This window comes from Bradyrhizobium sp. UFLA05-112 (assembly GCF_053572325.1).
Window position 1 is genome coordinate 1 of sequence record NZ_JBANBK010000026.1, and the last position, 54,794, is coordinate 54,794.

60 protein-coding genes, 1 tRNA gene and 1 pseudogene (1 of these 62 running past the window's edge) are annotated in these 54,794 nt (G+C 61.7%); 31 read left to right on the forward strand and 31 right to left on the reverse strand.

The window, feature by feature from the left end; translation table 11 throughout:
• The first annotated feature begins 902 nt into the window (after positions 1-902).
• Positions 903-1,106 carry a CsbD family protein gene (locus tag SO180_RS17055; RefSeq protein ID WP_449379993.1) on the forward strand — a complete coding sequence of 68 codons (204 nt, stop codon included), beginning with the start codon at positions 903-905 and terminating at the stop codon, positions 1,104-1,106.
• A 195-nt stretch (positions 1,107-1,301) separates the two neighbouring features.
• Here SO180_RS17055 and SO180_RS17060 read toward each other — a convergent pair whose 3' ends face one another.
• From SO180_RS17060 to SO180_RS17070, 3 genes are all read right to left on the reverse strand, one after another.
• A complete protein-coding gene (locus SO180_RS17060) occupies positions 1,302-1,814 on the reverse strand; it encodes a phasin family protein (RefSeq protein ID WP_449379994.1) in 513 nt (170 codons plus the stop codon).
• A 33-nt stretch (positions 1,815-1,847) separates the two neighbouring features.
• Positions 1,848-2,309: an ATP-dependent DNA ligase gene (locus tag SO180_RS17065; protein ID WP_449379995.1), complete on the reverse strand. Its 462-nt coding sequence runs from the start codon at positions 2,307-2,309 to the stop codon at positions 1,848-1,850.
• A gap of 350 nt (positions 2,310-2,659) precedes the next feature.
• Entirely contained in the window at positions 2,660-2,920 is a 261-nt protein-coding gene (locus SO180_RS17070) for a hypothetical protein (protein WP_449379996.1), read from the reverse strand.
• Between the two features lie 755 nt (positions 2,921-3,675).
• On the opposite strand from SO180_RS17070, the gene SO180_RS17075 reads away from it, so the two are divergent.
• Positions 3,676-3,900 carry a hypothetical protein gene (locus tag SO180_RS17075; RefSeq protein ID WP_449379997.1) on the forward strand — a complete coding sequence of 75 codons (225 nt, stop codon included), beginning with the start codon at positions 3,676-3,678 and terminating at the stop codon, positions 3,898-3,900.
• A gap of 41 nt (positions 3,901-3,941) precedes the next feature.
• On the forward strand, positions 3,942-4,283 hold the full coding sequence (locus SO180_RS17080; RefSeq protein ID WP_449379998.1) for a hypothetical protein: 342 nt from the start codon (positions 3,942-3,944) through the stop codon (positions 4,281-4,283).
• A 298-nt stretch (positions 4,284-4,581) separates the two neighbouring features.
• On the opposite strand, the gene SO180_RS17085 is transcribed toward SO180_RS17080, so the two are convergent.
• The 4 genes from SO180_RS17085 to SO180_RS17100 all read right to left on the reverse strand — a co-directional run bounded on the left by SO180_RS17085 (position 4,582) and on the right by SO180_RS17100 (position 7,803).
• Positions 4,582-5,499 carry an MBL fold metallo-hydrolase gene (locus SO180_RS17085; protein WP_449379999.1) on the reverse strand — a complete coding sequence of 306 codons (918 nt, stop codon included), beginning with the start codon at positions 5,497-5,499 and terminating at the stop codon, positions 4,582-4,584.
• 193 nt (positions 5,500-5,692) lie between these two features.
• The gene (locus SO180_RS17090; RefSeq protein WP_449380000.1) at positions 5,693-6,511 is read right to left on the reverse strand and encodes an alpha/beta fold hydrolase; all 819 of its coding nucleotides are present in this window, start codon (positions 6,509-6,511) and stop codon (positions 5,693-5,695) included.
• A 321-nt stretch (positions 6,512-6,832) separates the two neighbouring features.
• Positions 6,833-7,345 carry an ABC transporter substrate-binding protein gene (locus SO180_RS17095; RefSeq protein WP_449380001.1) on the reverse strand — a complete coding sequence of 171 codons (513 nt, stop codon included), beginning with the start codon at positions 7,343-7,345 and terminating at the stop codon, positions 6,833-6,835.
• Positions 7,276-7,803 carry an ABC transporter substrate binding protein gene (locus SO180_RS17100; RefSeq protein ID WP_449380002.1) on the reverse strand — a complete coding sequence of 176 codons (528 nt, stop codon included), beginning with the start codon at positions 7,801-7,803 and terminating at the stop codon, positions 7,276-7,278. Before SO180_RS17100 ends, SO180_RS17095 begins: the two co-directional genes overlap by 70 nt.
• Before the next feature lie 403 nt (positions 7,804-8,206).
• Between SO180_RS17100 and SO180_RS17105 the strand changes: the two genes are divergently transcribed.
• Entirely contained in the window at positions 8,207-8,383 is a 177-nt protein-coding gene (locus SO180_RS17105) for a hypothetical protein (protein WP_449380003.1), read from the forward strand.
• Between the two features lie 22 nt (positions 8,384-8,405).
• Entirely contained in the window at positions 8,406-8,630 is a 225-nt protein-coding gene (locus SO180_RS17110) for a hypothetical protein (RefSeq protein WP_449380004.1), read from the forward strand.
• A 128-nt stretch (positions 8,631-8,758) separates the two neighbouring features.
• Here SO180_RS17110 and SO180_RS17115 read toward each other — a convergent pair whose 3' ends face one another.
• Both SO180_RS17115 and SO180_RS17120 read right to left on the reverse strand, forming a co-directional pair.
• Entirely contained in the window at positions 8,759-9,295 is a 537-nt protein-coding gene (locus SO180_RS17115) for a PcfJ domain-containing protein (RefSeq protein WP_449380005.1), read from the reverse strand.
• A gap of 69 nt (positions 9,296-9,364) precedes the next feature.
• Positions 9,365-9,943: a hypothetical protein gene (locus SO180_RS17120; protein WP_449380006.1), complete on the reverse strand. Its 579-nt coding sequence runs from the start codon at positions 9,941-9,943 to the stop codon at positions 9,365-9,367.
• A 435-nt stretch (positions 9,944-10,378) separates the two neighbouring features.
• Here SO180_RS17120 and SO180_RS17125 point away from each other — a divergent pair, with 435 nt between their 5' ends.
• Both SO180_RS17125 and SO180_RS17130 read left to right on the forward strand, forming a co-directional pair.
• Positions 10,379-10,798: a hypothetical protein gene (locus SO180_RS17125; protein WP_449380007.1), complete on the forward strand. Its 420-nt coding sequence runs from the start codon at positions 10,379-10,381 to the stop codon at positions 10,796-10,798.
• A 75-nt stretch (positions 10,799-10,873) separates the two neighbouring features.
• Positions 10,874-10,990 (forward strand): annotated as a pseudogene (locus tag SO180_RS17130) (SOS response-associated peptidase); the annotation flags it as partial.
• Positions 10,991-11,012: 22 nt separating this feature from the next.
• Here SO180_RS17130 and SO180_RS17135 read toward each other — a convergent pair.
• The gene (locus SO180_RS17135; RefSeq protein ID WP_449380008.1) at positions 11,013-11,765 is read right to left on the reverse strand and encodes a DUF5131 family protein; all 753 of its coding nucleotides are present in this window, start codon (positions 11,763-11,765) and stop codon (positions 11,013-11,015) included.
• Positions 11,765-12,607, reverse strand: a complete 843-nt coding sequence (locus tag SO180_RS17140; protein WP_449380009.1) for a three-Cys-motif partner protein TcmP — start codon at positions 12,605-12,607, stop codon at positions 11,765-11,767. The genes SO180_RS17135 and SO180_RS17140 overlap by 1 nt, the downstream gene beginning before the upstream one ends.
• 184 nt (positions 12,608-12,791) lie before the next feature.
• Here SO180_RS17140 and ligD point away from each other — a divergent pair, with 184 nt between their 5' ends.
• On the forward strand, positions 12,792-13,712 hold the full coding sequence (gene ligD / locus SO180_RS17145; RefSeq protein WP_449380010.1) for a non-homologous end-joining DNA ligase: 921 nt from the start codon (positions 12,792-12,794) through the stop codon (positions 13,710-13,712).
• A gap of 87 nt (positions 13,713-13,799) precedes the next feature.
• Here the strand turns inward: ligD and SO180_RS17150 are convergent, their stop codons facing one another.
• Positions 13,800-14,465 carry a recombinase family protein gene (locus tag SO180_RS17150; protein ID WP_449380011.1) on the reverse strand — a complete coding sequence of 222 codons (666 nt, stop codon included), beginning with the start codon at positions 14,463-14,465 and terminating at the stop codon, positions 13,800-13,802.
• 98 nt (positions 14,466-14,563) lie between these two features.
• Positions 14,564-15,076 carry a DUF5681 domain-containing protein gene (locus SO180_RS17155; RefSeq protein ID WP_449380012.1) on the reverse strand — a complete coding sequence of 171 codons (513 nt, stop codon included), beginning with the start codon at positions 15,074-15,076 and terminating at the stop codon, positions 14,564-14,566.
• A 280-nt stretch (positions 15,077-15,356) separates the two neighbouring features.
• Here SO180_RS17155 and SO180_RS17160 point away from each other — a divergent pair, with 280 nt between their 5' ends.
• The 4 genes from SO180_RS17160 to SO180_RS17175 all read left to right on the forward strand — a co-directional run bounded on the left by SO180_RS17160 (position 15,357) and on the right by SO180_RS17175 (position 20,516).
• Positions 15,357-16,052: a hypothetical protein gene (locus SO180_RS17160; protein WP_449380013.1), complete on the forward strand. Its 696-nt coding sequence runs from the start codon at positions 15,357-15,359 to the stop codon at positions 16,050-16,052.
• Between the two features lie 209 nt (positions 16,053-16,261).
• Positions 16,262-16,654, forward strand: coding sequence for a hypothetical protein (locus SO180_RS17165; RefSeq protein WP_449380014.1), 393 nt, complete (start codon positions 16,262-16,264; stop codon positions 16,652-16,654).
• Positions 16,655-16,720: 66 nt separating this feature from the next.
• Positions 16,721-19,168, forward strand: a complete 2,448-nt coding sequence (locus SO180_RS17170; RefSeq protein ID WP_449380015.1) for a DUF3631 domain-containing protein — start codon at positions 16,721-16,723, stop codon at positions 19,166-19,168.
• 247 nt (positions 19,169-19,415) lie between these two features.
• Positions 19,416-20,516: a tyrosine-type recombinase/integrase gene (locus SO180_RS17175; RefSeq protein ID WP_449380016.1), complete on the forward strand. Its 1,101-nt coding sequence runs from the start codon at positions 19,416-19,418 to the stop codon at positions 20,514-20,516.
• Between the two features lie 201 nt (positions 20,517-20,717).
• Here the strand turns inward: SO180_RS17175 and SO180_RS17180 are convergent, their stop codons facing one another.
• Together SO180_RS17180 and SO180_RS17185 are read right to left on the reverse strand one after the other, a co-directional pair.
• Positions 20,718-21,713 (reverse strand): HNH endonuclease, encoded by a 996-nt coding sequence (locus tag SO180_RS17180; RefSeq protein WP_449380017.1) that lies wholly within the window; start codon positions 21,711-21,713, stop codon positions 20,718-20,720.
• 112 nt (positions 21,714-21,825) lie between these two features.
• Positions 21,826-23,805 (reverse strand): ATP-binding protein, encoded by a 1,980-nt coding sequence (locus tag SO180_RS17185; protein WP_449380018.1) that lies wholly within the window; start codon positions 23,803-23,805, stop codon positions 21,826-21,828.
• A 333-nt stretch (positions 23,806-24,138) separates the two neighbouring features.
• On the opposite strand from SO180_RS17185, the gene SO180_RS17190 reads away from it, so the two are divergent.
• A complete protein-coding gene (locus SO180_RS17190) occupies positions 24,139-24,348 on the forward strand; it encodes a hypothetical protein (protein WP_449380019.1) in 210 nt (69 codons plus the stop codon).
• 87 nt (positions 24,349-24,435) lie between these two features.
• Here the strand turns inward: SO180_RS17190 and SO180_RS17195 are convergent, their stop codons facing one another.
• The 9 genes from SO180_RS17195 to SO180_RS17235 all read right to left on the reverse strand — a co-directional run bounded on the left by SO180_RS17195 (position 24,436) and on the right by SO180_RS17235 (position 29,725).
• Positions 24,436-24,615, reverse strand: a complete 180-nt coding sequence (locus tag SO180_RS17195; RefSeq protein ID WP_449380020.1) for a hypothetical protein — start codon at positions 24,613-24,615, stop codon at positions 24,436-24,438.
• Between the two features lie 13 nt (positions 24,616-24,628).
• Positions 24,629-24,808 carry a hypothetical protein gene (locus SO180_RS17200; RefSeq protein WP_449380021.1) on the reverse strand — a complete coding sequence of 60 codons (180 nt, stop codon included), beginning with the start codon at positions 24,806-24,808 and terminating at the stop codon, positions 24,629-24,631.
• A gap of 732 nt (positions 24,809-25,540) precedes the next feature.
• Positions 25,541-25,741, reverse strand: a complete 201-nt coding sequence (locus SO180_RS17205) for a hypothetical protein (protein ID WP_449380022.1) — start codon at positions 25,739-25,741, stop codon at positions 25,541-25,543.
• Between the two features lie 159 nt (positions 25,742-25,900).
• Complete coding sequence (locus SO180_RS17210; RefSeq protein ID WP_449380023.1) at positions 25,901-26,080, reverse strand: hypothetical protein; 180 nt, start codon at positions 26,078-26,080, stop codon at positions 25,901-25,903.
• A gap of 418 nt (positions 26,081-26,498) precedes the next feature.
• Positions 26,499-26,921, reverse strand: coding sequence for a hypothetical protein (locus tag SO180_RS17215; RefSeq protein WP_449380024.1), 423 nt, complete (start codon positions 26,919-26,921; stop codon positions 26,499-26,501).
• Between the two features lie 97 nt (positions 26,922-27,018).
• Positions 27,019-28,050 carry a phage major capsid protein gene (locus SO180_RS17220; protein ID WP_449380025.1) on the reverse strand — a complete coding sequence of 344 codons (1,032 nt, stop codon included), beginning with the start codon at positions 28,048-28,050 and terminating at the stop codon, positions 27,019-27,021.
• A gap of 84 nt (positions 28,051-28,134) precedes the next feature.
• The gene (locus SO180_RS17225; protein ID WP_449380026.1) at positions 28,135-28,371 is read right to left on the reverse strand and encodes a hypothetical protein; all 237 of its coding nucleotides are present in this window, start codon (positions 28,369-28,371) and stop codon (positions 28,135-28,137) included.
• A gap of 564 nt (positions 28,372-28,935) precedes the next feature.
• Complete coding sequence (locus SO180_RS17230) at positions 28,936-29,331, reverse strand: hypothetical protein (protein ID WP_449380027.1); 396 nt, start codon at positions 29,329-29,331, stop codon at positions 28,936-28,938.
• Between the two features lie 127 nt (positions 29,332-29,458).
• Positions 29,459-29,725, reverse strand: coding sequence for a hypothetical protein (locus SO180_RS17235; protein WP_449380028.1), 267 nt, complete (start codon positions 29,723-29,725; stop codon positions 29,459-29,461).
• A 122-nt stretch (positions 29,726-29,847) separates the two neighbouring features.
• Here SO180_RS17235 and SO180_RS17240 point away from each other — a divergent pair, with 122 nt between their 5' ends.
• The 3 genes from SO180_RS17240 (at position 29,848) to SO180_RS17250 (ending at position 31,651) form a co-directional block, all read left to right on the forward strand.
• The gene (locus tag SO180_RS17240; RefSeq protein ID WP_449380029.1) at positions 29,848-30,291 is read left to right on the forward strand and encodes a hypothetical protein; all 444 of its coding nucleotides are present in this window, start codon (positions 29,848-29,850) and stop codon (positions 30,289-30,291) included.
• Positions 30,292-30,311: 20 nt separating this feature from the next.
• Complete coding sequence (locus SO180_RS17245; protein WP_449380030.1) at positions 30,312-30,497, forward strand: hypothetical protein; 186 nt, start codon at positions 30,312-30,314, stop codon at positions 30,495-30,497.
• 71 nt (positions 30,498-30,568) lie between these two features.
• Complete coding sequence (locus tag SO180_RS17250) at positions 30,569-31,651, forward strand: tyrosine-type recombinase/integrase (protein ID WP_449380031.1); 1,083 nt, start codon at positions 30,569-30,571, stop codon at positions 31,649-31,651.
• A 93-nt stretch (positions 31,652-31,744) separates the two neighbouring features.
• Here SO180_RS17250 and SO180_RS17255 read toward each other — a convergent pair.
• Both SO180_RS17255 and SO180_RS17260 read right to left on the reverse strand, forming a co-directional pair.
• Positions 31,745-31,820 (reverse strand) — tRNA-Ile (locus SO180_RS17255).
• A 314-nt stretch (positions 31,821-32,134) separates the two neighbouring features.
• Entirely contained in the window at positions 32,135-33,112 is a 978-nt protein-coding gene (locus tag SO180_RS17260) for a Bug family tripartite tricarboxylate transporter substrate binding protein (RefSeq protein WP_449380032.1), read from the reverse strand.
• 107 nt (positions 33,113-33,219) lie between these two features.
• Between SO180_RS17260 and SO180_RS17265 the strand changes: the two genes are divergently transcribed.
• Positions 33,220-34,194 carry a TAXI family TRAP transporter solute-binding subunit gene (locus SO180_RS17265; RefSeq protein ID WP_449380033.1) on the forward strand — a complete coding sequence of 325 codons (975 nt, stop codon included), beginning with the start codon at positions 33,220-33,222 and terminating at the stop codon, positions 34,192-34,194.
• A gap of 19 nt (positions 34,195-34,213) precedes the next feature.
• Here SO180_RS17265 and SO180_RS17270 read toward each other — a convergent pair whose 3' ends face one another.
• Positions 34,214-35,431, reverse strand: coding sequence for an ABC transporter substrate-binding protein (locus SO180_RS17270; protein WP_449380034.1), 1,218 nt, complete (start codon positions 35,429-35,431; stop codon positions 34,214-34,216).
• A 112-nt stretch (positions 35,432-35,543) separates the two neighbouring features.
• Positions 35,544-36,437 (reverse strand): substrate-binding domain-containing protein, encoded by an 894-nt coding sequence (locus SO180_RS17275; protein ID WP_449380035.1) that lies wholly within the window; start codon positions 36,435-36,437, stop codon positions 35,544-35,546.
• An 87-nt stretch (positions 36,438-36,524) separates the two neighbouring features.
• Here SO180_RS17275 and SO180_RS17280 point away from each other — a divergent pair, with 87 nt between their 5' ends.
• Genes SO180_RS17280 through SO180_RS17305 form a run of 6 tightly spaced genes read left to right on the forward strand, consistent with a single transcriptional unit; the run spans position 36,525 to position 43,096 of the window.
• A complete protein-coding gene (locus tag SO180_RS17280; protein WP_449380036.1) occupies positions 36,525-37,217 on the forward strand; it encodes an ABC transporter permease in 693 nt (230 codons plus the stop codon).
• 2 nt (positions 37,218-37,219) lie between these two features.
• Positions 37,220-37,942 (forward strand): ATP-binding cassette domain-containing protein, encoded by a 723-nt coding sequence (locus SO180_RS17285; protein WP_449380037.1) that lies wholly within the window; start codon positions 37,220-37,222, stop codon positions 37,940-37,942.
• Positions 37,943-37,956: 14 nt separating this feature from the next.
• Positions 37,957-38,790 carry an ABC transporter substrate-binding protein gene (locus SO180_RS17290; RefSeq protein ID WP_449380038.1) on the forward strand — a complete coding sequence of 278 codons (834 nt, stop codon included), beginning with the start codon at positions 37,957-37,959 and terminating at the stop codon, positions 38,788-38,790.
• A 55-nt stretch (positions 38,791-38,845) separates the two neighbouring features.
• On the forward strand, positions 38,846-39,952 hold the full coding sequence (locus SO180_RS17295; protein WP_449380039.1) for a molybdopterin-binding protein: 1,107 nt from the start codon (positions 38,846-38,848) through the stop codon (positions 39,950-39,952).
• Between the two features lie 13 nt (positions 39,953-39,965).
• Positions 39,966-41,915: a molybdopterin biosynthesis protein gene (locus SO180_RS17300; protein ID WP_449380040.1), complete on the forward strand. Its 1,950-nt coding sequence runs from the start codon at positions 39,966-39,968 to the stop codon at positions 41,913-41,915.
• Positions 41,916-41,965: 50 nt separating this feature from the next.
• On the forward strand, positions 41,966-43,096 hold the full coding sequence (locus SO180_RS17305; protein ID WP_449380041.1) for an FAD-dependent monooxygenase: 1,131 nt from the start codon (positions 41,966-41,968) through the stop codon (positions 43,094-43,096).
• Positions 43,097-43,163: 67 nt separating this feature from the next.
• Here the strand turns inward: SO180_RS17305 and mobA are convergent, their stop codons facing one another.
• The gene (mobA, locus tag SO180_RS17310; protein WP_449380042.1) at positions 43,164-43,841 is read right to left on the reverse strand and encodes a molybdenum cofactor guanylyltransferase MobA; all 678 of its coding nucleotides are present in this window, start codon (positions 43,839-43,841) and stop codon (positions 43,164-43,166) included.
• The gene (gene fdhD, locus SO180_RS17315; protein WP_449380043.1) at positions 43,792-44,682 is read right to left on the reverse strand and encodes a formate dehydrogenase accessory sulfurtransferase FdhD; all 891 of its coding nucleotides are present in this window, start codon (positions 44,680-44,682) and stop codon (positions 43,792-43,794) included. The genes mobA and fdhD overlap by 50 nt, the downstream gene beginning before the upstream one ends.
• 132 nt (positions 44,683-44,814) lie before the next feature.
• On the opposite strand from fdhD, the gene mobB reads away from it, so the two are divergent.
• The 8 genes from mobB to ybaK all read left to right on the forward strand — a co-directional run bounded on the left by mobB (position 44,815) and on the right by ybaK (position 54,653).
• Positions 44,815-45,342 carry a molybdopterin-guanine dinucleotide biosynthesis protein B gene (gene mobB / locus SO180_RS17320; protein ID WP_449380044.1) on the forward strand — a complete coding sequence of 176 codons (528 nt, stop codon included), beginning with the start codon at positions 44,815-44,817 and terminating at the stop codon, positions 45,340-45,342.
• Positions 45,343-45,351: 9 nt separating this feature from the next.
• Positions 45,352-46,608: a molybdopterin molybdotransferase MoeA gene (locus SO180_RS17325; RefSeq protein ID WP_449380045.1), complete on the forward strand. Its 1,257-nt coding sequence runs from the start codon at positions 45,352-45,354 to the stop codon at positions 46,606-46,608.
• A gap of 45 nt (positions 46,609-46,653) precedes the next feature.
• Positions 46,654-46,917: a sulfurtransferase TusA family protein gene (locus SO180_RS17330; RefSeq protein WP_449380046.1), complete on the forward strand. Its 264-nt coding sequence runs from the start codon at positions 46,654-46,656 to the stop codon at positions 46,915-46,917.
• Between the two features lie 315 nt (positions 46,918-47,232).
• Positions 47,233-48,885, forward strand: a complete 1,653-nt coding sequence (locus tag SO180_RS17335) for an OFA family MFS transporter (RefSeq protein WP_449380047.1) — start codon at positions 47,233-47,235, stop codon at positions 48,883-48,885.
• Positions 48,886-48,977: 92 nt separating this feature from the next.
• On the forward strand, positions 48,978-49,262 hold the full coding sequence (locus SO180_RS17340) for a hypothetical protein (protein ID WP_449380048.1): 285 nt from the start codon (positions 48,978-48,980) through the stop codon (positions 49,260-49,262).
• A gap of 166 nt (positions 49,263-49,428) precedes the next feature.
• A complete protein-coding gene (locus tag SO180_RS17345; RefSeq protein WP_449380049.1) occupies positions 49,429-51,132 on the forward strand; it encodes an NADH-ubiquinone oxidoreductase-F iron-sulfur binding region domain-containing protein in 1,704 nt (567 codons plus the stop codon).
• The gene (fdhF, locus tag SO180_RS17350; protein WP_449380050.1) at positions 51,129-53,894 is read left to right on the forward strand and encodes a formate dehydrogenase subunit alpha; all 2,766 of its coding nucleotides are present in this window, start codon (positions 51,129-51,131) and stop codon (positions 53,892-53,894) included. The genes SO180_RS17345 and fdhF overlap by 4 nt, the downstream gene beginning before the upstream one ends.
• 285 nt (positions 53,895-54,179) lie before the next feature.
• Positions 54,180-54,653, forward strand: a complete 474-nt coding sequence (ybaK, locus tag SO180_RS17355; protein ID WP_449380051.1) for a Cys-tRNA(Pro) deacylase — start codon at positions 54,180-54,182, stop codon at positions 54,651-54,653.
• A 30-nt stretch (positions 54,654-54,683) separates the two neighbouring features.
• Here ybaK and SO180_RS17360 read toward each other — a convergent pair whose 3' ends face one another.
• Positions 54,684-54,794 carry the end of a hypothetical protein gene (locus tag SO180_RS17360; protein ID WP_449380052.1) on the reverse strand. 126 nt of this gene lie beyond the right edge of the window, so 111 of the gene's 237 nt are visible here — the last part of the coding sequence; its start codon lies off the right edge, out of view; it ends in the stop codon at positions 54,684-54,686.

A 54,794-nucleotide genomic window follows, 5' to 3' on the forward strand; every position in this document is an offset into this window, starting at 1 on the left:
CCTGTGCATCGTACACGAGTCCACAGCTCGCACATCGCATTGTGAGGTAGCTAGTGCCGGGGCGAAGTTCGACCGAGCTCTGTACGCTGCCGCCCGATTGGCATCTGGGGCAATACAGACGTTCGTGGTCAGGTTTGCCGGACACAGTCTTGAGTGCCTGCGCATCGAGGCCGATCCTCAATGCTCGAAAGGGAAGCCCACAGTCTACTCGCGAACAGCTACTGACGTTCCTTCCTCTCTGCCTCATCCTGAAGATATCTCTTACCCCCTCAACCGGCCAGCTCTTCCCGGTCGAAATGACACGCCCCGGCTCTGATCGGTCGCGCTGACGAGGACGTGAGTGCCAATCACGCCAATGGTCCTTTCGAGATGCAGATCGGTCTCGGGCTTTCCAAGCCAGCGTCTTATTGAGATCACCGGATATCTACCACACGGAGTCGTCGTCCAGCTCGACAACATGGCTATCGGAGTGAGATCGGATTGTCATTAGCGCCTGCTAGCCCTCACCGCGATCAGGATGAAGCTCTCGCTTCTCGGCTTCTGTGCTCCGGATGAGACGCTCGATCCCTTCACGCACGAGATCATCGCTCACGTTTCGTGCGATTTGACGGTAGTGTTTGAGTCTCTCATTGAGCTGTTCGCACTTCTCGCACACGGCAGCTTCCCGCTTGCCTTGATGCAACGGGCGATTACCAAGTGCGTTCCGTTGGAGAGCGAACTAGACCGCTAATAGGCCGCCAAATCCGCGCTTGCTTATGATCGGATGCTTTTGAAGACGGCGCATCTCGGCATTGGTCCACTTTTGAACACTGCGCCACCCGCGTCCTAGTGACGCTTGCAGTCTCGGAACGAAGGATCGGTCCCTCGGTTGGTCGATTTCACCCGTTTTAAGGAGGAGTGTGATGGACTGGAACCGTGTCGAAGGCAACTGGAAGCAGGTGAAGGGGAAAGTGAAAGAGCAGTGGGGAAAGCTTACCGACGACGATCTTGATGTGATCGACGGCAAGCAGGATCAACTCGAAGGCCGATTGCAGCAACGGTACGGCTACGCCAAGGATCAGGCGCAGAAGGAAGTGAATGATTGGTACGGCCGTCAGAAGTGGTGACGAACAACAACCATCGACATTCGTCGAAGTGTGTTTGGAGCTTTTTGGCTCTCGGCAATCGTAAAGTGCAACGGGCAAAGGTTGTGGACACACACGTCGCCAATGGCGGTTAACGACAAGGCCCGCCGTTGACTGCGGCGGGTCTTTACTTTCCGGCGCGTTGCGTCAATCCATTTGCGCAGCGAGGGCCTTGCTTCATCGTCTAGGCACAACCGCGAGCTTCCGAGACGCATCGATGCGCCAGAACGGATATGCAGCCATTTCTTTCGCGTGCTGCCCGAACATCTCGATCCGTCTGCTTGCAAATTCCATAATGACGGCGAAAAAATCAGCTGGCGACCTGATTGCCGTAAGCCTCAGGCAGAATTCAAAAGCAAATTGCCCGTTGGCTTGGGCTATCTCAAGAAGCTTCGCTTGATAAGCCTGCATGTTTGCCATCGCTAAAGTGAAGCCTTTCGCTTGATCGCTATCCCTCATCCTTTGACTGAGATCACGTGGCAACGCATCCACCCGGGTCTCGATGAGGGGAGCATCGTCTTTTGGATCGTCATGTAGCTTAGGAGCTGGTTCAATCGAGACTGCCGCAATAGAGCGCAGAAAATCGCGTTTCGGGCTTCTAACAACGGCCTGCTTGTTCCGTTGGGCTCGCGCGGCCTTTTTGGGATTGCGAACGCGCATTGAGGCTGTTGCCGATTTGCGTTTGCTCATCTAACGCTCCAGTAAAATGGGGTGCGACTACAACTACATTTTTGAAGAACAGGCTGCGCGATGTGGCGTTCCAATCCCTCGGATAATGCGACAAGCCGCGCGGAATAGGTCCGGACCAATCTCGCCCCGCTCGAAAGGCGCAACAGTGATGCCGTCGGGCCGCCGTGCCAACAGCCGCTCCAGGTTTGTCTTGCGCTGGTGCAGCGGCAGCGCGCGCAGGTCGTCACCGTCCATCGCGAGCACATCGAATGCGTAAAGCCGCGCTTCGCGGGAGTTGAAATCGGAGATGCCGTCGGCGCGCAGGATCACAGCTTCCCCGTCGATGACGAAAAGCTTTTGGCGGTTCTTCAGCGCTGCGTCGGCGATCCATGGATACCGCTTGGTCCAATTGGTGCCGTTGCGGGATAGCAGCCGCACGCGCTGATCCTCCCGAATGAGCAGCATCCGGTAGCCGTCTGCTTTCAACTCATGAATCCAATCCGGCCCCGCTGGCATCTGCCTGTCTCGTACGCATGAGCGGAAAGATAAGCAGCGCTGGGATTTTGCGAACCAAATGTTTGTTCCTGCCCGGGAACAGTGTCACCAATGTGCGGGACCGAACAGACTAACTCGGTGAGCCTTGAGTAGCGTCGCCGTCGCTTTGGTCCGGGCTTGGTACCGGGCGCGGACCGAGCGGCCCCGGCCGGGCGCCCCCCTTCAAGCGGCCGGGGCCTCATTTGTCCATCTAGCGCACGTGGGCTTCATCGCGCATCATGGCGGCGTCTGCCTCGGGGCTGGCCTGAGCAGACCTTTCGGCCCTGTGCTGCGGATTCGGTGCGGACCTCCAGACGGCACAGGGCCGTGGTCTACTCAATGCTCCTCACCGTGCTCAACAATCGCACATAGGTCCCGCTCTCGTGCAGCTCGAGCCAACCGCGCTCGACCGCCATCTTGATGCCCGCGCCAAACTCGGGGCTACTGCCACGGTGTTGGTACATGAACGGCGCGTTGATCTTCTCGATATGGATGCGGCCGTCCTGCACGAGCTCGATGCTGGCTGCGACCTCGACGAGCTTTCGCGCTGCGGCCTCGGGCGTGGCGAAGTGACGTTCTGCGGTGAGTTTCATGCGGCGATCCGGCGGTGTGCGGTGTGGATATGCAGCCTGAGTTTGACTTCGTTAGTCGCATTTGGGGTTTCTTGGTTTCGCCCACCTCCAGTTCTCAACCTGCATACCATCTATAAAGTAAGTGGCGCATGTGACGACGTGCTTGCCTCTGCCGCAATCCGTCTCGGCAAAGCACATGATGCACCATTGGCCTTTCTGTAGTGCGCACATGTGCCAAGCCATCATCGGTGCGTGGCATTTCGTGCATTGTCGATGTTCTCCCATAACCCACTCTCTTTTCCTCATTTGGGGTTGAGCCTTCATTGCCCTTGGCGACATGGTGTCAGCACAGCCATCTGATCGGGAGAGGGGTGATGCCCTGCGGCCCATCCCGAATGCTGGTCGCGCCGTAGTCTCAATGCCGAGCATGATGACAGCTGCAAAGCCACTGATCAGATCGAGGCCATCCCGAGCAGCAAGCCGGTGGGAAGGTGTGGAGCGTCATCCCAATGGCGGCGAGGTGCGGTGCAAATGTGATTTCGTAAGCCGCAGCTTCGCTGCGGACGCCTCGCGATAAACTCGGAGCACCGAAGCCTACTAACTGGATGCGGCGATCATGTCTTGTGATTTGGAGCCAAGTTGTTGGGAATGCGCGCCAATTGAAACATCACGGTAGGTTGCGTAATGCGACGCGGAAGCAAGCACCCTTCTGTCAGTGTTCAGTTCGCCGCCATGTCCGTGCGGCGGGAAGCTCTCGCCGTCACGCGAGACGGCATTTGCCCATTCCGATCATGGCGGTGCTTTTGGGCACGGCGGCAATCAGTCTTGGCATCATAGGTTTCGGCAACGGGCGTATTGGCCGCCGGTTTTCCTTGATCGACGCCGTTTATGGAGCCGCTGCGGCCGCGCAATGGATGACCATCGACATGGACTATCCGAGAGGCGGCATGATTAGGGTAAGCAATCGCCCTGTCGTGGAAGCTTTAGCCGCGATGAAATAGGCATCGAGCAAGCCTGCTGATTGCCCGAAGCAACCGCATCCATGACGGCAAACATGGCGTCGGTTTGGGACACCGGCGCGGCGACCGATAACGCCGACACGGACATCGCCGCTGTAGATCAGCCACGTCTCGCGGTGTGGATCGTGCTTGCTGCGGCGGCGGGTGAGAGCGGGCATGCCGAGATCAAAGCGGCGCACGACCTTGCTGGCAATTATCAATCCGTCGTGGATCAGATCGTCGCGAGACTACTGTCAGTCGTTGCTGTGGACAGGCTCACGTCTGCTGAGCCAGCAACAGGGGTACGAGAGCGGACATTCCGGGACCGCCGCTTTGGGCCGATTCTGTTGAAAAAGGCCTTTGTCGCGAGCATGCTCATTTTCTGAAGACTTCTGATGCGTTTGTCCAGCGGGGACGTGGGGGATCGCATCAACATAGTCAGGATCGCTCGGTGATCTTCCTAGCTTTACTACGAAGGCGTTTCTTGCCAGAGCTCGCTCTAAGTTAATTTCAGTGACGTTTTTGTCGTGGCGTTACTTTCGCCTTTTTCAACAGAATCGGCCACGAGCGGACATCTCGCCCTAGAGAACAAGCGGGGTTAGCGCCCTCCACGAAGTGCGTCGGGCAGACGACCCAGATGACGAATCGTGTTTCGCGCCGTGACTCTCTAATACGAGAGATCTGTCAGACGCCCTCGTAAACCAGCCGGGTAAAGAACGCCGGGGTGATGAGGAACTGGCCCCACTTCGCATCGAACGCCGCGGTCGGATTGGCGGCAATCGTGTCATCGAGCGAGCGGCCCTGCTGCTTGAGCTTGCCGACATTGTCGCGGATCGTGACAAGCATGTCACGATAGGCCGAAAGTTCGGCCTTGTTGCTGAGCGGGTTGCCGTGGCCCGGGATGACAATCGTCTTGTCGGTTACGGCGGCGACATTCGCCTCGGCCGCCTTGATCATCCCGTCGATGTTTCCGCCGGTTGAATAGTCGATGAACGGATAGATGCCGTTCCAGTAGGTATCGCCGCAATGGAAAATGTCCGCTTCGGGGATCGTCACCGATAAGTCGCTGTCGGTGTGCGCGGGACCGTAATATTTAAGGTGAAGCGTGGACTGGTTGAGCTTCAGGGTTTTCTCAGACGAGAAGGTTTCAGTCGGAACGCCCGGTAGCGGAGAAGACGGGAAGTTGAAATCCCAGTCCTCGACCCTCTGGGCGACCAGCAGATGCTTGTGGGTGTTGTCATGGGCGATAATGGCTGCCCCTTCCGCATTCAGCCATTGATTGCCGTCCGTGTGATCGAAGTGCCAGTGCGTGTTGATCAGGTGCGTAACCGGATCTCGGCTCAACCCATTGGCAGCCTCCAGGATGCGCGGACGGGATGCGGTGATCCCGGCATCAATGAAGATCTTTCCGTCGGCGCCTGTCACGACAGCAATATTGCCGCCTGAACCCTCGAGGATGCTGACATTGTCGCGCAGCTTGTGGACCTTGATAGGCGCTTTGGCGGCGTCGTCACGGATCAGGTCCACGATGTTGCGCGCTTCCGCGAAAGCCTGTCGCGGCGAGAGCCAGCCGCCGGTTGCCGCCACCGTGGTCGCCGCCATGCAGCACAGACAGAATCCGCGTCGCGACATGATATGCTGATTGAGGGTCGCCATGGGTCTCTCCTATGGATGTCCGCAAAACGTTCCGGGGGCGCGGCCACGGATGCAGCGTCGCGCCTGCTGTTTGCGATGTGGACAATCGTCACGGCCTGCCGTCGGCCACATTCGGGCGCGGCCGACGGCTTGCGATCCGCTAACCCTTGATGAACGCCAAGAGGTCCGCGTTGATGGTCTCGGCCTTCGGCATGCCGTGCGGAAAACCCTTGTAGGTCTTCAGCGTGCCGTTCTTCAGAAGCTTTGCCGACAGCGGCGCCGAATCAGCATAGGGCACGATCTGGTCGTCGTCGCCATGCATCACCAGCACCGGCACGTTGATCTTCTTTAGATCCTCTGTGAAGTCAGTTTGCGAGAACGCGACGACGCCGTCGTAATGTGCTTTCGTGCCGCCCATCATTCCCTGACGCCACCAATTCAAGATCACGGGCTGCGATGGTTTCCTGTCGGGCCGATTGAAACCGTAGAAGGGCCCCGAAGCGAGGTCGAAGTAGAACTGCGACCGGTTGGCAGCCAATTGGCGCTGCAAATCATCGAACACGGACTTCGGCAGCCCGCCCGGATTGCTAGGCATCTGTACCATCAAGGGCGGCACGGCGGAAAGGATTGCGGCTTTCGCCACGCGGCTTTCGCCATGACGAGCAACGTAGTGCACGACCTCGCCGCCGCCAGTGGAATGGCCGACATGGACGGCGTTCTTCAGGTCGAGATGTGCGGTGACCGCCGCAAGATCGTCGGCATAGTGGTCCATGTCGTGTCCGGTCCCACCCTGGCTCGAGCGTCCATGGCCACGGCGATCATGAGCGACGACGCGAAAGCCGCGGTTGAGGAAGAACAGCATCTGCGTATCCCAGTCGTCGGGCGACAGCGGCCAACCATGGCTGAAGACGATGGGCTGTCCCGAACCCCAGTCCTTGTAGAATATTTCTGTACCGTCTTTGGTGGTGATCGTGGGCATCGCGAACCTCCTGCTTCGCTGAACTGCGTGAACCAAGCCAAGAACAGAACTAAGGCTCGGCAGGTGCTTCGGTGCTATGCAATATTCGCGCAAAGCTCGGGCAGTTGCTAGCTGTTGTTAGAGGTCGTTTGAGAGCGGCGGCACTTCTGTGCCACTTTCTACTATGGCATTCTTGCTGACATTCATAGCGCCGCTGGAAAGTTTGGCCACGGGATCGAAGTCGCCTTCGGGGTCAAAATGCGAAGAACTCAGTGTGATCAAATCTAGTCCGCTGTACTCGCTAAGCAGACCTCGGACTCATGCGCTGAGCAAACCGCATCTTTACTCAATCACCTCGTCGGCGCGGGCGAGCAATGAGGGAGGTATTTCGAGGCCAAGCGCCTTTGCGGCCTTGAGGTTGATCACCAGATCGAATTTGGTCGGCTGCTCGACCGGCAGATCGGCAGGCTTGGTGCCTTTGAGAATTTTATCGACATAGTCGCCCATGCGCCGGAGCAGATCGGTTTTATCGGTGCCGTATGAAACCAAACCGCCGTTGGTGGTGAACAGTCGAAAGATGTAGATCGCGGGCAGACGATGCTCCGCCGCCAGCGCGGTAACCCGTGTGACATTGTTAACGGTCAATTCATCGGCAAAAGGGATGATCGCATCGGCGTGCTGGGCGGCGGCGGAGGCAAAGGCAACGTCGAGTTCCTCCACCGTGATCGCCTCCAGTACCGAGAAAGTCACCCCCAGCTTCTGAGCAGTTTCGGGCAACTCCTCGGCTACCTGCAACTTGTGCATTGGATTGTCCGGATTGACCAAGATCGCAATTTTCGAGGCGGCAGGAACCATCTCCCGCAGGATTTGTATCCCTTGCTGATGATAGTTCCCGGTACGATGGATGTCAGACCCGTTACGTTGCCGCCGGGATGCGACAGGCTTTGGACGAGGCCAACCCGCACGGGGTCACCCGCAAGGAAAACAATCGGAATGCTGGCAGTTGCCGATTTCAGGGCTAAAGCTATTTGCGTACTCGGGCCAACGAGCACATCAGGCTTGAGGGCGACAAGCTCGTTCGCTAGAGGCGCTAGGCGCTCGGCATGATTCTCGGCCGACCGGTAATCAACGATCAGGTTCTTCCCTTCGATCCAGCCATGATCGCGAATGCTGTCCTGCCAGACCTTGTAGTTTGGCAAGTACAGGGGCGCGGTATCAAGATAGCCAATCCGGCGAGGCCGCCCCTGTGCCCACGAATGCCGTGGCGAAGCAAGCAATGCCGCAGTGCCTGCTACGAACTCCCGCCGTCGCATGTGTCCCTCCCTCCAAGGACCACGCCCGTAGGATTGCAGAGTAGCACTTTGTGGGACGACCGGGAGCCGCCCAATTCACCCCTCGCGGTCTAGTCTGGCGGAGGCCTACACGGTCCCGATCGAGGCAGAGCCGTAATGCCGCCGATCCTAGTGATCGCAATCGGGCCATCATGGACTAGTGCGCCTTCATGTCGCCGACGCGCAGGCTCGACCTCACTCCGATGGTATTTTCAGATGTACCAGCATTGCGGCCGCTCCCGCCGCTGCGGTCTTGGCGGCGAACAGGCGGTCCGGCCAACGCTCATCGACCGAGGCATGCGGCTTAATGGTTATTGCATTTGGGGCCGTGGCGGTTTTCTCTCCATCAGGGTGGATTATAGCGGGAGAGGCAGGAGGTCGCGCGATGGTAAGGAAGATGGCGGAGAACGGCACCTACTATCACGAGCCGCCCTACACCGAAGAGGAAGAGGACGATTTCTACCGGCGCACGGGAGACGCGGAGTCGCTTACGATTTTCCATCGTCCTGTCGCACAGCCCGTCCCGCAGCAAGAATTGCCGCAACGGCCGGCAAAGAAATAGTCCCGGCCTTCAGGGCCCAATAATGACTGTCTACGATCCTGACGTTCCGAAGACTGCCGAAGAGATCGAACTGGAAACCACCATCACGGACCTCGCCTATCGGCTCCAAGACGCCGACGAGGACAGCGCCGAATACAAGTTTATCGAGCGGCAGATGGAAGGTATCCGCCGCGGCAGCGAGCTGGGCGGCCTCCTGATGGAAGAATACGACATCAGCGGACTCAGGGCTGTGCGTCACTGGTTGTAGTCGTCCAGCGCGGGGAGACTCTGCCGAGAGCAGGCGCGGCGCCGCGGCTGGCTGTGATCAAACATTCCGCATACGATAGCGGCTCGGCGCGCCACGCCGGGCCTTTGCCGACGGACTCCACACAGCAATCAATCATCGATGGCACCGACCGTGGTCGAGACGTGCAAGCTGTTGTTGATCTCCTCCACGAAAGTGCTGACGACCTTCGCTATTTCAGGTGCCGGGCGCGAGTTGCGTGCCCCGACCAACTGGCTTACCTGATAGCGGTCGCCTTGCCCGATACCCCTCATAGTCACTGTAGTGTTGGGCCCCTTGTATTGTGTCAGCCGACCAGTGACTTCCAGCGTCGCGATACGCTTGCCGTTCTCAAGGATCGAGTAGATGCGCGATTTGCCATTCACCACGTTCTGCCAGTACGATGCAACGCAATGATGCATGGCGGCACCCTCCGCGCGCAGCGCCTTTCCAGTTTGTAGCGCGACGAAGCTGAGATCGCCATGCTTCCAGTGGAGCGGCAGCGGCGTGTACTCGATCACCGTATCGAGCGGTACGCCGGTACGCTTGACCACTTCGGCTACGGCCAAGTACCCGTGCCACGCTTGCTCTTCGGCGCGGGCGCGCTCAAGGGTCCAGTTCGGGTTGAAGGTGTCGGCGCGAGCGTTCACAAAGTCTACCAAGTGACGAACCGCGTTGGCTTCGGTGTAGGTGACACCGGGGAAGTTGGTCGCGGCCCATTAAAAAAACAGGCATCGATAGTTGTTGGCATCTGAGCCGTACGCCATCCCCTCGCACCAGTTTTGCAGGGCGTGCAACCAAGCATTCTGCTTTTGTCGCGCCGCCGGGATGATTTGCGCGAGTGTCGATGGGTTCATCAGCGCGAGCCGCCGGACGGCTGTCGCCCGGCTTGCGGTTAACACCCTTCCGTCCAGTTGCCGCAACGGCAGAGGCAGGCCGTACGACTGCATCACGTCGCGCAATCGGGCCTTGCTCTGGCACATCCTGCGGAACTGCTCTTGGACAAAGGCCCGCTCGGTCCTCGATACGTCCGCGTTGCCGCGCGCGGCTGCGAGTACGATCACCAGGGCTTGCTCGATGTAGTCGATGGCGTAGCGGTGCGCGCTCGCCATCAGCAAATACAACGGGCGAAGTCCCCGGTTGGTCACAAACACCTCGCTCATTCGGGCAAGTGCGGCCCCGCGCCAAATCTCGTCATCGATAAGATCAGGCATGCGCTTGAGCTTGTGCTTGATGATGATTTGGTTGATGGTTTGGTGAGCTAACCCTGAGTTACGCAACGCTGTCGCGGCGTCCACCCTTATTCGTCGTGGGATATCGAAGTCCGCGCCCTCGCAACATATAGATTGGGTGCGCGCCTGCAAATCCTCAGGCCTGCAAACTCATTCGGTTGGCCGCAATTCACAAAACATTGGCACGAAAGAACAAGGGCCGAAACGTGCGCCGGAGTAGGCGCTTGCTTACATGATGCTCACACGTCGAGATGTTGGAGTTATCGGGATTATGGCACAACGTTCGAGCCAACTTCTATATTGCTGCGCGGACGCGCGTCGGCGCAGGCGGCCAAGGCCGCAATACCCGCTTTTTTCGCAGCGTGTCGCTGGTATCGCGGTCAATCGAATACCGCATAATCTGGCTGGCGTCGTCAGTAACGGGCTGATCTACGTTGGCATGCTGTTCTACGCCTCCACCGCGACGCCGGTAGCAGAAGAACCGGCAACTGAGACCGCGCCATGAGAGCGATCCTCGCAGCGGCAATGATCGCCGCAACTATGACCTGCGCGGCTGCGCAGGAAATGGTGCCGATCAAAAGGTTCATCGCTGAGAACAGTGACCGCGATCCAAACAACTCGGAGCATGTCGGATATCGCTGCTTTGTGATCCTGTCTTTGATCGGCAGCATATTTGAGCAGGACGACCGTCCCGATGTGAAAACGAAAGGCACACTGTTCCGAGCGTGGGCTGATGGTTTCATTCCTGCTGCGATGGGCAAGAATTTCAACCCTGATTATGCGCGTAATCAGGGCGCGATAATTTCCCAAGCCTACGGCGAGCGCATCGCACGGTCGAGGGCGATGAGCGGCAACATATTCAACGATCCTGTCGTCCGCTCTGACTTCGAGGTCTGCACCGCGATAGCAAAAGCGAGGTGACAGCCCTGACGTTCGCGCATTAACGACAAGGCCACGTGAAAAATAAGCTAGGTTGCTCGGCCTTCATTATTCAGCGTCTGGCTGCGCGCACCATGGGACGAGGCCAAGGCGTTGCAGCGGCCATTGCCGGATGAGGCGCTCAGGATTGTCATGCGAGGGGCCGACAAAGAGGATCGCACAGTGGCGGCTTGAGGGCGTTGCCCTTTAGCGAGGATCAGGGCATCGCGACGGCGCGCGGCATCTCATCGAACGTGCGCCCGCGATAGTGCCTGCCGGTGCTCTTTTTGCGAACGCCGCCCCACTGCTTGAAGAAAAAGGCCGTCCTTGCCTTGCGACATGCGGCCTCAATCTCCGCGACCCACTGCTCGGCCATCGGACGCGAACGCGGGCCGCTCTCGCCACCGACGATTGCCCACTGAATTCCCGTCAGATCGGCCCGAGCCACCGACCCGAGCAAGGGCTCGAACGAGACAAACCTGATGGCAGCATCGACCTTGCGCAGATCGTCAATGCGCCCGAGATAGTCGGCGCTTTCGACGCTTGTGCCGAGCCACACATTCGGCAGCACTGGCAACGATGCAGTGATCTCCGCCATCCGATCCGGCCGCTTCGTCAGAATTTGATAGGTATGTTGCGGCGTCGCCTCCATCGTTTCCCAGACAGTGGCAACGAACTCCGCTGGCACGGCTTCATGAAACAGGTCCGACATCGAGTTCACGAAAATCCGGCGCGGCTTCTTCCAAGTTGTCGGTATGCCGAGCGCCGCGCGATCAAGCCTGACCTTGCCCGTCCAGACGGCGCGCTTGCCGCTCTTGCGCGTGAGCCCGCGATACTTCGGAATGCCCATCGCGTCCAGCCGCGCGGCCATGCGCATCGCGTAGCAGTTCGTGCAACCGGGCGAGAGCACCGTGCAGCCAGCGACGGGGTTCCACGTCGCGTCGGTCCATTCAATTGAGGTGTCAGCCATCACAGTCCTTCTAAAAGCGACCCTTGGCCGCCCAAGTTTTGCACGTCATTCCAAAGCTTGTGTCCGAGCCGATTTGAACTCACGAACACCAGCCAGTAGAGGCGCTGGTTCTTCTCGCCGACGATCAGCGGTATGCCCGTTGCGGGATGCGTGCCGAGTGAGCGAATAGACTGGAGCCAGTAGTCAATAAACGCCGCCCGCAGCGCAATGGTTGCTTGGTTGACATCAACCGTATCTCGCCATCCGGGCGCAAAAATGTCTAACACCCCGCCGACGCGGGAATGCCTATCAAGGTTGCGTTGCAAGTCTTGCAGGCTGACGTGGATGATCATGTCCATCCGCTTCACTCGCAACATCCGCTCGATGATCGAAAATGGCAGTTGTGCGAGATTGAAGGGATCAAGGAATGCGAGGTGGAGGCCGTACGGATTGATCGCGCTCATCACCTGATCGACAACGGCACTTGCTTCGCCGACATAGCTTGTTGCCGATCCGCCCAAGGCCGTGATGCGCTGGGCCAGCGCGGATGAGTTCTGCGCCTCCAGATCGGAAAGGTGCATCTGCGAAAAGGGATGACCGCTATCGCGCGCGGCCTTGAATGCCGCAACGGCGCTGCCCTCGATGATCTGATTTGTGTCAGTGATGAGTGACCGGCCCGCGCCTGAGTAAAGCTCGATGTAGGTAGCGCCGCCCTTTCCTTGCGGAGCTAAGAACTTCGCGCGTGCACCGCGAGCCGCTTGAATGTACCTCCTCACTCGGTCGTGTTTTTCGACCGCCCACGGGCCGACCTCGCCGACGATCAGCCCGTCGTCGGGATCGAATTTGACTACCTTTTTTGCCATACAGTAGCTCCCCTGGGAAGCACTACCACACCGCCAAAGGTTGAGGGTTAACGCGAGGGCACTTTCTCGAAGATTGAACCCGTCGCCCGCTGCCGTATGCTCCAGCGTCCTGGTCCAGCGGCGGGGGCCCCTCCGGCTTCATCGACCCTGCCTGCCGTCGAAGCCTGATAGCAGGGAGTTCTGTGTGGCCTTTCAGCGAAAAAGACCTGCACCCATCGGCGTCAAAGCTCCCTTTCCCGGTTTCATCGAGCCCGCGCTCGCCACCGCCGTCGAGAAGGTCCCAAGCGGCGCCCGCTGGATACACGAGATCAAATTCGACGGCTATCGGGTGCAGGTGCACATCGCGAACGAGGCGGTGAAGGTCTACACCCGGCGCGGCAACGACTGGACCAAGCGCTTCCAAAAGATCGCCCACGATGCATGGCACATCGGCCCCGGATCGGCGATCATCGACGGCGAGGTCGTCGTGCCTTCCCACGACGGCACGACGGACTTCTCGGTCCTGCAAAACGAGCTGAAGGGCAAATCGACCAAGATCGTTCTGGTTGCTTTCGATTTGCTCTATCTCAACGGCCGAGATCTGCGGAGGATGCCGCTGTCCGAGCGCAAGTCCCACCTGAAGAAGATTATCAACAGCACCGATGTGCAATACAGCGAAAGCTTCGAGGTCGATGGCAAGGAGATGTACGCGCACGCTTGCAAGGTCGGGCTCGAAGGCGTGGTCTCGAAGGTGCGCGACAGCGCCTACACATCCGGCCGGGGCAACAATTGGGTGAAAAAAAACTGCGTTCAACGGGAGGCGCTGGTGATCGCGGGCTTCGCTCTCGACGGCAACAAATGGGATGGCATCTATGTCGGTCGCCGCCAAGGCGAGGACCTGATCTATGCGGGCAAGGTGGATCACGGCTTCGACAAGGCGTCCGCCGCCGATTTGCGCGAACGGCTGACGCCGCTGATCCGGAAAACGCAGCCCTACACCAAGCGCGTCGTTCGGAAGGGCACTTGGGTTGAACCTGAGCTTCTCGCGGAGGTCGAGTATCGCGCCAAGTCCGCGCAGGGCAAGGTTCGACATCCGTTTTTTAGGGGCATCCGAGAGGACCTCTGACCTCAGTGCCGCGCCAGAGGCCGGGGCAAGGATGCACTAAATTTTCCCGAATTTTTCCCTCCCCCCGGTGGGTCGGCCGCAACGTCCCTATGGCTGCCGTTTAGCTGCGATGCCCAATCGCTTCATCACGCGCATGACTGTCATCGCATTCCACAAATCACCACCGCGCGGCGTCGGAATGTTGCGGTCGGTCAGCTCTTGCGCGATGTCGCGATATGGCATCTCCCAAATCGCCTCTAGGATGGACTTTAGCTTGGCATCGCGAGCCGCAGCGGCTTCGGCGTTCATCTTGCCGATATTGGGGTTACCGAGTACGACGCCACGCTGCTTGGCCTTCGCCAGCGCATCGCGCGTGCGTTCCGAGATCATCGAACGCTCTTTCTCGGCGAGCGCCGCATAGATGTGCAGCATGAAGGGGTCCACATTCTTGCCGAGCGCCGCGACGATGAAAGGGACGCGCTTGGTCATCAGGCCGGAAATGAAGTGAACGTCCCGGCTCAGCCGGTCGAGTTTCGAGACAACGATGGGCGCCTTGATTTGCTTAGCTTTACGCAGCGCTGCTGTGAGCTGTGGGCGCTTCTCCAGCGCGTCGGCACCTTTCCCAGTCTCGATCTCAATAAACTCACCTGCGGCATCCAGAGCTTCGCTGGCGGCGAACCTTGCGATGGCATCGCGCTGTGCTTCGAGGCCAAGGCCAGACTTGCCCTGTTTGTCCGTGGAAACACGGATGTAGCTGATGATCGGTGCTGGCACGGTCGCTCCGTAACATATAGATGGACATATAGATGTTACGAAACCGAGGAAATAGCAATAGCCGGGCTGGAAGACTTCACAGAACGAACGTTCTCCGCTCAATCCGAACCAATGGTAATCAGTCGCGTCGTGGCGTTTCCGCCGGATCCATTCCTCACGAAGCGCATCAATTCGGCGTCGGTCACTTGTTCGACCCGCGCAACCCGGTCATTCAGTTCCGCCGTCTCGTATGCCTTGATGTAGATTTCGAGCACTCTACCGATTTCCACCGCTTCACTCGGCGTGAGGTGGCCCGCTGCTACCGCCTCTGCGACGGCGGCAGCAATCTCTGCGGCATCGCGAGTGCTGGTGATCGGCGGCAGCGCGAACGTCACGGGGCGATCCTTACGCGCCGGATAAATTCGCTCAAGGCAAAGCTTGAGGGCGACTGTATCGCCCCCTAAGGCCATCTCGACGGCCTTTTGCGTCAACGCCTGCGCCTGCCCCTCAAGGAGGACCTCACATGCGAGGGTGGCATTGTTCCGCGACCCCGCCGGGCGACCGCGCGGATTGCCTGATTGGCCCTTCTGAAATCCACCAGCTTGTTTTCGGCTTGTATTAGCAAAGGACATCGTTGCCGCTCCGCTGCACCAGCTAGACGGTGGGATGTTAATACAATCCGAAACCGGGCGCGACATTCGCGCCGATACTTGCCTCGCAGAGGGCACCGAGGGCGGGGTGCCTCAGTGGACTATTGCCTATCAGAGACCTTGACGTTTGCGACCGAGGTAGCAGGCGGCGGAGGCGGGCGTTAGGATCACCCTCAGCGCGGATAGGGTAGCTCCCGAAAAGCCGGTTCCGCACCGGCCTGCCGCGTCGTCTTCATGCGGACTACCCCGTGCGGAGGGGCAAATGGCAAATGCGCGATATGTCCCGCGGGGACATATTGGATCGGAGCAAGCGCTCGTTTTAGCCGCCAAAGCCAAAAATCCCGAACGTTGGCGGGACGAGATGTTGTCCCCCAAGGAGAAGGAAATTTACGAGCAGCTGGGACGAACGCTGAACGCTGAACTGCTGGGCGATCACTTAAGGGTCATCCTTTCCAAATCAGAGCGCGAAGACTCTGCAGTCGTGGAAAGATTGTGTGATTTTGAAGATGCGGCTCGCTGGCTGCGGGAGAGCTTGCACGCGGGTGACGTCCGCGGGCGGTACTTGGACGAAAACGGCAAGTGGCACGACATTCCGGTTGAGCGGTGGGGCGCTGACGATGGATTAGACGCCCTCCTGAGGGGAAGTCTTTGGCTCGATGAGGGCAAGTTCGAGGTTTCTCGATTAGTTCTGCTCGCAGTCGATGACCTGGAAGCTCATTGCAGAACTTCCACATCCAATAGAGGAATGAGCAATCGCATCGCTCAACGTACCATCTCCGACACAAGGGCTGAGCAATTGTTCAAGGCTTGGCGGGCCCAGCGAGGACAGAACATCCCCACCGAAGCTGAGGATTGTCTCTATATGAAGTCATTTGGGGTCAGCCGTGACAGGGTACGGCTCCTCCGGGCAAAGGTCCCAAATCGCGCGCGCGGCAAGCCAAAAAATCCGCGGGCATAATACGCGGCCATAATGCGCGGCGAAATGGTCCGCGCATCTTGATCGCGGAATTCAATCTGCCGCCAATTCCAAGCTGCGAATGGTCAGCGGCTTATCTCCGCAGGATCAGTTCGCGGAACTACACCAAACACGATCTGAACCCAACCGGTCGCCGCGCTTTGAGCGCAGGACGGCGGCTGGCCCCCGCTATGGCGCTTATGGAGGCCATCATGGCCAATATCGAAGGAAAGGCCCTGACGGCGGACGACCTCGTCAAATTTCTGGCGACGAGGTTTCTGTCGTCCACAGCTGTCGGCACGCGGAATCTCCAGCTGACAATCTCCGGCGTCGAACAGCAGCTGTTGCGCGACAGGAACGGCCGCATGGAGTGGAAGCCGGTACTCGTCTTCTCCAACGGTCAGCAGTTGCCGCTCAACAAGAGCAACCTGCGCACGATCAACGAGAAGCTGGGGGATGACCCGGCAGCTTGGATCGGCGCCGTCACCAGCGTGTTCACCGATGACAGCATCACGTTCGAAGGCAAGCCCGCCCTGCGCGTGAAGGTGCTCAAGGCGGCGAAGCCGGGACCGACTGGCCCCGGCTCCGACATCCCGTTCGAGTAGTACTCCTCTGAGGAAGCCTCGATTGCCGTCGAGGCTTCCCTTCTTTCCATATGCAAGCCCGTGACGATGACGCCGACAGAAGCACGCACCAAGCTGCTGGAGCAAGGCTATCAGCCCATCCCGACCGTCGGCAAGATACCGCCGTTGCCGGGCTGGACCAAGCGCGCGCCGACGTCGGCTGGCGACATCGAGGTCTGGTCCAAACTCTATGCGGACACGAACACAGGCATTCTCTGTGTCAGCGAGCCGTGCCTGGATATCGACATTGAAGATCCCGATGCGGCCGCAGCCGTCGAGGATCTTGTGCGTGAACGGTTCGGGGAGCATGGCACGATCTGCGTTCGCTTCGGTCGACCTCCGCGTCGCGCGATCTTCTTCAAGACGTCTACGCCGTTCAAGCATGTCGAACGGAAGTTCATCGCAGTGAACGGCGACACCAAGCAGAAGGTCGAAATGTTGGCCAGCGGCAGGCAGGTCATCGTTCACGGCATTCATGATGGCACCGGCAAGCCTTACACATGGTTCGGCGCCTCGCTCTGCGAAACCCGGCGCGATGATCTGCCCGAGATCGACGAAGCCGGTACGGGAAGGCTGCTGGATGACATCGCGGAGATGCTAGCTGACCAGCACGGCTATCAACCGCCGCCGTCGCGCACGAGCCGGAGGGGCAACGGTCGCGATAGCGAGGCGGCAAGTGCCAACTGGCAAGATCTGCAACATGACATTCTCGTGGGGCATTCGCTGCACGACAGCTTGCGCGATCTCTCCTGTAAGATGGTCTGTGCCGGCATGGACCCCGGCGCCGTCGTGAATTTTCTGCGCGGATTGATGGAGCAATCGGCCACGCCGCGCGATGATCGATGGCAGGAACGTGTCTCCGACATACCGCGCCTGGTTGAAGGTGCGGTGAAGCTGAAGGCCGAAGCCAGTGCGGCCAATAGCGCCAACCGTGCCGACACTGCTGCCGAGGACGGTGCCGCGCTCCTTGACGACGTCCGGTGCTTTTTGTGTCGCTTCGTCAGTTACCCATCTGAGCACGCCGCGATTGCACACACGTTGTGGATCGCGCACACGCACCTGATGGGTGCGTGGGAGAGCACCGCGCGGCTATCGTTTCTGTCGCCCGAACCGGGATCGGGCAAGACTCGCGCGTTGGAAGTGACTGAGCCGTTGGTGCCAAGGCCGGTTCACGCTACGAACGTTTCACCGGCCTATCTGTATCGGAAATGCGGTGACGAGGAAGGGCCGCCGACAATCTTGTTCGACGAGATCGACGCGATCTTCGGGCCGAAAGCGAAAGAGCACGAGGACGTCAGATCGTTCCTCAACAGCGGCCATCGGCGCGGTGCCACCTTCGGCCGCTGTGTCGTTTACGGTACGCGTGTCGAGACAGAGGACGTGCAGAGCTTTGCCGCTGTAGCGCTGGCCGGACTGGGCTGGTTGCCGGACTCGATCATGACTCGCAGCGTGATCGTTCGCATGCGGCGGCGCGCGCCTGATGAGCGCGTTGAGGCTTTCAGGCACCGGATACACGCGCCGATTGGAAAGGAGTTGTGCCGGCGGATCGAAGGTTGGGCCCGCGCGGTTGCCGGCCAGGCCGAGGTGGCGCGGCCGGTAATGCCGACTGGGATTGAGGACCGCACCGCAGATGTGTGGGAGCCGCTACTGGTGGTCGCGGATTTGGCCAGTGGCAAGTGGCCTGATCTGGCTCGAAAGGCCGCTGTTGCACTGGTTGCCGGCGCGGCCAGCGATACTCCGCCAAGCCTGAACATCCGCCTGTTGTCCGATCTGCGGACGATCTTCATCGCGAGGGACGCGGAGGTTCAGGCAACGACCCCGAAGGGGTTACCGACCAAGCTGATCCTGGAGGCATTGCACGGGCTTGAGGATGCGCCGTGGAGCCATCTAAAAGAGCCGCTCAATGACCATTCGCTGGCGAGGCGGCTGCATGATTACGGGATCAAGTCCGATAAGCTTCGGCCTCGTGGCCAGAACCAATGCAAGGGCTATCGCCTTGCCGATCTTGGGGATGCGTGGCGCCGCTATCTTCCTTCCGCGGCCTCACCCACCTGCGAAAAAGACGTCACGAGCGTCACAAGCGTCACTGACGAGATATTTCAGGGCCTTGCCTGTGACGTCTCGGGACCAGGAAAAGTCACAAGCGGGAATGATCAGTCACACGACCGGGCAAATACCCCAGAAAAGGCGGGAGCCGTGACGGGTGTGACGGATGTGACGCCCTTCAACGAGGAAGGAGACACAGCAGAACGAGGGGCGACAAACGACGCGGACAAAGGCCTAAACCCTTGTCTCATCAGGGAACTGGCCGACTGGTATCTGGAAAACTTTGAGGAAGAGAGGCGGGCCGCCGGCGCGGTGCAGCAGGAAGCGCTGGACGCCGAGCTGCGCGCGGTTCTCGCAGATCGCGGCGTGTTCGCCGAGTTCATCGAGATCGAGTTCGAGCGCGTGATGGAGGTTGTTCACGCCCCGTTGGGACAAGTCGTCGGCAGGTAATGGAGCCAGCGATGGGCGCAAGGCAATCGACCTACCGAACAAGGGACCTCACCCAAGCCATTGTGGGGATCAGACGGGCGGGCCTTGGGGTCCGTCGCGTCGAGATTGACAGAGAGGGTAAAATCACGGTCCACATTTCCGATGGCCTGCCTGATGAGCGGGTTGGCGAGGAGAGCAAGGGGGGAACTAACGAATGCGACGCAATTCTCGACCGGATCCAGAAGCGGCAGAAGGAAGCCGGCTAAGATTGCCCGCCTACGTCAAGGGCTACATTAGCAACGGTCGGCCCTATTTCTACTATCGCCGCAATGGTGCCAAGGACGTGCGCCTTCCGGGCCTGCCGTGGTCGCCGGAATTTATGGAGGCACACGCGAAGGCTGAGGTTGCTTACAAAGCACCGGGGCCGGTGGAAATCGGCGCGTCGCGCACGGTGGCAGGCACGGTCAATGCCGGTCTCGTGGTGTACTACCAGAGCACGGCATTCTCCTCCGGGCTCTCGACCGGCAGCCAAAGCTCGCGGCGCAACCTGCTAGAACGCTTCCGCACCGAGTTTGGTCAAGTCCGCCTGAAATCGGTCGAGCGGCGTCACGTCCAACGCTACATTTCACTGCTCAAGACGCCGTCCGTTCAACGCAACATGCTCCAAGCGTTGAAGCACTTCTTCAAATACTGCGTCGATGCGCAACTGATCGGCAACAACTCAGCGGAGGGGGTGAGCAAGGCAAAGATGCCCAACACGGGCGGCTTCTATGCTTGGACCGAAGAGGATGTAAAGAAATATCGGGAGAGGCATCCGATAGGCTCGAAGGCACGGCTTGCGCTCGCGCTCTACCTTAACCTCGGTGTACGCAAGTCCGACGTGGTTCGCATCGGGCCGCGCGATGTGAAAGACGGAGTGCTGACCGATTTCCTGCCACAAAAAACGAGCCGGACCGGGGGCAAGCGCATCAACGTACCGCTAACGGCTGAAACCAAGGCAATCATCAAGGCGACGCCTATCACCGGCTCCGACACCTATCTCGTGACCGAGTTCGGCAAGCCGTTCACCGCGAACGGCTTCGGCAACAAGATGCGTGAATGGTGCGATCAGGCAGGCTTGCCGGAATGTACAAGCCACGGCTTGCGTAAGTTGTGCCTGACGCGGCTCGCTGACATCGAGGGCATGGACGTACTTTCGCTCGCTGCCATCAGCGGTCACAAGGACCTGCGCGAACTGCAAGTCTATATCGATGCGGCTGACCGTAAGCGCCGCGCACGTAGGGCAATCGAACTATTGGAAAAGGCTCAAAAGCAGAACACCAAAGTGTCTAAACGGACGAGCCGTTTAGACAAATCGACTGTAAAGTGAAGTAAGATCAAAGGCGTTTTAAGCGGGTGGTGGGCCCGGCAGTTTACGTACAAGCCAACAACTTCAACACCTTGCAGAAAGGTGGTGACCAAAAAGCCGCTTGGAGGCCATTAAGCTTTTTAACGCGCAGTCACCACCATCCCGAAGTTTTAGTGCGCGGCCAACGGAGCACCCTTGAGGCGCAAAGCCGCGACTGCGCATTTACGTGGGCCGCAAAGGATCGGCAGCTCTACGAGCAGCAGCGTTTGCGTTGATATCAGACCACTCGAAGTGCTTTGCCAGCGCGTCAAGTGACGGCCGTTTTCTTGGATCAAGGGGCAGTGAAAGGGCAGCTCCCGCAAGCGCTCCATACGTCGTACCAACCAAGCCCGCTGCGATAACGACCGTCATCGTCGCGGGATCGACCGACATCAGACCCAGATCAAAAAGCGAATGTATGTCTGCTCGCAAAAGCAAACCATTCTGCACATGGTCACTGTGATCCCCGCGATATGGGGCAACATGAGCGGCCTCTAGAGCTTCAACAGCGTCACAGCCCGTGATCGCACACGTGCCTCGGTAAGCCTCCAGCAGGGCCTTGCGGAACTTTGCTTGTCCCCGTCTGCGGACGACTTCGGCCATCGCTTTTTGACGCTGATCGGCCGCGCCCAAGTGATCAAAGTTCTCGACGATAGGAGAGGTTTCCGCTGCGGCACGATCGTGAGCTGCGTCAGCATGGTGGATGCTTCCTCCCGTAGAGAAGCCCTCCAGGATGAAGTAGCCATCCCTCCACCCCGAGACTCTAGCAAGGCCGAGAACTTCGTATTCCACGCCGGGCTTAGGCTTCGTCTGCAAGAGCACGCCGATGGGAACGCCATCGTTCATGCATTTGACCAAGCCACGATTGGTCGCCTCCCGGTCACGCTGTGCTGGGTCACGGTTCTCCTGGAAATAAGGATAGACCCAACTACCGTCTGGACGCCGCTGCACTTCTTTGTCGGCATAAGGACTCTCTAAGGTCTGGCGCACGCTAAGCGTGTATTCCGTGTAGTGAGGCTTATAGATGCCCTTCGCCTGGTTCACTAGCCGTGCGCCTTGGTCGGCGTGAGCTTGGATATCCGACCAGGTAACAGTCTGACCGGTATGGTCTCGGAACCAGCGGAGCGCCACCCCGTGCTCACCGCTCGCCTTCGCAACAGCATTATTTAGATCGGACATTAAGAATTCGCTCTCGGGAGGCTTTCCCTGTATCGTCGGCAGATGGAGCTTGGATTGCTAGATGGAAGGAAATCGAGCAGCGCTGCCACGTGGGTGAGCCGCCACAACATCATCAGCCTTCGCTTGTGATACCAAGAGTCTTGAAGAACACCGCATTGCGCACCTTCGAGTCCGCTAAGATTTTCCCGTAAGGCACGATCTCAACGAAAGCAGGGGGATCGGCCGAGTAGCCGAAGTAACCAACACCGTCAGGGGTGCGGTTGAACCGCCCTATAATGCGTTCCTCCAGCGTCGGGGTAATATCAGCGACGACATAACAATGGAATGCAGTGCTTGCGTTTACCCCGCGAATAGCCTTCCCCTTTATGTCTAGTGCGGACTTCTCGTTTCGCAGCATTTTGACGTAGAGCAACACCTGCTGCACGGGGTCGCGGCCTGAGGTGTAGTTGTCTCGCATCGGCTTCTTGAACTCGACGATCACGACAGTGTCGGAGGTTTCCCCTTCGCGCCACGCAACACATGAGTCGTAGAAAAATGCGAGGTCCGGGCGTTCCGTCGACACAACGTTGGCGTACGATGCAGCTTCCTTATCTGAAGCGAAGTATCTAAAAAATGCGAGGCGATCGTCGAGCAGCCAAAGATTATGGTCCTCGATCTCCAGTGTGCTGGAGTCCACCTTCATAGGGCATATGAGTTTGTGTATCGCTTCTTCTTTTTGGTAGTTCTGCGCCTGCGCATCCTTGAATTCGAGAAACTTCTCGAAAAGATCGATTACAGCCTTGCGCCGCGTGATGTACTCAGCAAGTGCGCCGCGCTTCTCGTCGCTGACGTATTTCGTGTACTCGTCAACCTTTTCTCTCAATGACTCGTCAATCAACTCCGACTTGGCAATATCTCGTTCGAGATTTGCGAATGACCTTTGTCGGCGGAAGCGGCCGCGTGACATCTCGACGAAAATGTCCTCTTTCTTGAACATATTCGGCTGCAGTCCCTCTGCAAACTCCTTGATGTTTGGTTGAACGTAAAGAAACTGCGGGTTCTCAGTGATGACCTCCTGCGCTACTTTCACCTTCGCGGCAAGCGCTTCCTCAACATAAGGTCGCAAGAACTCACGGGCCTCCTTCGCTATCGCCCGCTTGATAACATCGATGTCGGAGCTTTCGAGAGTGAAGCCGGTACGCTCCGAATTCACATGGCTATCGAGATATTCACCCGAGGCCGAACCCAAGTAGATAAACTCGTCTTCGAGCAGCTTCAGGCCGAGCTGGTCATCTATCGAATAGTCGATCACGGATCTGTTGTTTCCGGTAAGAAATGCGAAGTTATATCCGGTGCCATTAAATCGCACGGATTTCCTGCATTTCAGGGACCACAGATTGATCACAGCGGAGTCGCCATCGATCTCGACAGTCAGCGGCGTTGTTCTCTCGGCAACAATGCTTTCCGTAAACAAGGCTTCGATGTCGACAGGCTCGCCATCGTCGATCACGACCTTCGGAGCGTTTCCGGCAATGAAGAGCGGCACGAAGTGCGACAGCAGGCGCAGTGCGACCGACCCTTTCTTTGACGGACACTTGGTGGCAAATCGGCGCTCAAACCCTCGGAGCGAGATGCGCGTGCGCACCTGCGCGTTCGCCTCTGTTTTGCCTTCGTTGAGAATTTCGACCTGGTTTTTCTCGGTCAGGCGAAAGTGAAAGTGCCGCCGACACAGGGAGCCGTGATCGTTGTAGACACTGTCGACTTCCACTTGCTCAAACACCTTGAGCCATGCCAAGCGGCCAACCCCCTTACCGCCCCGTCGTTCTTTGTGGCGGGAGTCGGGAGTGAGAAACGAAACATAGTTCTCGTCCGTGAACCCGATCCCGTTATCCTCAATGTCGAAACCTACAATGGGCAGATCGTCCAGCTCAAGGTCGCGAAGCACCGTGACGTGAACCCGACCGAGTTTCCCGGTCTGCTCCGCAAATCTTTCGGTAATGGCATGAATACTGTTGCTAACCGCCTCCATCACCGGCATGAGCGCGGTCCGGTCGTTAGGCTTGAGTGCCAGCCGATTTACGCGGCCGACAAAATCACTTTGCAGGTCAGGCATTCCAGTTCGTCCCCAGCTTGAACTAGGAATTGTACACAACCACTGTTTGGGATGGAGAGCAAAATCCTCATTTTCCCCCGCATCTGGGCGACGTTCGCCCAAGCGGTTGAAATATTATTTCAAGGGATTTTGCCGATCTGCGGCCGCTAACGTTGGACCGCCGCCGCGCTAGGACGATGGCTCCCTTCCTATTTCCAGAACCCGCCCCCGGCCCGGCTTTAATTCCCGGCAAGCGAAAATGGCCGATCTTTAATTTGAACGCTCGTCGGCCCTGCGGCAGATACCGCCTATGACCAACCGCACAAGGCCTGCTGCTGAGTATCTTTCGATTGCATGACGGACAGTTTGCAGAGCGCCATTCAGTCGTTGGTCTGGGCCATCGAGGAGATCGAGAAGACTGGCAACAAGAAAGCCGAACATCACGCGCGCCTGGCGCTGAAGTACCTGCAGGGCAAGGTGCCTGACGAGCGCCAACGTCTCCTACTTAACTCTTCGCCGTCGTGTCGTGTGCCGCTGTCCGCTATGCCCTCAATAGCGGCATGAAAGCGGACATGGCCCGAAGTCGCAGATGGCACAGCAGCTGAAGGTCAACGTGGGCTGAAATGAAAAAGGCCGCCAACAGAGGCAGCCTTACTTCGCGGTATCGTGCGGAATACCGATCATGCTCTCCTCACGTTCGGCGAGGGCATCATATGATTGAGCAAGGTCGAGGTAACTGTTGCGGGCCTCGTGCCCTTTCATGATCTCTGCCAAAGCGCGGCATTCTTCAGCTCTGTTGCGAAGCTTTTTAGCTTCCTCAGCGTGGTCCATACCAAGCGCGGCCTTACTCCGCCGAGGGCTTGGGCCAGACGATGGGTACATCCTGTCTCAGGATCGCGTGGGAGCGGTCTAGGGCCTGATACGAGCGGCGGAGCATCTCTTGCGTCAGTTCGTCCTTCAAACGGTGAAGTTCGATGCGCTCTTGAAGGTATTTGAAAAGCCTTTCCTGATCAGCGGGCGACATAGCTCACTCCCAAGCACGCTAGCCGGGAGCATAACTCTCGTCATCGGGAACCGGTTCCGCTCAATCGTCCCAGATCAGTTCCCCGCATTGACACTTGAACACACGGATTTTTCTGCCTGTCCTCGGATCAAGCATGGATACGATCTGAACAGCCGTTGCCGAACATTTCCGACAGCGCGGAGTGGTGAGTGGTTCTTCGCTCGATGCTCGGACTTCCATGCTGCCGAGTGTGTGCCAAAGTGCACTTACCCCGCTATTAAGTGGGTTAAAAAACTAGGCCACTGCGCAAATCAAACCAGGCCACCGAGCTCGGAAACAGGCCAACGCCCCGCGCGGAATAGGAACGCAGCACGGAATGAGAACGGTCAAAGGCCCGCTTAGGGTCAAAGGCTGTCCTCGGAAGCCAGCACGCGCCTGGTCGGGTGCTCTCTCGGGAGCGGACATCGCCGCGCTCCAGGCTGAGGTCAGCCACGGGCCAGCTGCGGAAGTTGGCTTGAATGACTGAATGAAGGAAACAGCCAAGTGAGGCGGCCTTACTCTTGCGGCGGCTCTTGACGCCAGATGTGTGGAACGGGCTGCGCCAAAAGGTCATAAGCTTTTGCAAGGGCCTCTCGTGAGCGGCGGAGCTGGTCGTCTACAATAGCCATCCTCACGCGCTTCAGATTTTCGCAGTATTCAAGATAGCGCTCCAAGCGCTCCCAATCGCTCGGCAACATGCCCCTGTTCCTAGAGTTATTTCGGCGCTTGCAGCCCAGGCGAGCGCAGCCACTCAGTCATGTGCGAGCCGGTTTCCGCCTGTCGCGCCTTTCGCAGCAGCTCCTCGCGAGCCGCCCCAGGTGGAAGCGATTTGGCTTTATCACGTAGGCGAATTGCTTCTTCGGCTAGACGGACCTCAAGAGTGCTCGTTTGTTTGAACCGACGCCGCTCACTCATCGCAACCTCCAAATACGGGTCCTAATCCGTGGGGCTTAGTCGCTTGATCTAAATATACAGATGCGCGGCTGTCGGTTCCATAGTGGACACAATTCAGATTGGGCCACGGAGGTCGGAAACAGGCCAGCGCCCGATCGGGGGCCGCCAACTGAGGCGGCCTTACTGCCTTGTGTGGCGCTTCAATCGGGCGACATGCCGCGCTCTGTGCCAGATGTCGAGATCGTGCCCGTCCAGCAATTGGGTAGCCTTCTCTTTGGCTTCTTCGTCGTCGGCGCATTCCAGCTCATGCACGCCGGTAATACGCCCGTCCTCATCAAGGATGTAAGCGCGGTAGTCCATGGCAGACGTTCCCCGTGGGAACGATTATACCACCGCGCGACTGGCTGAAAAGACGGCCTGGCAACGGCCTCACAACTGCGAAACTAGCAGGGTGAAGCACGCAATCAGGGTTGCCGTGCTGAGAGTCACGACGACCAGCGCCTGTTCACTGTGGGCCTTTAACTCTTTGTCATCCATTGTGCCCAACGCCAGGTCGCGGCTCTGGTTGCAGGTCAATCCTCCGAAAAAATGAAAACACGCCACTGCGAAATTCAACTTAGGCAACTAGGGTTAAAACAGGCCAGCGCCCGATCGGGCATAAGAACAAACCGTGACCAGCACAAATTCAGAACGACCGGTGGTCTGCTATGGCTCATGAGCCGTAATATCCAGATCGAGCAAAAGTTTTCCGCTCCACCCCCGAAAGCCGACATGACGGTCAATTCACGCGCGGCAGCGGCGGCAGGTCGATGATCTTGCTGCTGCGCTCAGGGACAGTGGCTTCACTGATCTTGAGCTGCAGCTCCGCGAGCCGCGTCTCCAGCCTGGCCTGCGCAAGCTTCAATTCGCGGTTTTCCGACGTGGCGCGCGACAATTCGACTTCCAGCGCCTCGATAACGGCGTTGGTGGCGCGCGCCAGCTCAAGGACCTCGGCTTCGAGGCCCGCGATCCGCTGATCAGCAGCCGCATTGGCGATCTCGGCGCGCCCCTGGCGCTCAGGCTCGCGCTCGGTCCCGAACCGCGCTTCCTCTTCCGTGATCTCGCGACGATGCCGCTCGTTGAGGCTCTCGACACGCGGTTCAAATGTTGCGCTAGCGCACCATTTGCCTTCGTCGTCTTCGCAGACGGCAGGCTCTTCCACTGTCCGATCCGTCTCCCACCGTCCTCGCTCAATTGCAGCACGCGCCTCCGCAAGAATTTCGTCGCGTTCTTGATCGCTGTATCGGCCCATGGTTCACCTACCAATTGACGCTTTGAAGCCACGTGATGGCGCTCGGCGAACGCGGCCCCCATGTCGCGGGAATGACAAGGCGCAGGCCAACGCTGTCGGTTTGAAACGTGCTCATAACCGGGCGGGCGAACACGCCACCGATATCGACGATGTCTGCGGGTGACGACGACTCCATGTGCGACGCCATCTCGCCGCTCGCGTCGATGCGCGGTGGCTCGACCACGGTCGCGACGGCTTCAGGCACGAGGCCGACGACGGTTTTGTCCGGCAACGCCGCTGACGAGAACACCGGCCAGATGTCTCTCGGTGCCAGCATGGCAAGGCTGACGGCCTGCGCAGGCGCGGCGATCAACATCGGAGTGCCGCTACCCGAGACAGGCGCAAGGGCCTTGGCGACCTGCTGAAGGTCCGCGACCATGGCGTCGAGCGGACTGCTGGGGTTGGCTGGCGTGAGCGGCGGGATGCCGTTCAAGAGGCCGGGTGGCTGCTGACCAGGGACGCCTGGCGCGGTCGAGAACAGCAACGCATCGAGCGAAGCAGCAGTGGTCTCGACCAGCGTCTGTCGCACGATGGCTTCCGCCCGCGTGTTGCGAAGCATCTCGTTCGTCAGCACAACGATCACGGCGACCTTGTGCGGGTCGAGCAGCATGCCGGTCGTCGCGCCTTGCTGCACTGGGATAGGCCGACCTTCGCCAACCCAATTGGCGGCCGGGATCGACACGGCGGGAACGGAAAGCTGTGTCGCGTGATCGAACGCCAGCCCGAGAGAGCGCGCGATCACTTGAGCAGCAGCACTGACAGGCACGAGGCTTTCGACCAGGTGCATCGTGACGGTCATCAGTGCCGCTGCGTCGGTCGTCGATGTCGGCTGCTGCGCGGTGCGGGTAAGCAGCGGGACATTGCGATCATCCTGCCAGCTGCCCTTGGCGAGCGGCTCGCGCACCTTGCGACAAACATCGATGCAGGCGCGTGCAAGGGAGCGCATGCTCTGCTCGCGTGCGGCATCACGGTCGGGCCTAAGCGGGATCGGTGTATTCATGGCGAAACCTCATTGATTAGGACCATGATCGCACGACGCGAAGGCAGCAGATGGGTATGCGTCCCGCTATTTTCGGCTGCGCCTTCACCGATGCGTGGCGGCGTCGCGGAGCATTCGCGCGATGGCTTCGCTGATCTCGCGCCGGTCATGGACCTCGCGCGGCGGCAGCCAGCCGGTACGGACCAACAGGTCAATAACCTGGCTGCCGACCTCGATCTGTGCCGTCATGACGCCGTCGCGCTGGCGCTGCCGATAGCGTGCCTTGCGCGCCCGCCGACGCTCGGCCTTTGATGGGCGAGATGATGGCGGGCGCTGGAGCATGCGTGGCGATCCTTACGCATCATTGTCTTCTGCGGGCACGCCTCTAGCCCTTTCTCCCTTGAGATGAGGACCCGAGGTTGAAGCTTGAGCACCAGCTTCTTCCCGACCCTTCACATCACGCCCCGGTATGAGGGGGGCGGCATTCGCGCCGCCGGATACTCGGTTGCCCTTCGCCTTTCGGCGCACCGCCTTTTGGGCGGCGTCTCCGTGCGCTTTTTTCGGCGCGCACCGACGCTTTTGTTGGTAGGGAGCCATACCGGGCTCCCGCGTCGCTTTCACCGAACCGGGCTTCCCCGGTGCCGTCGGCAGTTAGCCGTCGCTCAAGGACCGGGTCGCAATTGGCACAGCGTTGCCCGGATTTGTTTGTCCGGGTTGAGCGACCCGGTCCGCTGCGTGGATAGAGCGCCACACGCGCTGCGATCATTCATGTGCGGCTTCTTCGAGAGGCCGGACGGCGGGGCAAGATCGGGAGAAGACCGCCGCTATTCTGGCCGGGCTTTTAGTTGAGCGAAGCGGGTCCACCGTGCACTTCGCGCCAATGTCCGACCGCGCGGGCGCGGTTCGTTAGTCGGCCTCCTCCTGGGTTACGGTCTCGGTGCTCTCCGTTACGGTCGCTTCCGTAACGGCTGCCGCTTTGCGCGCTCTGTAACGGCGCATGCGTTCGGCGGCGGTTGGATCGGAGGACCGCTTCGGCGGCGGGACAGACTCGCCGTCCGGCGCGGTCGGCGATGCAGGGGCCGTGTAGCTGCGCGCGCGCTGCGACCAGTAGTCCTTCACAGCGAAGTTCAAAATGTCGGTGAAGTGGTCGATGTAGGCGCAGCCGACGAAGATTTTGGCCTCTTCGCCGTAGCTGTCGGTCTGCACGAGGATTAGGTCGCCGTCCTCGATCTCGACGCGGACCTCCTCCTGCTGGTGCAGCAAGAAATAGGTCTGGCGGTTCTCGTCGCGCGGATCGGTCATCTGCTCGGTCCTGCCTCGCGGCTTTTCAGCCGGTGACCGAGCTGCTAAAAGGAGTGGCCTTGCCAGGTCCGACTTCTTTTGCTCGGTCGGGAAATTAGCGACGCCGCCCCATGGGCGGCGTTTGCGTTTACGCAGTGTTGTTCGGCTCCGCTGCAGCGACCTGAGTCGATTTGTGCGGCCGAGACCGACGCTTTGCATGCGGTCCCCGCAGGAACTGCGCGACGCGCTGATCCCACATTCTCTTCGGGACCCAAAGAAAGCTGCCGTCCTCTTCAGTGGGAATGTCGTTGCGTTCGGCGGCCCTGTAGCTTTCGGACCGGCTCCATCCGATCAGCGCGCCAGCGGCGGGGACTGAATAGTAGTGGAGCTTGCGCAGCTTGCGGCTCAGACGCATGGGGAGCTTTCCGGACAACCCGAAACGAGATTTTTAGAGTACCCCATTAATGGGGTGTGGACAACCCATCTATGAGACGCTAATGTCCCGTTCGATCCCCTAGTGAACCAAAGGGCTTAGTGATGGCACCCCGCCGAAAGAAGGCATCGGCTCCTCCCAAGGCACCGCGTCTCACCGAGGGATCGAGTCCGGGCAAGGAATATCCCTCCACTCGCGCCTTCGAGATGGCCCGCGAGTTCAAGCTCCGGCTGCCGCCCGACCTCTCGGAGTGGGTCGAGCGAAAGGCGCTGATAACCGGCCAGACGCAGAGCAGGGTGATGGTCAATGGCCTGGCCAGTCTCGACCATCTGGAAAAGGTTCAAGACTTCGGCGAGCTGCTTGAGCACTTCAGGACTACGCTGGCGAAGTACAGCGCGCGGATCGTCGTCGCCGATCTCTCTGACGATCTCTTGCGCGCGGTCGACGCGGTTTTGGAGGCGACCGATGGCGAGCTCCAGGCGCGGCTCGACAAGCTGCGCGTTATTCGCGGCGATATGCAGAAGCACGAACGGGTCGCGAAGGAATGAGCCTTCAGGCGGAGCCGAGCATGAGTAAGACGGCTGCCCGATTTACCCTTGCCGACATTGCCCGCGCGACGCGCGCGGCCAAGGAGCAGGGAGCTGAAGCCGTCGAGGTTTCGCCGGACGGTACCATTCGAGTGATCATCTCGATGGCCAAAGACGAGGCCAAGCCCGAGGCCGAGAAGCCGAAGGTTCGAGACTTCAAACTCTGACATCGAGAGGAGAGATGCCCAAGCCCAGACTTCCGTTTTTGCGCCGATGCGTCACTCAGCACGGCAAGGTGGTGTACTACGTCAAGCTGTCGTCGCGCGAGCGGGGCCGGGGTGTACGCATCAATGCTCCGTATTACAGCGAAGCATTCATGCAGGCGTACCACGCTGCGGTGCGTGGCGCGCCGATCACGAGCGCGCCGGTGGTCGCTAAGAACAGCAAGGGCACCGTGGGCTGGCTCATCAAGCTCTATCGTGAGTCGCGCGACTGGTGCCACAATCTGTCCCCTGGGACGAGAAAGCAACGCGGCCCGATCTACAAACGAATGGAAGAGCAGGCGGGTGACCTGCCGCTTTCTGCGATCAGCCGCAAGAAGGTCGAGGAGGGCATGTCGGCTCGAACCGATAATCAAGCGAGGCACTTCCTCAATGCGGTGAGTGCATTGTTCCGTTGGGCTATCGCGAACGAGCTGTTCGACGGCCGTAATCCGGCTGAGGGCATCACGCGCACCAGGAGCGGCGGCGGCGACAATGACGGCCATCTGCCTTGGCCCATCGAGCTGATCGAGAAATACGAGAAGCGCTGGCCGATCGGCTCCAAGCAGCGTCTGGTGTTTGATATTTTTCTTTATGTCGGGCTGCGGCGCGGTGATGCCGCGCAACTTGGCAGGCAGCACATCCGGCGCGGCATCGTCCACCTCATGACGGAAAAGAGTCAGGGGAAGATGCCGATCTACGTGCCGATCCATCCGGAGCTGACGAAGTCGATCAAGGCCTGTCCCTCGCCGGGCCTGGCGATCATCGCCAAGGATAACGGCACCAACTACACTAAGGAGTCGCTCGGTAACCTCTTTCGTGAGGCCGTCGAGGCGGCAGGCATCCCGGTGAGCAGGAGGGGTTCGAAGGAGAAGGGTTATAGCGCTCACGGCCTGCGCAAGGCCTCGGCGACCATCGCCGCCGAGAGCGGAGCCAGTGAGAGCGAGCTGAATGCCATGTTCGGCTGGAGCGGCCACCAGATGGCTCAGCTCTACACCAGGAAGGCTGATCGCAAGAAGCTCGCCGCGCGCGCCATGGAGAAGTGGACCCGGCCGTCGTCAGAAGACTTGGCGAGAGACTCCGAACTCGCATTTCTGCGGTTGGAGAAGGAGCGCGGCTGAGGAACGCGCCGCGAACATCGTAGTCACCACCTTGTGGGCAGGTGGTGACTTTTGGCCAAAAACCTCAATAAAATTAAGACTGGAAAGCCTGTCTGGTGGGCCCGGCAGGACTCGAACCTGCAACCAGACCGTTATGAGCGGCCGGCTCTAACCATTGAGCTACAGGCCCCGCCGCGAACGGCCGCGGGACGCGGCCGGCAACGGTGCGCGGTTCGTTTACAAGGCTTGAGCCAAGGGTGCAATGCCGGCCCCGCTCGCGCCGCCGCGGTGTGGATTGGGCAGTCTGCGGGGGACGGGCCCGATAATCCAATTTGTGCCGGTGATTTGCCCGACGTGTCAATTGGTTTCGGAAAAGACGCAGGCGGCCGTGCTGGCCCCCTTGGCTACTTTGCATGGGGTTGTTTTCGACATTTTGATTGGCGCAAGACAGGCGCGGGTTTCGACGGTAGCCGAGCCTCGCCGCGGAGCCGCAATTTCCGCCCGCTAGTCCACCGACACCCCGGCAAACTCGACCACCTTGCGCCATTTCTCGGTCTCGTCGGTGACCAGCTTGCCGAACTCGGCCGGCGTCATGGGCATCGGGATGCCGCCGGTCTCGGCCAGCCGCGCCACCAGCTTGGGGTCCTTCAACGCTTCGCCGACGGCCTTGTTGAGGAGATCGACGATCTCCGATGGCGTGCCCTTGGGCGCCGAGATGCCGTAGAAGCCGACCGATTCGAAGCCCGGCACCGTCTCCGCGATTGCGGGAACGTCGGGCACGCTCGGCCAGCGCTTTGGTGAGGTGACGCCGAGCGCGCGCACATTGCCGCCGCGTGCCTGCTCCAGCGCGGAGGGCAGGTTGTCGAAGATCAGCTGCACCTTGTTGGAGATGATGTCGGGGAAGGCGATCGCGGATCCCCGATAGGGCACGTGCACCATGTCGCATTTGGTCATCGCCTTGAACAGCTCCGCCGACATGTGCACGGACGTGCCGTTGCCGGAGGACGCATAGGAGATCTGGCCGGGATTGGCCTTGCAGTAGTCGATGAACTCCTGGACGGTCTTCACCGGCATCGCGTTGGAGACGACCAGCATGTTGGTGAGCTGCATGATGCTCGCGACCGGCGTCGTGTCGCGCAGGAAGTCGAACGGCAGCTTCTTGTACAGCGAGGTCGAGATCGCGTTGTTGGGCGCGACGAACAGCAGCGTATAGCCGTCGGGCGCAGAGTTGATCGCCGCGGCGGCCGCGATGTTGCCGCCGCTTCCGGTGCGGTTCTCGACGATGAACTGCTGGCCGAAGCGATCCGACAGCCACTGCGCCATGATCCGCGCCACGATGTCCACGGGGCCGCCCGCGGCAAAGCCGATCAGCCAGTGCACCGGGCGGTTCGGATAGTCGGCGGCGGAGGCGGGGGCTGCAACGCCGGTGAGGCTGGAAAGAAGGGCAAGACCGAAAAGACCGCGACGCAAAATTCCCAACATGACGCCTCCCGTTGTTTTATTGTCGTTGCGGCCATGCTTCCATAAAATCGTGCGGCTGCCTACATCGTCACAAGTCTAGTGTTGACGCAGCAGGTCGAGGAGCCCTCATGAAACTTTGTTCGCTGATCATGCTGGGCGTGTTGCTGTTTGCAGGCGCAGCCTCGGCTCAAAGCCAAGAGAACGGAGACAAGGCCATTTCGAAAATGACAATCAGCCTCGGCACTGCCACGCCCGGCGGCGGCTTTCCGCTCTATGGCAACGCCTTCGCCGACGTGATGAACGCGGCCGATCCCACGCTCGCGATCGCGCCGCGCAACACCAAGGGTAGCAACGAGAACATTCCGCTGCTCGAGAAGGGCGAGCTCGACCTCGCTTTGGTCGCGGGCGAGCCGGCCTATGAGGCCTTCGCCGGCATCGGCCGCGCGAAGGTAGCGCTGAAAATTCTCACGGCGATCTATTCCAATCCCGGCATGTTCGTGGTGCGAGCGGATAGCCCCTACAAGACGATCCGCGATCTCGTCGGCCAGCCCGTTGCGTTCGGCGCGAAGGGCTCGGGCCTGCCGATCCTTTCGCGCTACGTGCTCGACGGTCTCGGCCTCAAGCAGGACGAGGACTTCAAGGCGATCTATCTCGACCGCGCCGGCGACGGCCCTGCGATGGTGGAAGACGGTCGGGTCGCTGCGCTCTGGGGCGCCGGCATCGGTTGGCCCGGCTTTGCCGCGGTCGCATCAAGCGCATCGGGTGCGCGCTTCATTGCGCCTGACGCCGACGAGATCGCGCGCATCCGCGCAAAACATTCCTTCCTCAAGCCGCTGACGGTGCCGGCCGGTTCCTATCCGAAGCAGACCGAGGCAATCGCCTCGCTCGGCTCCTGGAGCTTCGTGCTGACGCGCGAGGACCTGCCCGACGACGTTGCGTATCGCCTGGCGAAAACGCTGCACGGCGTCGAGGCCGTGTTCTGCAAGAAGCTCGCGCAGGCCTGCGAGACGACGGCTGCGAACACCGTCGCGGCCGCACCGAGGCCGGAATTGATTCATCCGGGCGTGATGAAATATTTCCGCGAGATCGGCGTAGTGAAGTGACGGTTGCTCAACGCGAGCGTCACTTCTTCACCATCGCACACGCCGGATCCGGCGGGCCGAATGCCTGGTCGCCGGAAATCGTCGCGAGGATCTTGTAATAGTCCCAGGGATATTTGCTTTCCTCCGGCGACTTGACCTGCACCAGCCAGAGGTCGTGCACCATCAGATTGTCATCGCGTAAGCGGCCGTTGCGGGCGAAGAAATCCTCGATCGGCTTTTCCCGCATCTTCGCTGCGACCTTGAGCGGATCGTCGGTGCCGGTCTCCTTGATGGCGTTGAGATAGTGCATCACGGACGAATAGACTCCGGCCTGCCACATCGTCGGCATCCGGTTCATCTTGGCGAAATAGCGCTTTGCCCATTCGCGGGTCTTGTCGTCCATGTCCCAATAGAACGAGGTCGTCAGCAGCAGGCCTTGCGCGGCCTGAAGGCCGAGGCCGTGGATGTCGGTGATCAGCGCGAGCAGCGCCGCCATCTGCTGGCCGCCCTTGAACACGCCGAACTCGGCGCCGGTCTTGATCTCGTTCATGTTGTTCGGGGGGCCGGCGGCAATCCCGATGATCTTCGCCTTCGAGGCCTGCGCCTGGAGCACGAAGGAGGACAGGTCGGGCGTTGCCAGGGGCGGCCGCACCGAACCCAAAACCTTGCCGCCATTGGCGGTCACGACCGCGGACGCATCGCGCTCCAGCGAATGGCCGAAGGCATAGTCGTCGGTGATGAAGAACCAGCTGTCGCCGCCGCGCTTGACCACCGCCTGCGCGGTGCCGACCGCGAGCGCGCGGGTGTCGAACACCCACTGGATCGCATAGGGCGAGCAGAACTTGCCGTGGAAGTCGGCCGTGCCGGTCGAATGGGTGATGAACAGCTTCTTCTTCTCGTTGGCGATGTTCTGCACCGCCAATCCCACCGCCGACACCGGAACGTCGACGATGAGGTCGACCTGATCGACGTCGTACCAGCGCCGTGCCAGTGCCGCGCCGATATCGGGCTTGAGCTGGTGGTCGCCGACCACCACGCTGATCGGCTTGCCGAGCACGGTGCCGCCGAAATCGTCGATCGCCATCTGCGCCGCCGTCACCGAGCCCTGGCCGGTCGGCGTCGAGGCCGGGCCGTTCATGTCGGTGAGCACGCCGATCTTGACGACGTCGTCGGACACCTGCGCGAAAGCCGCGCCCGACAGCAGCGTCGCGGCTGCGATCGCGGCCACGACGGACAGTCCGGTTCTGCCTGGAGTCACGCTATCCCTCCCCTCACGCGGCTCGTTGGCCGCTGTTTCCTTGATCGTGGCCGGGTATGGCCCGGCTAATTGGTTTCTTTTGCAACTATTTTGGGCTGGGCGTCAACGCTGGTCAGGCGGCGAAGCGGATCTGACCGGCAGGTGAGGGATCGTAGCCGGTCAACTCCTCAGCATGCCGGCGCAGCTTCTTTTCGTTGAGGAACCGGATCAGCGCCTGCATCGGCGGACGGAAGTAGCTGCGCTGCCGCATCGCGAGATCAAAGTTTTCCCAGAGCAGCGGGACGAAATCGAGTCCGGCCGACTTGGCCGCCCCGCGCGTTGCGACGCCGCAATCGGCATGGCCGGCGCGGATCGTGGCGGCGAGGTCGGGCCCGGTGAGGCTCGGCGCATCCAGCCGGCGCAGATCCCGAAACGAGGCGCCGGCGCGCTTGAGCAGCACGTCGAGCAGCATCTGCGCGCCTGCGCCCTCTTGTCGCAGCGCCATCCTGGCCCCGAGCGCGAGCACGTCCGGCAGGCTGCGCAACCCCTTCGGGTTGCCCGGCGGCACCAGGAGCCCCTGCTCGCGGCGCACCAGGCCGACCAGCACCGCATCATGTAGGTCCGGCGCAGTGCGCAGGGCCGCGGCATTGGCGTCGTTGGCGAGATAATCCGAGCTGTCGAGGCTGTGAAAATGCAGCGCCGCCGCCATCACCTCGTCGCGCTGCAACCGTTCCAGCCCGCGTGCCGTGCCTTCGTTGAGCGAAGCGAGCCCGGAGCCGGATTCCCGCAGGCTCCATTCCAGCAGGCTGTCCTGACTGCCGCCGACGATCGGGGCCGCCTCGGTGGCCAGCATGCCGGCCGGACGCGCCAGGCCCGATAGCACCCATAAATCGAGTTCATGGCGCGGGAACAACCACTTCCCCGTAACCTTGCTACAGGGGATCGCCCCGTTGGTAACGAGTTCATAGAGCTTGCGCTCCCCTAGGCGGAGGTAGTCCGCCGCCTCACTCGTCGTCAGAAATTCCATTATGCATTCCTATGCATATCTTTGTTTACTTTTTGGCATTTGACGCAGACCGGAATTTTTGCAGTTCAATGTCATACTATGGGAACCATGCCCGATCATCTCAGTGCTTTGCAACTCATCCTCAGCGGCGACCCTGTGCTGCTGGCGATCGTACGGCTTTCACTTGGTGTGAGCCTTGCGGCGGTCGCCCTGGCGTCAGGAATCGGTATGCCGCTCGGCGCGTTGCTGGCGCTGACCCACTTCCCGGGGCGCGCGGTGCTGGTCGTGCTGCTCAACGCCATGATGGGCCTGCCGCCGGTCGTGGTCGGGCTTGCCCTCTATCTGCTGCTGTCGCGCGCGGGACCGCTCGGCGATCTCGGCATCCTCTTTACGCCGACGGCGATGGTGATCGCGCAGACCGTGCTGATCGTACCGATCATCGCCGCGCTGACCCGGCAGACGGTGGAAGACCTCTGGATCGAGTATCGCGATGAACTCCGCGCCATGAATGTCGGCGCGGTCGGCCGCATGAAGACGCTGTTGTGGGACGCGCGCTTCAGCCTGCTCACGGCGCTGCTGGCCGGCTTCGGCCGCGCTGCGGCGGAGGTCGGCGCGGTCATGATCGTCGGTGGCAACATCGACGGCTTTACCCGCACCATGACCACCACCGTGGCGCTCGAGACATCCAAGGGCAATCTGCCGCTGGCCATGGGCCTCGGTGCGTTGCTGGTCCTCATCGTGCTCGCCATCAACGCGGCGGCCTGGGGTACGCGCGTGTGGTCACAACGGGTGACAGGGTGACCATGCACGGGCCGATCAGCGATCTTCCTGTGGTGCTCGAGGACGTCTCACTACAGAGAGGCGCGTCGGCGATCCTCGATCGCATCAGCCTCACGATCACGCCGGGTGCGCCGACGCTGCTGATCGGCCCCAACGGCTCCGGCAAGACCAGCCTTCTGCGGCTGTGCATGGGACTTGTGGCGCCGACGGGTGGCCGCATCAGTTGGGGTGGCCGCAGCGCTCCGGCGCCGACGCGCCGCGCCTTCGTGTTCCAGCGCCCCGTGATGTTGCGGCGCACGGCGGCGGCCAACGTCACCTACGCCCTGGCGCAGGCCGGCGCGCCTCACGCGCGCCGGACGATGCGCGCGGCGGCGCTGCTGGAGCGGGTTGGCCTTGCCGAGCTCGCGCACCGTCCGGCACGGCTCCTCTCCGGCGGCGAGCAGCAGCGGCTCGCGCTGGCTCGGGCGCTCGCGCGCGACCCCGAGCTTCTGCTGCTGGACGAGCCGACCGCCAATCTCGATCCCGCCGCGACGCGCGCGGTGGAAGAGATCGTCACGAGCGCGGCGCAATCCGGCATCAAGATCGTGATGGCCTCGCACGATCTCGGCCAGGTGCGGCGGCTTGCGGGCGAGGTGGTCTTCCTTGCCCGCGGGACGCTGTGCGAGCGCGCGCGGGCGAGCGAATTCCTGGACCATCCGTCGACGCCGGAAGCGCAGGCCTTCCTGCGCGGCGATCTCGTGATTTGAAGTGGAGTTTTCCGATGGCATCTCGCCGCCCGTTCCTTGCGCTCGCGATGCTGCTGGGCATCGCCCTGGTCGGTTCGACTTCGTTGGCCGAGGATCGCTCGATCGTCGTGGCCTCGACGACTTCGACGCAGGACTCCGGCCTGTTCGGCTACCTCCTGCCGATCTTCAAGGCCAAGACCGGCATCGACGTGAAGGTGATCGCGCAAGGCACCGGGCAGGCGCTCGACACCGCACGCCGCGGCGATGCCGATGTCGTATTCGTGCATGCAAAGCCGCAGGAGGAGAGGTTCGTCGCCGACGGATTTGGCGTGAAGCGTTTTGACGTGATGTACAACGACTTCGTGCTGATCGGGCCGAAGAGCGATCCCGCCGGCGTCAAGGGCAAGGACATCGCGACCGCGCTGAAGGCGATCGAGGCGAAGGGCGCGCCGTTCGTCTCGCGCGGCGACCGCTCCGGTACCCATGCCGCCGAGCTTGCGCTCTGGATCATCGCGGGCATCGATGTTGCGAGCACCAAGGGTGCCTGGTATCGCGAGATCGGGCAGGGTATGGGCGCGGCGCTCAACACCGCGAGTGCGATGAATGCCTATGTGCTCTCCGATCGCGGCACCTGGATTGCGTTCAAGAACCGCGGCGATCTCGACATCGTCGTCGAGGGCGACAAGCGGCTGTTCAACCAATATGGCGTGATGCTGGTGAATCCGGAAAAGTATCCGTCGGTGAAAAAAGAGCTGGGGCAGACCTTCATCGACTGGCTGATCTCGCCGGACGGCCAGGCCGCAATCGCCGGCTACAAGATCGACGGGCAGCAACTGTTCTTTCCGGATGCCGCCAGGAAACCTGACTAGCAAGTAGCGGAATAGGCGAGTTGCCAAACCGAGCGCTGCGTGGTCCACGTGAGGTATGACCCAGCGCCTGCCGCCGTCGCTTACACCGCTCGATTTCGCCCTCGCTGCGCTGCTGCACGGCGTTGAGCCGGTGGCGCCGGTCGATTTGCCGCTCGCCGAGGTGCTCGGCTGCGTCGCGGCCGGAATGCCGTCGCTCGGTGCCCATCCGTCTCATGATCTCGCTGCCACGGACGGCTGGGCGTTGCGCGCCAGCGATCTCGTCGGCGCGTCCTCGTACTCGCCGCTGCCTTTGACCGCGCCTTCGATTTGGGTCGGGGCCGGCGACACGATGCCCGAGGGATGCGACTGCGTGCTCGATGCCGACGCGCTCGACACTGTGGGGCCGATCGGCCAGGTGCTCGCGGAAGGCTTGCCGGGGCAGGGCGTGCGGCGCGCGGGCAGCGACATCGCCGCCGGCAGCTCGATCGTCGCGGAGGGCATGCCTGTTCGCACCGGCGATCTGCTGCTGGCGCGAGCGGCAGCACTGGAGACGTTGAGCGTGCGACGTCCGCGGCTGCACGTGGTCAACACGCCTGGTGGCAAGACCGCTGCGCAGCTTGTTGTGGACCTGGCGCGAGCCGCGGGTGCCGAAGTGACGGTGGCAGACGCAGTTGGCCGTGATGCGGCGTCGATTGCGAACGCGCTCGACCTCGCGGCCTGCGATCTGTTGCTGACCGTCGGGGGCACCGGCGTCGGCCGCAAGGATGCTGCCGTCACCGCGCTAGCCGATTGCGGCGAGGTCCTGGCCCACGGCATTGCGATGCAGCCGGGACGAACGGCGGCGATCGGAAAGCTGAAATCAGTTCCGGTCGTCGCGCTGCCGGGCTCGCCGGATCACGCATTTGCGATATGGCTCGCGCTGGTTCGTCCGGCGCTGGATCATCTGTCGGTGCGGGCCTCGCGCAAATCCGCCACCTTGCCGCTCGCCCGCAAGATTGCATCGAGCGTCGGGATGGCAGAGATCGCGTTGCTGGGCGAGGAACAAGGTGCCTGGCTGCCGCTTGCGATCGGTGAGTTGTCCTTGCAGGCGATCGCCCGCGCTGATGCATGGCTGCTCGTTCCCGGCAACAGTGAAGGCTTTGCGGCGGGCGCGCCGGTCGGTGCCTATCTGATGCGGGAATGATATGGATTCCGGCATGAACAAGATTCCGCAACCGACCGACCGCCGTTCGGTCGACCAGGAGCAGTTCCTCAAGATCCTCTCCCGCGAGGAGGCGCTGGCGCGGTTTGAAGCCGCGTTGTTCCCCCGCGCGCTGCCGAGCGAGGTGCGCGCGCTTGCGGCTGCGCTTGGAAGTGCGCTCGCCGAAGACGTCTTTGCGCCGATCGACGTGCCGCCCTTCGACCGCTCCAACGTCGACGGGTTTGCCGTCCGCTCCGCAGACCTCGCCGCTGCGAGCGAGGCCGCGCCCCTGCCTCTTGTCCTGAATGGCGAGATCATCGCCTGCGGTACCGCGCCAGCCCTTCAGGTCGCCTCCGGCACGGCGACGGCAATTGCAACCGGCGGGCCGCTGCCGCGTGGCGCCGATGCGGTGGTCATGGTCGAGCATACCCAGCCGGCAGGGACGGGCGCGATCGAGGTCCGCCGCGCAGCTTCGCCGGGCCAGTTCGTGTCCTATGCCGGCTCGGACATCGCGCGCGGCGAAGCTCTGCTGCGCAGTGGCACGATCATCGGCTCGCGCGAGATCGGCATGTTGGCCGCCTGCGGCATCGCCGAGGTCAAGGTCGTCCGCAAGCCGCGGGTTGCGGTCGTATCGACCGGCGACGAGCTGGTACAGCCCGGCGAGCCGCTCGCACCCGCAGGGATCTACGACACCAATGGCGCGATCGTCGCGGCGGCGATCGACGAGAACGGCGGCGCGGCGCATTTCGTCGGCGCCATTCCGGATGACGAGGCCAGGCTCGAGGCCGCGATGCGCAAGGCGCTGGCGGAGGCCGACATGCTGGTACTGTCGGGCGGCACGTCGAAAGGCGCGGGCGATGTGTCCCATCGCATCATTGAACGCCTCGGCCAGCCCGGCATCATCGCTCACGGTGTAGCGCTGAAGCCCGGCAAGCCGCTGTGCCTTGCCGTCTGCGACGGCAAGCCGGTCGTGATCCTGCCGGGCTTTCCGACCTCCGCGATGTTCACTTTCCACGATATGATCGTGCCGGTGCTGCGGCAGATGGCGGGCCTGCCGCCGCGTGCGGATGCCAAAGTGAGTGCGAAGGTGCCAGTGCGGATCGCCTCCGAGCTCGGTCGCACCGAGTTCGTGATGGTGTCGCTGGTCGATGGCAAGGAGGGACTGATCGCTTACCCCTCCGGAAAAGGCTCCGGCGCGATCACCTCCTTCGCGCAGGCCGACGGTTTCCTCCGCATCGATGCACTCGCCGACCAGATGTCGGCCGGCACCTCGGCCGAGGTGACGCTGTTCACGCCGCATGTGCGCGTGCCTGATCTCGTCATCATCGGCAGTCATTGCACCGGGCTCGATCTCGTCACCGCGCCGCTCGCGCGCGCTGGCCTCTCCGTGCGCTCGATTGCGGTGGGCAGCCTCGGCGGATTGGCGGCGGCGCGGCGCGGCGAGTGTGATCTGGCGCCGATCCATCTGTTCGACGACAAGACCGAGACCTACAACACGCCCTATCTTGCCGACGGGCTCGAGCTGGTGCCCGGCTGGCGGCGCATGCAGGGCATCGTGTTCCGCCAGGGCGACAAGCGCTTTGAAGGCCTGAGCGCAAAGGACGCTGTCGCTGCCGCGCTGGCCGATCCCGCCTGCATCATGGTCAATCGCAACCAGGGCGCTGGCACGCGCATCCTCATCGACCGCCTGCTCATTGGCGCGCGGCCGGAAGGCTATTGGAATCAGCCGCGCTCGCACAATGCGGTGGCTGCCGCGGTGGCGCAGCGTCGCGCCGACTGGGGCATGACCATCGCGCCGGTCGCCCATGCGTCCGGCCTCGGTTTCATTCCACTTGCAGAAGAGCATTATGATTTCGCGCTGGTGAGCATGCGCAAGCAGCGCCCGGCGGTGCAGGCTTTTCTGCATGCGCTTGCCTCGGACGAAAGTCGTGCGGCGCTGGCGCGGGCCGGTTTCCGGCCGGCGTGAAGCCTAGCCACGCGGCGATCGAGCCGCGCGACGACAGGGGTGGGGACGCGATGGCAAAGCCGCTTTCGGTTGCGATCGTCGGTGCCGGCATGGGCGGATTTGCCACCGCCGCTGCGCTGCGGCGCGTCGGCATCGACGTCATGGTCTACGAGCAGGCGTCGCAATTTGCCCGGATTGGCGCCGGCATCCAGGTCGGCTGCAATGCGATGAAGGTGTTGCGCGAACTCGGGCTCGAGATGCGGATGCGCGATCACGCCTTCTATCCGCGCTCCTGGAACAACCGCGACTGGCGGAGCGGCGACGTCAAGTTCGACATGATCTTCGGCGAGAGCGCCGAGCAGAGATTTGGCGCGCCCTATCTGCTTGCGCATCGCGGCGATCTGCATGCGGCGCTCGCGAGCGTCGTTCCCTCGGAATACGTTAGGCTCAATCACAAGCTCGTCGGGCTCGATGAGACCGGCGACGGCGTCCGGCTCACCTTCGCCAACGGCGCAAGCGCCATCGCCGATGCCGTGGTCGGCGCGGACGGCGTGCATTCGCTCGTGCGCGACATCCTGTTCGACTCCGCGCCGGTCAGGTTCACCGGCCGCATCGCCTATCGCACCACCTATCCGGCCGCGCTGCTCGGCGGCGAAGAGATCGACGACTGCACCAAATGGTGGGGCGAGGATCGTCACATCGTCATCTATTACGTCAAACCGGACCGCAGCGAGGTCTATCTCGTCACCAGCCAGCCGGAGCCGGACTTTCGCATCGAGTCCTGGTCGGCGAAGGGCGACGTGCGGGACTTGCGTGCATCATTCGAAGGCTTTCATCCGCAGGTCGCGCGGGTGCTCGCCGCATGTCCTGACGTGCACAAATGGGCGATCATGGACCGCGACGCGCTCGAGTGCTGGTCGGACGGCAAGGTGACGCTGCTCGGTGACGCCTGCCATCCGATGACGCCCTATATGGCGCAGGGCGCGGCGATGGCGATCGAGGATGCCGCCGTGCTGTCGCGCTGCCTCGATGGCGTCGAGCGGGAGGGCGTGGCAAACGCGTTTCGCCGCTTCGAGGCGACCCGCAAAGAACGGACCACGCGAGTGCAGGAGACCTCGCGCGCCAACATTTGGCTGAAGGAGCGAACTGATCCGGCCTGGGTCTATGGTTACGACGCCTGGACGGTGCGGCTTGCGGCATGAGCCGTTTACTCGCGCAGGCGTTCGCTCTCCTCTGCCTCGGCGAGCGCGCTCTGCGCGGCTCTCAACTTTATTGAGCTGAGCGCTCGTCCAGTGCGGCCAGCCGCTCGGCTTCCGCGATATCCTCAATCGTGTTCGCATTGAAGAAGGGATCGAGCGGTTGAACCGGCCATGTCACGGTAGCGAGCGCGTAGCGCGCGGTCCAGCGGTCGATCTTCCTGATATCTTCGACGACGAGGGCCTGGCGCAATTCGTCGCGCAAAGCGACGCGCCACAATCCGATCACCGGATGTGACTGTTCGCCGGAAGCGGCAACGGCGAGCTGTGCATTCTCTGCCGCACGCGCAGCCTGCAACCGTGCGACGAGATCGCGCGGCAGGAACGGGCAGTCGCCGGCAGCGCTCAGTACCCATTCGATGCCAGGCCGGTTCGCCGCGGTCCAATCGAGTGCGGCGAGAATGCCGGCGAGCGGTCCGGGATAGCCCGGTACGTCATCGCCGACGACGGTCAATCCGAATGTTGAAAAGCGCGAGGGCTCGCCATTGGCGTTGAGGATCAGCCCGTCACATTGCGGCTTCAGGCGCGCGATCACGCGCTCCAGGATGGTGCGGCCGCTGATGGTGCGCATCGGCTTGTCGCCGCCGCCCATGCGCCGCGCCAGGCCACCTGCGAGCAGCACGCCCAAGGTCGGCGGAATTTCAGTCGTCACCACCTTCACCCTTGCGCTTGTGCTTGGCCGACTCCTCATCGACATAAGCGAGATTCTGGTCGTAGACGATGCGTTCCTCGCCCGCGAGCGCGATGAAGCGCTTGCCGCGCGTGCGCCCGATCAGCGTCAGCCCGACCTGGCGGGCAAGATCGACGCCCCACGCCGTGAAGCCCGAGCGCGACACCAGGATAGGGATGCCCATCCGCACCGTCTTGATCACCATCTCCGAGGTGAGCCGTCCCGTGGTGTAGAGGATCTTGTCGGAGGCCTCGACGCCGTGGCGGTACATCCAGCCCGCGATCTTGTCGACGGCGTTGTGGCGGCCGACATCCTCGGTGTAGCAGAGCGGCGTACCCTCCTTGCACAGCACGCACCCATGGATCGCACCGGCCTCGAGATAGAGCGAGGGCATGGTGTTGATGGTCTGCGTCATCTGATAGAGCCAGGAAGTGCGCAGCTCGGCCTTGGGCAGCGCCACGCTTTCCACCGCTTCGAGGAGGTCGCCGAACGCGGTGCCCTGGGCACAGCCCGAGGTCTGCGTGCGCTTCTTCAGCTTCGCTTCGAAATTGGTGTGATGTGAGGTGCGCACCACGACGAGCTGGAGGTCGTCGTCATATTCCACCTCGGTGACGACGTCGCTGTATTTCAGCATGTTCTGGTTGAGGAGATAGCCGAGCGCCAGATACTCCGGATAATCGCCGATCGTCATCATGGTGACGATCTCCTGGGCGTTGAGATAGAGCGTCAGCGGTCGCTCCATCGGCACCTTGGTCTCGACCCTCGCGCCGGCCTGGTCGACGCCGACGACGCTCTGCGTCAGGCGCGGATCGTCCGGGTTCGGGACGATCAGGGGGACCGGGGCTTTGTCGATCTTCATCATGGGCACGACGTTAGCATGACATTCTGCTCAGGCCGATATAAGCATGTGAGCGAATGAAGAAAATGCCTCCGCTCGCAATGACGGAGATGGTGGTTCCAGCCGCGTGAGGCGACTGGCGGAGATCGCGTTGTGATGAAAATCATCGGCCTTGCGGGATGGAGCGGAGCGGGCAAGACCACGCTGTTGACGCGGCTGATTCCGCATTTCAACGCGCAAGGGCTGCGCGTCTCGGTGATCAAGCATGCCCATCATCATTTCGACGTCGACGTGCCCGGCAAGGATTCCTGGCGCCATCGCGAGGCCGGTGCGGCCGAGGTGCTGGTGTCCTCGGCAAATCGCTGGGCTCTGATGCATGAACTGCGGGGGGCAGCCGAGCCGCGGCTGCCGGAACTGCTCGCAAAGCTGTCGGCGGTCGACCTCGTCGTGGTCGAGGGTTTCAAGCGCGAGCCGCATCGCAAGATCGAGGTGCACCGCGCTGCCAACGGCAAGCAGCTACTGTTTCCCGACGATCCCGGCATTGTCGGGATTGCGACCGACGTTGCGGTTGAAACCAGGCTGCCGACAGTCCATCTCGATGATATCCCGGCCGTGGCCGCGCTGCTCTTGCGCTGCGCGATGACGGCCGACGAGGCGATGGCGAAGAGCGCGCTCGTGCGCTGACGAGGCATCATGGCGCAACTATCCGACGATTGCTTTGCCTTTGGTGGGCCGATGATGTCGGTCGACGATGCGGTCGGCCTGATCGCGGCCCGCGTGAATGCGATCGCCGACATCGAGACGGTGGCGCTGGTCGATGCCGACGGACGGGTGCTCGCGCACGACATCGCCGCGCCGCTGCCGCTGCCACCCTTCACCAACTCCGCGGTCGACGGCTATGCCGTGCGCAATGCGGACCTGCCGCAAGCGAACGAAGAAGCGTTTCCGCTCGACAGCCGTATCGCGGCCGGCAGTGCCGCCGATCATCCGATCAAGCCCGGTCATACCGCACGCATCTTCACGGGCGCGCCGATGCCGCCGGGGGCCGAGACCGTCTTCATGCAGGAGGACGTGCGCGTCGAAGAGAGCGGCAAGATCGTGCTACCGCCGGGGCTAAACCCCGGCGCAAATGTCCGGCCCGCCGGCGAGGATATTCCGCAAGGGTACGTTGCCTTGCGCGCCGGCCAGCGCTTGCGGCCACAACATGTCGCGCTCGCCGCCGCCTTCGGCCAGACCGCGCTCGATGTCATCAGGCGCATTCGCGTCGCGGTGTTCTCGACCGGCGACGAATTGGCCTCGCCCGGCGCACCGCGCGCGGCCTCGCAACTCTACGATTCCAACCGTTTCATGCTGATGGCGATGCTGCGCCGGCTGGGCTGCGAGGTTTCTGATCTCGGCATTTTGCGGGACGAGAAAGCCTCGCTCGCGGATGGTTTGAAGCAGGTCGCAGGCCAGCATGACCTGATCCTCACCACCGGCGGTGTGTCGACCGGCGAGGAGGATCACGTCAAGGCCGCGGTCGAGAGTATCGGCACGCTGGTGCTGTGGCGGATGGCGATCAAGCCGGGCCGACCGGTCGCCATGGGCATCATCGGCGGCACGCCGCTGATCGGCTTGCCCGGCAATCCCGTCGCGAGCTTCGTCACCTTCGTCCACGTGGTGCGGCCGACGGTGCTGGCGCTCGCCGGGGGCCTGCCGGAGCCGTTGCTTCCGATTCCGGTGCGCGCGGCGTTCACCTACAAGAAGAAGGAGGGCCGCCGCGAATATGTCCGGGTCTCCTTGCGCAAGGCCGAGGATGGCGCGCTCGAGGCGATCAAGTTTCCACGCGAGGGCGCCGGGCTGTTGTCATCGTTGGTCGAGACCGATGGGCTGGTCGAGCTCGGCGAAGCGATCACGCAGGTCGAGCCCGGACAGGGCATTGGATTTCTGTCCTATGCGGACCTGATCTGAGCATCGCGCATTGACGCTCCCGACCCGCCTCGCCATGGTGCTGCCATGACCAGAACGACTCTCGATCTCACCGGGCTGAAATGCCCGTTGCCGGCTTTGAAGACGCGCAAGGCGCTGAAGCCGTTGCGGGCAGGGGACCAGCTCGAAGTCTATTGCACCGATCCCCTGTCGGTGATCGACATTCCAAATCTGATCCGGGAAACCGGCGACAAGGTCGAAATCACCGAGCGCAACGATGCGCGCATCGTCTTCTTGATAGAGAAGACCAATGCATCGATAGAAATCATCAATGGTGCGCCGCGTTCTTAGGGCCGTCACCTCGTGGATACCGACCATTTGTCTATCGACATCGATCTGCGCTTCTGTCCCAATCGGTTTCATCTGTGGGACGCGGAGGTTGACTCGTGCCCGCAATGCGCGGAACAAGCTGGTCGAAGCCACGTCGCGTGGTGTCGGGCATAGACGCCGACCCAGGGGGTTAGACTTCTCGAATATGCGTCGTGATCCTGGCGCGTGTCGAAACATTGTGCGGAGCAGCAGGGACGGCTGCGCCGCGACGGGCTGAGCGACAAGGATCGTAGCAGCAGGTTTGCTCAGAAGGGCGGCCTGCAGGGGAGGATTTGTATGGCTACAGTTGAAAGCGCTGGAAGACTGTCAGGCGCTGGCGCGGGATTTCTCGATCGCGAGCGCACGATCGCCACGGCCGGCTTCAATCGCTGGCTGGTGCCGCCGGCAGCACTTTGCATCCATCTGTGCATCGGCATGGCCTACGGCTTCTCGGTGTTCTGGCTGCCGCTATCGCGCGCGATCGGGCTGACCGCGCCCAAGGCATGCCCAGACATTTCATTGTGGCAGGAGCTCTTCACCACCACTTGCGACTGGAAGGTCGCAAGCCTGGGGTGGATGTACACGCTGTTCTTCGTCGTGCTCGGCGTCTCGGCCGCGCTATGGGGTGGTTGGCTCGAGCGGGTCGGGCCGCGCAAGGCCGGCTTCGTTGCAGCGCTGTGCTGGTGCGGCGGCCTCGTGCTTGGCGCCATCGGCATCTATGTCCATCAGCTCTGGATCATGTGGCTCGGCTCCGGCGTGATCGGCGGCGTCGGCCTCGGCCTTGGCTACATCTCACCGGTCTCGACGCTGGTGAAATGGTTCCCCGACCGCCGCGGCATGGCGACCGGCATGGCCATCATGGGCTTTGGTGGCGGCGCCATGATCGGCGCGCCGCTGGCCAACTGGCTGATGGATCAGTTCAAGTCGCCGACCTCGGTCGGCGTCTGGGAAACCTTCCTCAGCATGGGCGCGATCTATTTCGTCTTCATGATGATCGGCGCGTTCCGCTATCGCCTGCCGCCGACGGGCTGGAAGCCCGAAGGCTGGACACCGCCGAGCGAGAAGAAGACGATGATCTCCGAGCATCACGTCCATCTCGACAACGCGCACAAGACGCCCCAGTTCTGGCTGATCTGGTGGGTGTTGTGCTTGAACGTCTCGGCCGGCATTGGCGTGATCGGCATGGCTTCGCCGATGCTGCAGGAAATCTTCGCCGGCAAGCTGATCGGCCTGCCGGACGTCGGCTTCAACGCGCTCAATCCGGCGCAGAAGGCGCAGATCGCGGCGATCGCCGCCGGCTTTGCCGGCCTGTTGTCGCTGTTCAACATCGGCGGCCGCTTCTTCTGGGCCTCGCTGTCGGACTATATCGGCCGCAAGAACACCTACTACACGTTCTTCATCCTCGGCATCGTGCTGTACGCGTTGGCGCCGACATTTGCCGCAACTGGCAACAAACTGCTCTTCGTGCTCGGCTTCGGCATCATCCTGTCGATGTATGGCGGCGGCTTCGCGACGGTGCCGGCCTATCTCGCAGACATGTTCGGCACCCAGTTCGTGGGCGCGATCCATGGCCGTCTGCTGACGGCCTGGTCGACCGCCGGCATCATTGGTCCGGTGGTCGTGAACTACCTGCGCGAATTCCAGCTCGCCGCCGGCGTGCCGCGCGATCAGCTCTATAACTCCACCATGTACATCCTGTGCGCGATGCTGATCGCGGGCCTGATCTGCAACTACCTGGTCAAGCCGGTCGATCCGAAGTGGTACATGAGCGAGGGGGAAGTGGCGAAGCTCCAGGCTGCAACGGCCGGTGTCAACGCGGGGCAGACCGGTTCGTTCGGGATCGGCACCGGTGGTCTCGACGGCAAGGCCGCGCTGTTCTGGCTGTTCGTCGGTGTTCCCTTGGCCTATGGCGTGTACATGACGCTGCTTAGCGCGGTCAAAATCTTCTGATCGCAATCGACACCGCCGCGGGATGCCCATGACAGGCATTCCGCGGCGTTCGCCTTTCCGAATGATCATGATTGGGACTTGAGGGGGATTTCATGCTTCGCACCCGTATCTGCCTTGCCGCCGCGCTGCTGGCCGTAGGGCTTCATACTGCCTCGGCGCAGACCGCGACGTCGCCCGCGACACCCGCGCCGGCCACAACGACCGACGCCAAACCGCCGGGGAAGGTCAAGCTCACCATGCAGAAGCTGAAGCAGATGAAGGCCACCTGGGCGGCCAACAAGCCTAAGCTCAAGGCGTGTCGGGCCGAGGTCAAGGCCAAGGGTCTTATCGGCGATGACCGATGGTTCTACATTCAGGACTGCATGAGCAAGACCTGAGGCCAGGAGCTCACAGTATGCAACTAAAAGGGGGCATGGAGCTTGGGCTACGTGCCCCTTAAATGTTTGTAGGACCTGACTAATCGGGATCAACTATTTGCTTGGCATCTGGTATGCCAATGGGTTAGTTTGGAGCCGTTCTAAAAGTAGGGACCAAGACGCAGCGATGAGCCACGACGTGCAGCAGGTCCGCTCGTTCGAGCATCCGGGCGAGGGACGGAAGCGAGCCAAGGCCACGCCCAAGGGGCGGCAGGTCGACCCGATCGCCGCCCATGAGATCGAGCAATTGCTCGGCGACAGGTCGCGCCGGCGCGATCTGCTCATCGAATATCTCCATCTGGTCCAGGACAAGTATCGCCAGATCTCGGCCGCGCATCTCGCAGCGCTTGCCGACGAGATGAAACTCGCCTTCGCCGAGGTGTTCGAGACCGCGACCTTCTACGCACATTTCGACGTCGTGAAGGAGGGCGAGCCCGATATTGCCCCGCTCACCATCCGCGTCTGCGATTCTCTGACCTGCGCAATGATGGGCGGCGAAAAGCTGCTCGAAGACCTCCAGAGCGCGAGCGGTCCCGGCATCCGCGTCGTGCGCGCACCCTGTGTCGGCCGCTGCGACACCGCGCCTGCGGCCGAGGTCGGCCACAACTTCGTCGACAACGCCACGGTCGGAAATGTGCTGGCGGCAGCGAAGGCCGGCGACACACATGCGCATCTGCCGAAATTTATCGACTACGACACCTATGTCGCCGCCGGCGGCTACAGGCTGCTCAATCGCCTGCGCTCCGGTGAGTTGCCGAAGGAAGATCTGCTGAAGGCGCTCGACGACGCCGCGCTGCGCGGCCTTGGCGGCGCGGGCTTTCCGACGGGACGCAAATGGCGCGCGGTGTTAGGGGAGCCGGGTCCGCGGCTGATGGCGATCAACGGCGACGAGGGCGAGCCCGGTACGTTCAAGGATCGCTATTATCTCGAGACCGACCCGCATCGCTTCATCGAGGGCATGCTGATCGGTGCGCGCGTGGTCGAGGCGTCCGACGTTTACGTCTATCTCCGTGACGAATATCCCGCCTGCCGCGAGATTCTCGAGCGCGAGATCGCAAAGCTCCCCGCGGGCGGCCCGACGCTGCATATGCGGCGTGGCGCCGGCGCCTATATCTGCGGCGAGGAATCCTCGCTGCTCGAAAGCATCGAGGGCAAGCGCGGTCTGCCGCGGCACAAGCCGCCTTATCCGTTCCAGGTCGGTCTGTTCGGCCTGCCCACGCTGATCAACAACATCGAAACGTTGTGGTGGGTGCGCGACATCGTCGAGAAGGGTGCCGATTGGTGGAACAGCCACGGCCGCCATGAGCGCCATGGCCTGCGCAGCTTCTCGGTCTCGGGCCGCGTCAAGAATCCCGGCATGAAGCTCGCGCCCGCTGGGATCACCGTGCGCGAGCTGATCGACGAACATTGCGGCGGCATGGCCGACGGCCACACCTTCTATGCTTATCTTCCGGGCGGCGCGTCCGGTGGCATTCTGCCGGCATCGATGGATGACATCCCGCTCGATTTCGGCACGCTTGAAAAATACGGCTGCTTCATAGGCTCTGCCGCGATCGTGATCCTGTCGCAGAAGGACAGCGTCAGGTCCGCGGCGCTGAACCTGATGAAATTCTTCGAGGACGAGAGTTGCGGCCAGTGCACGCCGTGCCGTGTCGGAACCCAGAAGGCGGCGCTCTTGATGCAGCGGCCGGTCTGGAACCGCGCGCTGCTGGACGAATTGAGCCAAGCGATGCGCGATGCCTCGATTTGCGGGCTCGGACAGGCGGCATCGAATCCGCTCACAACCGTGATCAAATATTTCCCTGACGAGTTCAAGGAAGCGGCCGAATGACGAAGATTACGTTCGAGCTCGATGGCAAGCAGGTGGAAGCCAAACCCGGCGAGACCATCTGGCAAGTCGCAAAACGCCAGGGCCGCGACATCCCGCATCTCTGCTATTCACCGGCGCCAGACTATCGGCCCGATGGCAATTGCCGCGCCTGCATGGTCGAGATCGAAGGCGAGCGCGTGCTTGCGGCGTCCTGCAAGCGCACGCCGTCGGTCGGCATGAAGGTGAAGACCGAGAGCGCCCGCGCGGTCGCGGCGCAGAAGATGGTGATGGAGCTGCTCGTCGCCGACCAGCCGGCGCGCGAGACCTCGCACGATCCCGACTCCAAATTCTGGCACTGGGCCGAGACCACCGGCGTCACCGAGAGCCGCTTCCCCGCCGCCGAGCGCTGGGAGACCGACGCCAGCCATCCGGCGATGCGCGTCAATCTCGATGCCTGCATCCAGTGTGGCCTGTGCGTGCGCGCCTGCCGCGAGGTGCAGGTCAACGACGTCATCGGCATGGCCTACCGCAATGCAGGCGCCAAGATCGTGTTCGACTTCGACGATCCCATGGGCGAGTCCACCTGTGTGGCCTGCGGCGAATGCGTGCAGGCCTGCCCGACCGGCGCTCTGATGCCCGCCGTGATGCTGGACGAGAACCAGACCCGCGTCACATATGCCGACAGGAAGGTCGATTCGCTCTGCCCGTTCTGCGGCGTCGGCTGCCAGGTGACCTACGAGGTCAAGGACGAGAAGGTGATCTACGCCGAGGGTCGCGACGGCCCCGCCAATCACAACCGCCTTTGCGTCAAGGGCCGCTTCGGCTTCGACTACATCCATCATCCGCATCGTCTGACAAAGCCGCTGGTGCGGCTGCCGAACGCGAAAAAGGACGCCAACGACCAGGTTGACCCCACCAATCCCTTTACTCATTTCCGCGAAGCCTCGTGGGAGGAAGCGCTCGACATCGCGGCCAAGGGCCTCGTCAAAATCCGCGACGAGAAGGGTGTGAAGGCGCTTGCAGGCTTCGGCTCGGCCAAGGGGTCGAACGAGGAGGCCTATCTGTTCCAGAAGCTGGTACGCACTGGCTTCGGCTCTAACAACGTCGATCATTGCACGCGGTTGTGCCACGCCTCGTCGGTGGCGGCGCTGTTCGAAGGCCTGAGCTCGGGCGCCGTGTCTGCGCCCTTCGCGGCCGCGATGGATGCGGAAGTCATCTGGGTGATCGGCGCCAATCCGACCGTGAACCACCCCGTCGCGGCGACCTACATCAAGAACGCGGCCAAGAAGGGCGCAAAGCTGTTCGTCATGGATCCGCGTCGGCAGTCGTTGTCGCGTCACGCCACCAAGCATTTGCAGTTCAAGCCGGGTGCCGACGTTGCGATGTTGAATGCGATGATCAACACGATCATCACCGAGGGCCTGACCGACGACCAGTACATTGCCGGTTACACCGAGGGCTTTGAGGACCTGAAGGAGAAGATCAAGGAATTCACGCCGGAGAAGATGGCGCCGATCTGCGGCATCCCGGCGCAAACGCTGCGCGAGGTCGCCAGAACCTATGCCCGTGCAAAGTCGTCGATCATCTTCTGGGGCATGGGCATCAGCCAGCATGTCCACGGCACCGACAATGCGCGCTGCCTGATTGCGCTCGCGCTGATCACCGGCCAGGTCGGCCGTCCCGGCACGGGCCTGCATCCGCTGCGGGGCCAGAACAACGTCCAGGGTGCCTCCGACGCCGGCTTGATCCCGATGTTCCTGCCCGACTATCAGCCGGTTGGCCACGACGACATGCGCGGCAATTTCGAGAAGCTGTGGGGACAAGACCTCGATCCCGTGCGCGGTCTGACCGTGGTCGAGATCATGAACGCGATCCACGCCGGCGAGATCAAGGGCATGTATATCGAGGGCGAGAATCCCGCGATGTCAGATCCCGATCTCCAGCATGCGCGCGAAGCGCTCGCCATGCTCGGCCACCTCGTGGTGCAGGATCTCTTCGTCACCGAGACCGCGTTCCATGCCGACGTCATTTTGCCGGCTTCGGCGTTTGCGGAGAAGGATGGCTCTTTCACCAACACCGATCGCCGCGTGCAGCTCGCGCGCCAGGTGATCAAGCCGCCGGGCGATGCGCGGCAGGATCTCTGGATCATCCAGGAGATCGGCAAGCGGATGGGCTTGCCGTGGAATTACTCCGGCCCCGGCGACGTCTATACCGAGATGGCGGAGCTGATGCCGTCACTGAAGAACATCAGCTGGGAGCGGCTGGTGCGCGAAGGCGCCGTGACTTATCCAGCCGACGATCCGAACAAACCGGGCAACGAGATCATCTTCACCACCGGCTTCCCGACCGCAAGCGGTCGCGGCAAGATCGTGCCGGCCAAAGTCATCCCGCCGGACGAGTTGCCGGACGACGAGTATCCGATGGTGCTGTCGACCGGCCGCGTGCTCGAACACTGGCACACGGGCTCGATGACGCGTCGCGCTCAGGTACTCGACCAGATCGAGCCGGAAGCGGTGGCCTTCATGTCGCCGAAGGACATGCGCAAGAAGAAACTCGCGCCCGGCGATTTCATTCGCCTGGAGACCCGTCGCGGCGCGGTCGAGGTCAAGGTGCGCTCCGACCGCGACGTGCCGGAGAACATGGTGTTCATGCCGTTCTGCTACGCGGAAGCGGCGGCGAACCTTCTCACCAATCCGGCGCTCGATCCCTTCGGCAAGATCCCCGAGTTCAAGTTCTGCGCCGCGCGTGCCGAACGCGTCGAGATGCGCGACGCGGCGGAGTAGGTGGCCCCGTCGTCGTCACCGCGACAAGCGCTCGCCACATGAACCGCTGTCATGCCCCGCGGAAGCGGGGCATCCAGTACGCCGCGGCTTGTCCGTATCTCGTCACGGTCTCTGGAATACTGGATCGCCCGCCCTCGCGGGCGATGACGTCGAGGATGTGGTCTGCGCATAACACAATCGCGTCATTGCGAGCGCAGCGAAGCAATCCAGAAATCAACCCGGCAGTGGCAGTCTGGATTGCTTCGTCGCTTCGCTCCTCGCAATCACGGTGGTAGATGATAGTGCATGTCCAAAGCCACCCCTGCCACACGCGCGCTTACTGCCGCCTCCGTATCCTTCACCGTGCACGCCTATGACTACGATCCGGACGCCGAGAGCATCGGGCTTCAGGCTGCTGCCGCGCTTGGTGAAGATCCTGCGCGGGTGCTGAAGACGCTGATGGCGATTGTCGACGGCAAGCCGGTTTGCGTCGTCGTTCCTTCCGACCGGGAAGTCTCGATGAAGAAGCTCGCGGCGGCTGCGGGCGGCAAGTCGGCTCAGATGATGAAGCCGCTCGAGGCCGAGCGCGTCACCGGCTTCAAGGTCGGCGGCATCAGCCCATTCGGGCAACGGCGCGCGGTGACGACCATCATCGACGAGGGCGCGCTCGGGCACGACCTCGTCTACGTCAATGGCGGCCAGCGCGGCTTGCAGGTGCGGCTCAGCCCGCGCGATGTGCGCGATGTCTTGAAGGCCATGGCTGCGGATGTGCTCGCCTGATCAGCGCGAGACCAAATTGGAAGCTGCCGATCATCCGAGCCATACGAACGGGAATGTCCCATCCGATGGGTCGGAAGGTCGCGGCGCCCGAATGTACGGCGCAGGCGTCTCGCGGGTCCGATAGGCATGTACGGCTGGCCG

Bases quoted from the DNA above. Each gene is read 5' to 3' on its own strand.
- SO180_RS17055 (WP_449379993.1), top strand. From the start codon at position 903: ATGGACTGGAACCGTGTCGAAGGCAACTGGAAGCAGGTGAAGGGGAAA.
- SO180_RS17060 (WP_449379994.1), bottom strand. From the start codon at position 1,814: ATGAGCAAACGCAAATCGGCAACAGCCTCAATGCGCGTTCGCAATCCC.
- SO180_RS17065 (WP_449379995.1), bottom strand. From the start codon at position 2,309: ATGCCAGCGGGGCCGGATTGGATTCATGAGTTGAAAGCAGACGGCTAC.
- SO180_RS17070 (WP_449379996.1), bottom strand. From the start codon at position 2,920: ATGAAACTCACCGCAGAACGTCACTTCGCCACGCCCGAGGCCGCAGCG.
- SO180_RS17080 (WP_449379998.1), top strand. From the start codon at position 3,942: ATGACGGCAAACATGGCGTCGGTTTGGGACACCGGCGCGGCGACCGAT.
- SO180_RS17085 (WP_449379999.1), bottom strand. From the start codon at position 5,499: ATGGCGGCGACCACGGTGGCGGCAACCGGCGGCTGGCTCTCGCCGCGA.
- SO180_RS17090 (WP_449380000.1), bottom strand. From the start codon at position 6,511: ATGCCCACGATCACCACCAAAGACGGTACAGAAATATTCTACAAGGAC.
- SO180_RS17095 (WP_449380001.1), bottom strand. From the start codon at position 7,345: ATGGTTCCTGCCGCCTCGAAAATTGCGATCTTGGTCAATCCGGACAAT.
- SO180_RS17100 (WP_449380002.1), bottom strand. From the start codon at position 7,803: ATGCGACGGCGGGAGTTCGTAGCAGGCACTGCGGCATTGCTTGCTTCG.
- SO180_RS17105 (WP_449380003.1), top strand. From the start codon at position 8,207: ATGGTAAGGAAGATGGCGGAGAACGGCACCTACTATCACGAGCCGCCC.
- SO180_RS17110 (WP_449380004.1), top strand. From the start codon at position 8,406: ATGACTGTCTACGATCCTGACGTTCCGAAGACTGCCGAAGAGATCGAA.
- SO180_RS17125 (WP_449380007.1), top strand. From the start codon at position 10,379: ATGAGAGCGATCCTCGCAGCGGCAATGATCGCCGCAACTATGACCTGC.
- SO180_RS17135 (WP_449380008.1), bottom strand. From the start codon at position 11,765: ATGGCTGACACCTCAATTGAATGGACCGACGCGACGTGGAACCCCGTC.
- SO180_RS17140 (WP_449380009.1), bottom strand. From the start codon at position 12,607: ATGGCAAAAAAGGTAGTCAAATTCGATCCCGACGACGGGCTGATCGTC.
- SO180_RS17155 (WP_449380012.1), bottom strand. From the start codon at position 15,076: ATGTCCTTTGCTAATACAAGCCGAAAACAAGCTGGTGGATTTCAGAAG.
- SO180_RS17160 (WP_449380013.1), top strand. From the start codon at position 15,357: ATGGCAAATGCGCGATATGTCCCGCGGGGACATATTGGATCGGAGCAA.
- SO180_RS17165 (WP_449380014.1), top strand. From the start codon at position 16,262: ATGGCCAATATCGAAGGAAAGGCCCTGACGGCGGACGACCTCGTCAAA.
- SO180_RS17170 (WP_449380015.1), top strand. From the start codon at position 16,721: ATGACGCCGACAGAAGCACGCACCAAGCTGCTGGAGCAAGGCTATCAG.
- SO180_RS17180 (WP_449380017.1), bottom strand. From the start codon at position 21,713: ATGTCCGATCTAAATAATGCTGTTGCGAAGGCGAGCGGTGAGCACGGG.
- SO180_RS17185 (WP_449380018.1), bottom strand. From the start codon at position 23,805: ATGCCTGACCTGCAAAGTGATTTTGTCGGCCGCGTAAATCGGCTGGCA.
- SO180_RS17190 (WP_449380019.1), top strand. From the start codon at position 24,139: ATGACGGACAGTTTGCAGAGCGCCATTCAGTCGTTGGTCTGGGCCATC.
- SO180_RS17195 (WP_449380020.1), bottom strand. From the start codon at position 24,615: ATGGACCACGCTGAGGAAGCTAAAAAGCTTCGCAACAGAGCTGAAGAA.
- SO180_RS17200 (WP_449380021.1), bottom strand. From the start codon at position 24,808: ATGTCGCCCGCTGATCAGGAAAGGCTTTTCAAATACCTTCAAGAGCGC.
- SO180_RS17205 (WP_449380022.1), bottom strand. From the start codon at position 25,741: ATGAGTGAGCGGCGTCGGTTCAAACAAACGAGCACTCTTGAGGTCCGT.
- SO180_RS17210 (WP_449380023.1), bottom strand. From the start codon at position 26,080: ATGGACTACCGCGCTTACATCCTTGATGAGGACGGGCGTATTACCGGC.
- SO180_RS17220 (WP_449380025.1), bottom strand. From the start codon at position 28,050: ATGAATACACCGATCCCGCTTAGGCCCGACCGTGATGCCGCACGCGAG.
- SO180_RS17225 (WP_449380026.1), bottom strand. From the start codon at position 28,371: ATGCTCCAGCGCCCGCCATCATCTCGCCCATCAAAGGCCGAGCGTCGG.
- SO180_RS17230 (WP_449380027.1), bottom strand. From the start codon at position 29,331: ATGACCGATCCGCGCGACGAGAACCGCCAGACCTATTTCTTGCTGCAC.
- SO180_RS17235 (WP_449380028.1), bottom strand. From the start codon at position 29,725: ATGCGTCTGAGCCGCAAGCTGCGCAAGCTCCACTACTATTCAGTCCCC.
- SO180_RS17240 (WP_449380029.1), top strand. From the start codon at position 29,848: ATGGCACCCCGCCGAAAGAAGGCATCGGCTCCTCCCAAGGCACCGCGT.
- SO180_RS17245 (WP_449380030.1), top strand. From the start codon at position 30,312: ATGAGTAAGACGGCTGCCCGATTTACCCTTGCCGACATTGCCCGCGCG.
- SO180_RS17260 (WP_449380032.1), bottom strand. From the start codon at position 33,112: ATGTTGGGAATTTTGCGTCGCGGTCTTTTCGGTCTTGCCCTTCTTTCC.
- SO180_RS17265 (WP_449380033.1), top strand. From the start codon at position 33,220: ATGAAACTTTGTTCGCTGATCATGCTGGGCGTGTTGCTGTTTGCAGGC.
- SO180_RS17275 (WP_449380035.1), bottom strand. From the start codon at position 36,437: ATGGAATTTCTGACGACGAGTGAGGCGGCGGACTACCTCCGCCTAGGG.
- SO180_RS17280 (WP_449380036.1), top strand. From the start codon at position 36,525: ATGCCCGATCATCTCAGTGCTTTGCAACTCATCCTCAGCGGCGACCCT.
- SO180_RS17285 (WP_449380037.1), top strand. From the start codon at position 37,220: ATGCACGGGCCGATCAGCGATCTTCCTGTGGTGCTCGAGGACGTCTCA.
- SO180_RS17290 (WP_449380038.1), top strand. From the start codon at position 37,957: ATGGCATCTCGCCGCCCGTTCCTTGCGCTCGCGATGCTGCTGGGCATC.
- SO180_RS17295 (WP_449380039.1), top strand. From the start codon at position 38,846: ATGACCCAGCGCCTGCCGCCGTCGCTTACACCGCTCGATTTCGCCCTC.
- SO180_RS17300 (WP_449380040.1), top strand. From the start codon at position 39,966: ATGAACAAGATTCCGCAACCGACCGACCGCCGTTCGGTCGACCAGGAG.
- SO180_RS17305 (WP_449380041.1), top strand. From the start codon at position 41,966: ATGGCAAAGCCGCTTTCGGTTGCGATCGTCGGTGCCGGCATGGGCGGA.
- mobA (WP_449380042.1), bottom strand. From the start codon at position 43,841: ATGAGGAGTCGGCCAAGCACAAGCGCAAGGGTGAAGGTGGTGACGACT.
- fdhD (WP_449380043.1), bottom strand. From the start codon at position 44,682: ATGATGAAGATCGACAAAGCCCCGGTCCCCCTGATCGTCCCGAACCCG.
- mobB (WP_449380044.1), top strand. From the start codon at position 44,815: ATGAAAATCATCGGCCTTGCGGGATGGAGCGGAGCGGGCAAGACCACG.
- SO180_RS17325 (WP_449380045.1), top strand. From the start codon at position 45,352: ATGGCGCAACTATCCGACGATTGCTTTGCCTTTGGTGGGCCGATGATG.
- SO180_RS17330 (WP_449380046.1), top strand. From the start codon at position 46,654: ATGACCAGAACGACTCTCGATCTCACCGGGCTGAAATGCCCGTTGCCG.
- SO180_RS17335 (WP_449380047.1), top strand. From the start codon at position 47,233: ATGGCTACAGTTGAAAGCGCTGGAAGACTGTCAGGCGCTGGCGCGGGA.
- SO180_RS17340 (WP_449380048.1), top strand. From the start codon at position 48,978: ATGCTTCGCACCCGTATCTGCCTTGCCGCCGCGCTGCTGGCCGTAGGG.
- SO180_RS17345 (WP_449380049.1), top strand. From the start codon at position 49,429: ATGAGCCACGACGTGCAGCAGGTCCGCTCGTTCGAGCATCCGGGCGAG.
- fdhF (WP_449380050.1), top strand. From the start codon at position 51,129: ATGACGAAGATTACGTTCGAGCTCGATGGCAAGCAGGTGGAAGCCAAA.
- ybaK (WP_449380051.1), top strand. From the start codon at position 54,180: ATGTCCAAAGCCACCCCTGCCACACGCGCGCTTACTGCCGCCTCCGTA.